At 30.0% G+C, this 57671-nt stretch carries 54 protein-coding genes, 3 rRNA genes and 1 riboswitch (2 of these 58 running past the window's edge); of the genes, 13 read left to right on the top strand and 44 right to left on the bottom strand.

The genetic code is table 11. From position 1 onward, the window contains the following. The 9 genes from ACTG45_RS02270 to ACTG45_RS02230 all read right to left on the bottom strand — a co-directional run. Positions 1 to 136 carry the 5' portion of a patatin-like phospholipase family protein gene (locus tag ACTG45_RS02270; RefSeq protein WP_021382895.1) on the bottom strand. It extends 617 nt beyond the left edge of the window, so the window shows 136 of its 753 coding nt (coding positions 1-136); it begins with the start codon at positions 134 to 136; its stop codon lies off the left edge, out of view. A 30-nt stretch (positions 137 to 166) separates the two neighbouring features. Continuing rightward, positions 167 to 1465, bottom strand: coding sequence for a M18 family aminopeptidase (locus ACTG45_RS02265; protein ID WP_479918003.1), 1299 nt, complete (start codon positions 1463 to 1465; stop codon positions 167 to 169). A 16-nt stretch (positions 1466 to 1481) separates the two neighbouring features. Further along, positions 1482 to 3746 carry a DUF3553 domain-containing protein gene (locus ACTG45_RS02260; protein ID WP_479918002.1) on the bottom strand — a complete coding sequence of 755 codons (2265 nt, stop codon included), beginning with the start codon at positions 3744 to 3746 and terminating at the stop codon, positions 1482 to 1484. A 254-nt stretch (positions 3747 to 4000) separates the two neighbouring features. Continuing rightward, positions 4001 to 4819 (bottom strand): energy-coupling factor ABC transporter ATP-binding protein, encoded by an 819-nt coding sequence (locus ACTG45_RS02255; protein ID WP_479918001.1) that lies wholly within the window; start codon positions 4817 to 4819, stop codon positions 4001 to 4003. Continuing rightward, positions 4812 to 5510 carry a cobalt ECF transporter T component CbiQ gene (cbiQ, locus tag ACTG45_RS02250; protein ID WP_479919722.1) on the bottom strand — a complete coding sequence of 233 codons (699 nt, stop codon included), beginning with the start codon at positions 5508 to 5510 and terminating at the stop codon, positions 4812 to 4814. Before cbiQ ends, ACTG45_RS02255 begins: the two co-directional genes overlap by 8 nt. Positions 5511 to 5512: 2 nt before the next feature. Continuing rightward, on the bottom strand, positions 5513 to 5797 hold the full coding sequence (locus tag ACTG45_RS02245; protein ID WP_021382896.1) for an energy-coupling factor ABC transporter substrate-binding protein: 285 nt from the start codon (positions 5795 to 5797) through the stop codon (positions 5513 to 5515). After that, positions 5787 to 6539, bottom strand: a complete 753-nt coding sequence (locus ACTG45_RS02240; protein WP_479918000.1) for an energy-coupling factor ABC transporter permease — start codon at positions 6537 to 6539, stop codon at positions 5787 to 5789. The genes ACTG45_RS02245 and ACTG45_RS02240 overlap by 11 nt, the downstream gene beginning before the upstream one ends. A 184-nt stretch (positions 6540 to 6723) precedes the next feature. Further along, positions 6724 to 6916, bottom strand: a riboswitch (cobalamin riboswitch). 132 nt (positions 6917 to 7048) lie between these two features. Then, positions 7049 to 8824 (bottom strand): vWA domain-containing protein, encoded by a 1776-nt coding sequence (locus tag ACTG45_RS02235; RefSeq protein ID WP_479917999.1) that lies wholly within the window; start codon positions 8822 to 8824, stop codon positions 7049 to 7051. A 13-nt stretch (positions 8825 to 8837) separates the two neighbouring features. Next, positions 8838 to 9767, bottom strand: a complete 930-nt coding sequence (locus ACTG45_RS02230; protein ID WP_479917998.1) for an AAA family ATPase — start codon at positions 9765 to 9767, stop codon at positions 8838 to 8840. 395 nt (positions 9768 to 10162) lie between these two features. Between ACTG45_RS02230 and ACTG45_RS02225 the strand changes: the two genes are divergently transcribed. From ACTG45_RS02225 to ACTG45_RS02215, 3 genes are read left to right on the top strand one after another with little or no spacing between them, the layout of a single operon-like run. Beyond that, positions 10163 to 10534, top strand: a complete 372-nt coding sequence (locus tag ACTG45_RS02225) for a GntR family transcriptional regulator (protein ID WP_021382894.1) — start codon at positions 10163 to 10165, stop codon at positions 10532 to 10534. A gap of 14 nt (positions 10535 to 10548) precedes the next feature. Next, on the top strand, positions 10549 to 11415 hold the full coding sequence (locus ACTG45_RS02220) for an ABC transporter ATP-binding protein (protein ID WP_479917997.1): 867 nt from the start codon (positions 10549 to 10551) through the stop codon (positions 11413 to 11415). Further along, positions 11403 to 12044, top strand: coding sequence for an ABC-2 transporter permease (locus tag ACTG45_RS02215; RefSeq protein ID WP_479919721.1), 642 nt, complete (start codon positions 11403 to 11405; stop codon positions 12042 to 12044). The genes ACTG45_RS02220 and ACTG45_RS02215 overlap by 13 nt, the downstream gene beginning before the upstream one ends. Before the next feature lie 205 nt (positions 12045 to 12249). Here ACTG45_RS02215 and ACTG45_RS02210 read toward each other — a convergent pair whose 3' ends face one another. The 6 genes from ACTG45_RS02210 to ACTG45_RS02185 all read right to left on the bottom strand — a co-directional run bounded on the left by ACTG45_RS02210 (position 12250) and on the right by ACTG45_RS02185 (position 21204). Further along, a complete protein-coding gene (locus ACTG45_RS02210) occupies positions 12250 to 12858 on the bottom strand; it encodes a DedA family protein (RefSeq protein ID WP_479919720.1) in 609 nt (202 codons plus the stop codon). A 168-nt stretch (positions 12859 to 13026) separates the two neighbouring features. Beyond that, positions 13027 to 13143, bottom strand: a 5S ribosomal RNA gene (gene rrf, locus ACTG45_RS02205). A gap of 114 nt (positions 13144 to 13257) precedes the next feature. Next, positions 13258 to 16156, bottom strand: a 23S ribosomal RNA gene (locus ACTG45_RS02200). A 240-nt stretch (positions 16157 to 16396) separates the two neighbouring features. After that, positions 16397 to 17899, bottom strand: a 16S ribosomal RNA gene (locus ACTG45_RS02195). Together the 16S, 23S and 5S rRNA genes form the textbook arrangement of a ribosomal RNA operon. Positions 17900 to 18431: 532 nt before the next feature. Continuing rightward, complete coding sequence (locus tag ACTG45_RS02190; RefSeq protein WP_479919719.1) at positions 18432 to 20816, bottom strand: heavy metal translocating P-type ATPase; 2385 nt, start codon at positions 20814 to 20816, stop codon at positions 18432 to 18434. Positions 20817 to 20838: 22 nt separating this feature from the next. Further along, on the bottom strand, positions 20839 to 21204 hold the full coding sequence (locus ACTG45_RS02185; RefSeq protein WP_021382879.1) for an ArsR/SmtB family transcription factor: 366 nt from the start codon (positions 21202 to 21204) through the stop codon (positions 20839 to 20841). A 199-nt stretch (positions 21205 to 21403) separates the two neighbouring features. Here ACTG45_RS02185 and ACTG45_RS02180 point away from each other — a divergent pair, with 199 nt between their 5' ends. After that, positions 21404 to 22276: a hypothetical protein gene (locus ACTG45_RS02180; protein WP_479919718.1), complete on the top strand. Its 873-nt coding sequence runs from the start codon at positions 21404 to 21406 to the stop codon at positions 22274 to 22276. A 271-nt stretch (positions 22277 to 22547) separates the two neighbouring features. On the opposite strand, the gene ACTG45_RS02175 is transcribed toward ACTG45_RS02180, so the two are convergent. Next, positions 22548 to 22757, bottom strand: coding sequence for a DUF6485 family protein (locus tag ACTG45_RS02175; protein WP_021382880.1), 210 nt, complete (start codon positions 22755 to 22757; stop codon positions 22548 to 22550). A gap of 104 nt (positions 22758 to 22861) precedes the next feature. Between ACTG45_RS02175 and ACTG45_RS02170 the strand changes: the two genes are divergently transcribed. After that, a complete protein-coding gene (locus ACTG45_RS02170; RefSeq protein WP_479919717.1) occupies positions 22862 to 23785 on the top strand; it encodes a helix-turn-helix transcriptional regulator in 924 nt (307 codons plus the stop codon). A 236-nt stretch (positions 23786 to 24021) separates the two neighbouring features. After that, a complete protein-coding gene (locus ACTG45_RS02165) occupies positions 24022 to 24807 on the top strand; it encodes an EFR1 family ferrodoxin (RefSeq protein ID WP_479919716.1) in 786 nt (261 codons plus the stop codon). A 235-nt stretch (positions 24808 to 25042) separates the two neighbouring features. Here ACTG45_RS02165 and ACTG45_RS02160 read toward each other — a convergent pair whose 3' ends face one another. After that, positions 25043 to 26131: a hypothetical protein gene (locus tag ACTG45_RS02160; protein WP_479919715.1), complete on the bottom strand. Its 1089-nt coding sequence runs from the start codon at positions 26129 to 26131 to the stop codon at positions 25043 to 25045. Between the two features lie 124 nt (positions 26132 to 26255). On the opposite strand from ACTG45_RS02160, the gene ACTG45_RS02155 reads away from it, so the two are divergent. Then, positions 26256 to 26984, top strand: coding sequence for an HAD family hydrolase (locus ACTG45_RS02155; protein ID WP_021382860.1), 729 nt, complete (start codon positions 26256 to 26258; stop codon positions 26982 to 26984). Positions 26985 to 27168: 184 nt separating this feature from the next. Here the strand turns inward: ACTG45_RS02155 and ACTG45_RS02150 are convergent, their stop codons facing one another. From ACTG45_RS02150 to ACTG45_RS02060, 19 genes are all read right to left on the bottom strand, one after another. Further along, on the bottom strand, positions 27169 to 27666 hold the full coding sequence (locus ACTG45_RS02150) for a hypothetical protein (RefSeq protein WP_021382836.1): 498 nt from the start codon (positions 27664 to 27666) through the stop codon (positions 27169 to 27171). Between the two features lie 10 nt (positions 27667 to 27676). After that, positions 27677 to 28117 (bottom strand): putative 'four-disulfide core' protein, encoded by a 441-nt coding sequence (locus tag ACTG45_RS02145; RefSeq protein WP_021382842.1) that lies wholly within the window; start codon positions 28115 to 28117, stop codon positions 27677 to 27679. After that, positions 28107 to 28946 (bottom strand): DUF5685 family protein, encoded by an 840-nt coding sequence (locus tag ACTG45_RS02140; RefSeq protein WP_021382868.1) that lies wholly within the window; start codon positions 28944 to 28946, stop codon positions 28107 to 28109. Before ACTG45_RS02140 ends, ACTG45_RS02145 begins: the two co-directional genes overlap by 11 nt. Positions 28947 to 29164: 218 nt before the next feature. After that, complete coding sequence (locus tag ACTG45_RS02135) at positions 29165 to 30550, bottom strand: M20 family metallopeptidase (protein ID WP_479919714.1); 1386 nt, start codon at positions 30548 to 30550, stop codon at positions 29165 to 29167. 161 nt (positions 30551 to 30711) lie between these two features. Beyond that, a complete protein-coding gene (locus ACTG45_RS02130; RefSeq protein ID WP_479919713.1) occupies positions 30712 to 31455 on the bottom strand; it encodes a glutamine amidotransferase in 744 nt (247 codons plus the stop codon). 19 nt (positions 31456 to 31474) lie between these two features. Next, positions 31475 to 32737: a M20 family metallopeptidase gene (locus tag ACTG45_RS02125; protein ID WP_479917988.1), complete on the bottom strand. Its 1263-nt coding sequence runs from the start codon at positions 32735 to 32737 to the stop codon at positions 31475 to 31477. A gap of 149 nt (positions 32738 to 32886) precedes the next feature. Continuing rightward, positions 32887 to 33885 (bottom strand): ABC transporter permease, encoded by a 999-nt coding sequence (locus ACTG45_RS02120; RefSeq protein ID WP_479919712.1) that lies wholly within the window; start codon positions 33883 to 33885, stop codon positions 32887 to 32889. Continuing rightward, positions 33869 to 35380, bottom strand: a complete 1512-nt coding sequence (locus ACTG45_RS02115; protein WP_479919711.1) for a sugar ABC transporter ATP-binding protein — start codon at positions 35378 to 35380, stop codon at positions 33869 to 33871. Before ACTG45_RS02115 ends, ACTG45_RS02120 begins: the two co-directional genes overlap by 17 nt. A 53-nt stretch (positions 35381 to 35433) precedes the next feature. Continuing rightward, complete coding sequence (locus tag ACTG45_RS02110; protein WP_479917985.1) at positions 35434 to 36396, bottom strand: substrate-binding domain-containing protein; 963 nt, start codon at positions 36394 to 36396, stop codon at positions 35434 to 35436. A gap of 47 nt (positions 36397 to 36443) precedes the next feature. Beyond that, positions 36444 to 37337, bottom strand: a complete 894-nt coding sequence (rbsK, locus tag ACTG45_RS02105) for a ribokinase (RefSeq protein ID WP_021382856.1) — start codon at positions 37335 to 37337, stop codon at positions 36444 to 36446. Positions 37338 to 37378: 41 nt separating this feature from the next. After that, the gene (locus ACTG45_RS02100; protein WP_479919710.1) at positions 37379 to 38401 is read right to left on the bottom strand and encodes a LacI family DNA-binding transcriptional regulator; all 1023 of its coding nucleotides are present in this window, start codon (positions 38399 to 38401) and stop codon (positions 37379 to 37381) included. A gap of 219 nt (positions 38402 to 38620) precedes the next feature. Next, positions 38621 to 39598 (bottom strand): biotin synthase BioB, encoded by a 978-nt coding sequence (bioB, locus tag ACTG45_RS02095; RefSeq protein WP_479919709.1) that lies wholly within the window; start codon positions 39596 to 39598, stop codon positions 38621 to 38623. Between the two features lie 208 nt (positions 39599 to 39806). Continuing rightward, complete coding sequence (locus ACTG45_RS02090) at positions 39807 to 40070, bottom strand: hypothetical protein (protein ID WP_021382847.1); 264 nt, start codon at positions 40068 to 40070, stop codon at positions 39807 to 39809. A 69-nt stretch (positions 40071 to 40139) separates the two neighbouring features. Then, positions 40140 to 41213: a DUF362 domain-containing protein gene (locus ACTG45_RS02085; protein ID WP_479917981.1), complete on the bottom strand. Its 1074-nt coding sequence runs from the start codon at positions 41211 to 41213 to the stop codon at positions 40140 to 40142. A 498-nt stretch (positions 41214 to 41711) separates the two neighbouring features. Then, the gene (locus ACTG45_RS02080; protein ID WP_479917980.1) at positions 41712 to 42470 is read right to left on the bottom strand and encodes an ABC transporter permease; all 759 of its coding nucleotides are present in this window, start codon (positions 42468 to 42470) and stop codon (positions 41712 to 41714) included. Next, complete coding sequence (locus ACTG45_RS02075) at positions 42467 to 43387, bottom strand: ABC transporter ATP-binding protein (protein ID WP_021382865.1); 921 nt, start codon at positions 43385 to 43387, stop codon at positions 42467 to 42469. The genes ACTG45_RS02080 and ACTG45_RS02075 overlap by 4 nt, the downstream gene beginning before the upstream one ends. Further along, positions 43384 to 43584 carry a PLD nuclease N-terminal domain-containing protein gene (locus tag ACTG45_RS02070; RefSeq protein WP_227827720.1) on the bottom strand — a complete coding sequence of 67 codons (201 nt, stop codon included), beginning with the start codon at positions 43582 to 43584 and terminating at the stop codon, positions 43384 to 43386. The genes ACTG45_RS02075 and ACTG45_RS02070 overlap by 4 nt, the downstream gene beginning before the upstream one ends. A gap of 4 nt (positions 43585 to 43588) precedes the next feature. Continuing rightward, positions 43589 to 44683, bottom strand: a complete 1095-nt coding sequence (locus tag ACTG45_RS02065) for a helix-turn-helix domain-containing protein (RefSeq protein WP_479919708.1) — start codon at positions 44681 to 44683, stop codon at positions 43589 to 43591. 224 nt (positions 44684 to 44907) lie between these two features. Continuing rightward, positions 44908 to 45342: a helix-turn-helix domain-containing protein gene (locus ACTG45_RS02060; protein WP_479919707.1), complete on the bottom strand. Its 435-nt coding sequence runs from the start codon at positions 45340 to 45342 to the stop codon at positions 44908 to 44910. Between the two features lie 317 nt (positions 45343 to 45659). Here ACTG45_RS02060 and ACTG45_RS02055 point away from each other — a divergent pair, with 317 nt between their 5' ends. From ACTG45_RS02055 to ACTG45_RS02040, 4 genes are all read left to right on the top strand, one after another. Next, a complete protein-coding gene (locus tag ACTG45_RS02055) occupies positions 45660 to 46226 on the top strand; it encodes a sugar O-acetyltransferase (protein WP_479919706.1) in 567 nt (188 codons plus the stop codon). 213 nt (positions 46227 to 46439) lie between these two features. Beyond that, on the top strand, positions 46440 to 46751 hold the full coding sequence (locus ACTG45_RS02050) for a DUF6442 family protein (RefSeq protein ID WP_479919705.1): 312 nt from the start codon (positions 46440 to 46442) through the stop codon (positions 46749 to 46751). 4 nt (positions 46752 to 46755) lie between these two features. Then, positions 46756 to 46965 carry a helix-turn-helix transcriptional regulator gene (locus ACTG45_RS02045; RefSeq protein WP_021382875.1) on the top strand — a complete coding sequence of 70 codons (210 nt, stop codon included), beginning with the start codon at positions 46756 to 46758 and terminating at the stop codon, positions 46963 to 46965. Between the two features lie 366 nt (positions 46966 to 47331). After that, entirely contained in the window at positions 47332 to 48702 is a 1371-nt protein-coding gene (locus tag ACTG45_RS02040) for an MATE family efflux transporter (RefSeq protein WP_479919704.1), read from the top strand. Between the two features lie 116 nt (positions 48703 to 48818). Here the strand turns inward: ACTG45_RS02040 and ACTG45_RS02035 are convergent, their stop codons facing one another. Beyond that, on the bottom strand, positions 48819 to 49025 hold the full coding sequence (locus tag ACTG45_RS02035; protein ID WP_021382829.1) for a hypothetical protein: 207 nt from the start codon (positions 49023 to 49025) through the stop codon (positions 48819 to 48821). Between the two features lie 406 nt (positions 49026 to 49431). Continuing rightward, entirely contained in the window at positions 49432 to 49827 is a 396-nt protein-coding gene (locus ACTG45_RS02030) for a pyridoxamine 5'-phosphate oxidase family protein (RefSeq protein ID WP_479919703.1), read from the bottom strand. Between the two features lie 140 nt (positions 49828 to 49967). Here ACTG45_RS02030 and ACTG45_RS02025 point away from each other — a divergent pair, with 140 nt between their 5' ends. Then, the gene (locus ACTG45_RS02025; RefSeq protein WP_479919702.1) at positions 49968 to 50360 is read left to right on the top strand and encodes a winged helix-turn-helix transcriptional regulator; all 393 of its coding nucleotides are present in this window, start codon (positions 49968 to 49970) and stop codon (positions 50358 to 50360) included. A 100-nt stretch (positions 50361 to 50460) separates the two neighbouring features. On the opposite strand, the gene ACTG45_RS02020 is transcribed toward ACTG45_RS02025, so the two are convergent. Beyond that, positions 50461 to 51426 carry an aldo/keto reductase gene (locus ACTG45_RS02020; RefSeq protein WP_479919701.1) on the bottom strand — a complete coding sequence of 322 codons (966 nt, stop codon included), beginning with the start codon at positions 51424 to 51426 and terminating at the stop codon, positions 50461 to 50463. 124 nt (positions 51427 to 51550) lie between these two features. On the opposite strand from ACTG45_RS02020, the gene ACTG45_RS02015 reads away from it, so the two are divergent. Then, on the top strand, positions 51551 to 52159 hold the full coding sequence (locus tag ACTG45_RS02015; RefSeq protein ID WP_479919700.1) for a TetR/AcrR family transcriptional regulator: 609 nt from the start codon (positions 51551 to 51553) through the stop codon (positions 52157 to 52159). Between the two features lie 126 nt (positions 52160 to 52285). On the opposite strand, the gene ACTG45_RS02010 is transcribed toward ACTG45_RS02015, so the two are convergent. From ACTG45_RS02010 to htpG, 5 genes are all read right to left on the bottom strand, one after another. Continuing rightward, a complete protein-coding gene (locus ACTG45_RS02010; RefSeq protein ID WP_479917970.1) occupies positions 52286 to 52702 on the bottom strand; it encodes a DUF3788 domain-containing protein in 417 nt (138 codons plus the stop codon). Positions 52703 to 52716: 14 nt separating this feature from the next. Further along, on the bottom strand, positions 52717 to 53628 hold the full coding sequence (locus ACTG45_RS02005; RefSeq protein WP_479919699.1) for an AraC family transcriptional regulator: 912 nt from the start codon (positions 53626 to 53628) through the stop codon (positions 52717 to 52719). A 183-nt stretch (positions 53629 to 53811) separates the two neighbouring features. Further along, a complete protein-coding gene (gene splB / locus ACTG45_RS02000) occupies positions 53812 to 54834 on the bottom strand; it encodes a spore photoproduct lyase (RefSeq protein ID WP_479919698.1) in 1023 nt (340 codons plus the stop codon). Between the two features lie 201 nt (positions 54835 to 55035). Next, positions 55036 to 56166 (bottom strand): iron-containing alcohol dehydrogenase, encoded by a 1131-nt coding sequence (locus ACTG45_RS01995; protein ID WP_479919697.1) that lies wholly within the window; start codon positions 56164 to 56166, stop codon positions 55036 to 55038. A 299-nt stretch (positions 56167 to 56465) separates the two neighbouring features. Then, positions 56466 to 57671: the 3' portion of a molecular chaperone HtpG gene (gene htpG / locus ACTG45_RS01990; protein WP_479919696.1), read on the bottom strand. Its footprint extends 735 nt past the window's final position; only the last 1206 of its 1941 coding nucleotides appear in the window; its start codon lies off the right edge, out of view; its stop codon occupies positions 56466 to 56468.

Below are 57671 nucleotides of genomic sequence, written 5' to 3'. Positions count from 1 at the left end.
ATCCATTTATTGCTCCTATTGATGTCCCTGAAATTGAATAAAATTTATTTATTCCTCCATCATACAATGCCTTTACTACTCCAGCCTGGTAAGCTCCTTTTGCGCCTCCACCCTCTAAGCATAATCCTAATTTCATAGTCTCATCTCCAAATTGTTTATCTTATATTTATATTTCAAAAAACTTACTAAATGTTTTATATATACTATAATGGTCCTCAACATTGCCTAATTCTCTTATAGAGTGCATTGCTAAAATTGGACTTCCCACATCCACAGATGGTATATCTATATGAGTAGAAGATATTGGCCCTATAGTACTTCCACCTCTTTCATCTGACCTATTGACAAATTCTTGATACTCAACATTAGCTTCTCTACATATATTTTTATAAACAGCTATAGAATATCCATCACTTGTATATGCCTGACTAGCATTTATCTTTATAACTGGACCTTTTCCCATAACTGGTTTATTAGTTGGGTCATGTTTTTCTGGAGTGTTTGGATGTATAGCATGAGCCAAATCTGATGATATCATAAAAGATGAATAAATAGACTCAAAAAACTCTTCTCTATCTTTACCTATTGATAAACAGATTCTCTCTAATATATTTAATAGCATGTTTGAATCTGCACCTTGTTTAGTAGAACTACCAACTTCTTCATTATCAAATACAGCCATTACATTTACGCCATTTTTACCTTTAGTATCAACAAGAGCATTTAAACTAGCATGTACCATTGCAAGATTGTCTTGTCTTCCAATAGATATAAATTCATCATTAGCCCCTATTAAGCTTCCTTTTTCAAATTCATATAAAAATAAATCAAAATCTATAACATCTTCCATGTTTACATCCAAATTAGATGCTATTTGTTTTAAAAGAAAGTTGTCTTTTTCTAATGTATCATTTAACAGACCAACCAAAGGTAACATATCTTTTTGTTTGTTATATGAATGACCATCATTTATACTTCTATTTAAATGTATAGCTAGATTTGGTATTATACAAATTGGCTTTTTAAAGTCTATAAGTCTTTCACTTGGTTTTAATATATTATCACTCTTTAAAACTACCCTACCAGCTATCCCGAGAGGTCTATCTAGCCATGTACTCAATATTGCCCCTCCATAACACTCTGTATTCAACTTTAAATAAGATTTTTCAGCTTCTATTTCTGCATTTGGTTTAATACTAAATGTAGGAGAATCTGAATGAGAACCTATTATCCTAAATCCATCTTTCTCTATGTCTTCTGAATTAACTACAAAAGCCACTATAGCAGATAAATTTTTAGTAACATAGTATTTTCCACCTACTTTTAGGTTCCACTTATGATTCAAAGTTAGTTCTTGAAATCCATTTTTATCTAGAATTTCTTTAGCACTATCAACTGCATGAAAAGATGATGGACTATCATATATAAAGTTTATTAAGTCTTTAGCAAAATTTATACTATCCATTCTTTATTAACCTCCTTTATAAAATATTTAGTGTTGTATACTCTTTATTTATTTTTTTAATTCCCTGCTTGTCAAAAGCTATAGTAACATCTGTTCCAATTATGGATACTACTGTACCAACCCCAAATTTAGGATGATGTACTTTAGAACCAAGTTGTATATCATCTGGATTAGTTTCTTTATTAGAATCCTTTATCGTTGCATTAACTTTATCTGCCACTTTAGATTTACTTATAGTATTCATATACTTTTTAGTATATTTATCTAACATATTATAACTTGCTTTAGAGTAACTCAGCTCTTTTTTTACTTTGTACAGTCTTTCTATACATTCTTCTGGTAATTCCTCCATAAATCTTGAAGCTATTGCAACATTCGTTTTACCATATAATGTCCTCTTCTCTGTCAATGACATATACAACTCTTCTTTAGCCCTAGTTATACCAACATAACAAAGTCTTCTCTCTTCTTCTATCTGTGAATCACTTAGAGATTTTATGGCTCTTGATATAGGGAATAATCCTTCTTCCATGCCTATTAAGAATACTACAGGGAATTCCAGTCCTTTAGATGTATGAATTGTCATAAGAGAAACTCTATCATTGTCTTCTTCATCATTTGATTCAGACGTAAGTGCTATACTAGTTAAAAATGTCTCTAAATCTTTATTTTCATAATTCTCATCGTTACTACCTTCAAACTCCAAAGCTATAGATATAAATTCTCTTAAGTTATCAATTCTATCTTGAGCTTCCTCACCTTTACCAGTTAAATCTTTTTCATTTTTATTTCTTATCTCTACAAGCTCATCCATGTATCCTGTGGTATCCAAGACTTTTTCTATAAGTTTACTAACAGGATATACTTCTTTTATAGTTCTAAGAGTCCCTATAATATCAACAAATCCACTTATACTTGCTCTTGCTTTAGTAGATATATCTGAATTTGTCTCTATATCAATTAGTACTGAATATATACTCTCCTGCTTTAAATTAGCTCTATCTTCAATTTTTTCTATCGTTCTAAGCCCTATACCCCTTCTAGGTACGTTTATAATTCTTTTTATAGATATATCATCTTGTGGATTTTGAATAACTCTTAAATACGCCAATAAATCCTTTATTTCTTTTCTCTCATAAAATTTTGTACCACCATATATATTGTATGGTATTTGACTTCTATTTAAAGCATCCTCTACAGGTCTAGCTTGTGCATTTGCTCTATAAAGTACTGCGAAGTCTTTATAAGGTCTCTTCTCTTTTCTAGCTATTTGTGCAATTGAATCAGAAATAAAATCAGCTTCTTCTATTTCACTACCAGTTAATTGTATCTTTATAAGCTCTCCTTCTTTTTTTTCACTCCAAAGTTTTTTCCTTTTTCTTTCTATATTATTAGATATAACTTTATTAGCTGCATCTAATATCACTTGTGTAGACCTATAATTTTGTTCCAATTTTACAACATGTACATTATCGTAATCTTTCTCAAATTCAAGTATATTTCTTATGTCTGCACCTCTCCATCCATAAATACTTTGGTCATCATCTCCAACAACGCAAATATTTTGATGTTCTCTTGCTAATAATTTTATCAGCTCATACTGAGCTTTACTTGTATCTTGATACTCATCTACCATTATGTATCTAAATCTACTTCTATAATATGCAAGCACTTCTTCATTAGCCTTAAAAAGCTCTACAGTTTTAAGTATTAAATCATCAAAATCAAGTGCACTATTTCTTTTTAAACGGTCTTGATATAATGCATAAATGTCTGCAATCTTACTCATTCTATTATCTGCCATGTTGATATCTTTAAACTGTTTTGGAGTATAAAGCTTGTCTTTTGCTCCTGAAATGGCACTTATAACTGCTTTTGGCTCAAACACCTTATCACTTAAATTTAATTCTTTAAGACAGTCTTTAACCAATGTAACTTGGTCCGCAGCATCATAAATTACAAAACTCCTGTTGTAACCAATCTTATTTATGTCTTTTCTTAGTATACGAACACAACAAGAATGGAATGTACTTATCCACATTTCCTTAGTTTCAGAGCCTATATTTTGTTCAACTCTCTCTCTCATTTCATTTGCAGCTTTGTTTGTAAATGTTATAGCTAATATATTTGGTGGTTGTACACCTTTATCTTCTATAAGATATGCCATTCTTGTTGTTAATACCTTAGTTTTACCTGAACCAGCTCCAGCCAGTATAAGTACTGGACCCTCAGTCTTTTCTACTGCTTCTCTTTGAGCAGGATTTAATGTATCTAAATTCATATTTCTCCTCCTGTTAACAGCCATAAATATATTTTAATCTAAAATATGAATTACTTCAAATTATAATTATGTATTATACTAATAGATTATTTCCAATATATTACAATTAAATAACACTTTTCCACATAATTTATTTTACTACTTAATAAAAAAAATAACCTTATGATTTGGGGAATCATAAGGCACCTTTAAGGGGTCTAGGTTAAGGGTTATTATATATAAATCTATTTTTTTAAAATAGGTTTAGGGCTTAATTATTTGTTTGTATTAAGTTCTCTTTCTTTCCAGTACTTATACAAATCTTCTTCTTTCTTAAATAAAGGTAGATTCATATTTTTATGTATCTTTACTAACCATGGGGATTCTAAGCCAGCTTGTATAATGTTATTTTCATTTACAAATACGTCTTCTGCTTTTCCTTCATCAATTAAAATCCCCTTATCCAATACATATATGTAATCGCATATTTCATACATTAGATTCATATCATGACTGGATATTACTATTTTTATATTATCTTTATTCAATCCCTTTATTATATCTACAATAGACCTAGTACTTACTGGGTCTAAACCAGCTGTAGGCTCATCAAGCAATATAATTTCATTTTCCATTGCTATAACTGATGCTATTGCTACCCTTTTTTTCTGACCATAACTTAAAAAATGTACTGGTCTATCTATAAAATCTATTCCATTAACAGCTACTAGAGCTTTGTTTATTCTCTCTTTAATTGTTTTTTCATCTATACCAATATTTCTCATTGCAAATGCTATATCGTCGTATACTTTTGAATAGAAAATTTGTTTTTCTGGGTCTTGAAAGACAATACCCACATTTTTTCTAAGATTATACAAACTTTTTTTATCATATTTTAATTTTTCTTCTTTAAAAAGAATTTCTCCAGATGTAGGTTTTAATATACCCATTAAATTCATAAATAATGTTGATTTTCCTGAACCATTTGAACCTATTATACCTATAACATTTCCCTTTGAGAAATCCATATTAATGTTTAATAATGCATTAGCATTCTTTTCATATTGATAAGTTAAATTATTTATTTTAAACATCATTATCCCCTACTATGTGAAATTTACCATCATACAATTTTATGTCTAATGATATGCACATATCATCATACCTTGTCATAAGTCTTTTGTACAGCATACTTCCAAGAATTCCTAAGGATTTATATGAAGTTTTTAAATTTATGTACCCAAATCTTAGTTCTTGTGATTTATATATTTCTGAGAATTCCTCTAAAAATATGAATATAAACCTATATATTAACATTGATAATTCAACAAAAGTATCAGGCAAATGCATTTTTTTAAAGAAGAATATTAATTGATTAAAAGGTGTTGTAAGTATACAAAAATACACACAAGTCAAACAAGACATAGCTCTAAATAACACGTGAATAGACATGTCAATAGATGCTTTTGATATTCCTACATTGAAACTAAAAATTTTAAAACTGTATAATAAGTCTGCCTTATTAAAAGATATATTTACAAGAGTTATTCCTATACTAAGAAATAAAAAGTACATTGGTATTCTGAGTAATTTTAAATAATTCTTTAAATCTATTCCAGCCACACAAACAACTAAAATACTCATTAAAATCATAATTCCACTTAAAACAAATATATTTTTTATTACCATAGAAGCAATCAGAAAGATTACTCCTATGACTACTTTTTTATTTGGATTTACTTTACTTAATCTATTTGTATATGCATATTTATCAATTATAAGCATAATTAACTTCTCTTTCCTTTTTGAACACCTAATATGTATCCTATTACACCTGCACCTAATGCCGCTTGTGCAGAGAATAATAAACTTTCTATTTCTCCACTTGGTGGCTCATATGGACTACTAAACCATGGTTCATAATCTGGATTTATTTTAGTAATTTCACTTTCAGCTTCACCATCTGCTCCTCCATATTCAGCACCTGAGTTAACAAGTAATGGGAATATAATAAGAGCCACTACTAATAAAAGTAGTAATATATTAGTTTTCGTTTTTGTTTTAGCACTCATTAGCTTTAACTCCTTTATCATTATTTTCTAGTATGCTTTTTTCTCCATTTTCTGTAACTAAGTTATATACAATTACAGTAAGTATACCTTCTGCTATTGCTATTGGTATTTGAGTCATAAAGAAAATTCCTAAAAACTTAATTGCTGAAGCCATCACTCCACCTGATGGGTCTGGAAAAGCCAGTGCTAACTGTATCGAAGTTATCGTATATGTAGCCAAATCTCCTATTGCTGCTGCAAGAAATACTGGTATTGCATTATTTCCGTCTTTTTTCTTTAATGCTTTAAATATTAAGAATGATATAATTGGTCCTATAATAGCCATTGAAAAAGCATTAGCTCCTAAAGTAGTTATTCCTCCATGCGCTAATAGTAATGCTTGGAATATTAAAACTATAGTTCCAAGAACAAACATTACACTTGGTCCAAACATTATTGCTCCAAGACCTACTCCAGTAGGATGTGAACAACTTCCTGTTACTGAAGGTATTTTTAGTGCTGACAACACAAATACAAATGCTCCACATAGTGCTAATAATACTTTCTTTTTAGGGTCTTGCTTTACTATTTTTCCTATCGATTTTAGTCCTACTAAGAAAAATGGTATAAATATAACTCCCCATGCTATAGACCATTTTACTGGTAAGTACCCTTCCATTATGTGCATTGCATTTGATGTAACTGGAGTTAAAATGATTAACATAAGTGCAGCTATAACCCCTAATTTGATATTTTGTTTCATTTTACTATCCCCTCTCTCCCTTTTCTAATAATTAAAATATAAATAATACATGTCTGATTTATTTTAAAAATAAAAAAGCCTAACTCGATGGTTAGGCTTCTAATTTTTGACAATCCAAATACAAACACATAAAATAAACATATCTGTATAATTATTATAAGAAACTTTCTCCATCCCCGAAGAAATTACTTTAATATTTTAGGCAGGTCTCCTGACTTAGCTTCTTCCTACTCCTCTTCCTTCCCATGAAATATAAAAATATATCATCATAGTGGCTAACAAAAGTTTCGTCTGCATCACAGTAGCGGGGGCTGTAAAGGAATTTAACCTTTTTCCCTATTAATCTTGCTTGAAGAACCTATAATATTATATATTTAATTTTTAAATTATTCTTAAATCATTTTCTATATAAATCATTGTATACCTTTTCTGTGAAAATTTCTACATTTTTTACAGATTTTATTTGTTTTTATATTTTTATGTATATAAATTATTTTTTACAACTTTAATTAATTTCTAATTATCTTCTTCAAATACATTGAAACCACATCAGAAAATCTAGTTATATCTTTTGAATATATAAAATCATTTCCATATATTAATCTTTCAGCTTCAAGCTCTGATTCTTTCCCTGTAAATACTCCTAATACCAATATATTTTGTTTTCTAGCCTTTCTTACTTCATTTGCTGTATCTCTCAAACCAATTATACCTCTATAAGCTTTTTCTCCTCTTAAGGTTCTCTCACTATTTTTTCCTATCTTTACATCATTTGGTCTTCCATCACTAAGAACTATCAAAATTTTATTTTCTTCATCTCTATTTATTAGACCACTACATATGGATTTTATAGCTAAACCATCTCTATTATTACCCGCACAAAAGTATTCAAAGATATTTTCACTATTTTTTAAACTATCATCATAATCTTTAAATCTTTTTAATATTGTATAGTCTAAAAAACTAGAGAATCCCATAACTCTATTTGGTATACCAACTTCTGTTAGAGCATTTGCTATTATATAAGCCTGAATTGCTACATTTCCTTGATTTCTACTTTGAGAACCACTTGCATCCAATAATATATCAATAACATATTTCCCTTTTTCATTTTCTATATCTTTATAAAATATTTTATTATTATTACTTCTACCCACTCTCCAAGCTCTATTTGCTAATATAGTGCCACAATCAGAGTACACTCTAGTTTTAGCATTTTCTTCTATTAAAATTCTAGCTAAACTTTCTTTTAATCTTTTTATCTGCTGTCTATACATTCTAGCATGTTCTCTAAATTTTCCTAAATTATTTTCTTTTTGTCTTGTTACATATTTTAGTTGGAATACATTATTACACTCACTTCTAAGAACTCCATCCGTAAAGTGGATTCTACACCCTTCATGAACATTTCTACAGTTTTGTGTTTCAATCTTCTTAATTTCACCTTTACTCAAATAAGTTTTTCCATAATAATGTTCTATCTTTGAATATATTTTATTTGCAGTCTCTTCATCAACATATATAACTCTATCTGCTGAATTACTAGATTGAGAATCTTCAAAATCTCCCACTCCTTCTACAAGCATAGATGAAGATATAGAATCTATATCACTTTCAATAATATTTTCTTCTTCTTCACTATAAAGTTCTTCATACATAAAGTCAGCAAATGTATCAAAGTTTACTTCAACATCTTTTACATTATTTTCATCATATGTAGAACTACTTTCTTCTCCATTTAATATATATTCAAAATAAGTTAAATATATAACATCTAATGCTTTTAAAATCGCCATAATATCTTGATTTGTATCTACATTCCTTATGTCATTAACTATTCTTCTAGTCAAACTGTCTAATGCTGGATGCTTGTCCATATTATAAAGTACAAATGCATATTTAATTTTATCCATAATATTGTCGTTGTGTATTTTGGTAAAACGTGAAACAATATCTTTATAAGCATTTCTTCTTATATCTTCTATTCCTGGCCTATCTTTAATGGCTTTTTCTTCAACTATTGTATTTAATATAACTTGAATTAGACCCAATATAATATCTTTGTCATATCCTTTTCTAATTCTATTTGTAAGATATTTTTTAACTATATCCCAATCTACATACTTTCTTCTAGCTCCTGCAATTATTGCAAAATATAGACCTATTTCTTTTGATGAGTAATCTTTTTCTGATATGTCTATATTCTCATTGTAATCACCAGCTATTGTCCAAGATAAGTTATTAGCTCTATTTTCAAATTCATAATCATCATATATCCATTTCATAATCTCACCTATATTAAATATGACTTATTGGAAATACATCTGTACTCTCCCATTTATTAGGTATTCTAGTTTTAATTACATCTCCAACCATTTCTTTTTCATATATATCGAAAGTCTTTCCTGTAATCCCCATATTAATTGCAAGAGTTGGTTTCAAGCCTCTTCTTATAGCCTTAAGAGATGCCATAAGACCACGTAAGTCAATAGCTTTACTAGATATTTCACCATTTTGAGACTTCAATTGTAAATCTAAAAATATTCCTGCGAAATGCATTAATTTTTCTTCATTAGCATCTGAAAATTCATTTTTTAAAATCATCATTAACTTGTCTTCTTCTATAGGAGGAATATCTATTACCATAAATCTAGATACTAGTGCTTCATTAAGTTCTTTTGTTCCTGCATATTCATAATTCATAGTTCCAATAAATCTTGTTGCTGGATGTAGGTTGACTCTTTCATATCCAGGAACATCAATCAATCTTCTATAATCTAAAGCTGAATGTACCACAACTATAGCATCATTCTTTGCCATGTTAATTTCATCAAATACACCAAAGCCCCCATTGATGGCACATTCATAGACTGAACCCCTTCTAAGTTTAACTTCATTATCTATAAAAGTATCTGTACCTATAAGTGTGGAACTGTCTGTATTTATATGAAATGATGTATTCCATTGGGGTCTATTAAATATCTCACCCAAATTATCAGCAAGTAAGTTTTTTCCTGTTGCCTTTGGTCCTGATAATAATATATTTTCTTCTTCTAAAATAGCTGCTATACACATAGACAAAATATCTCTTCCATAAAAATAAGTTTTAGACTTTGTTACCCTGTATTCTAAATTTTTCTCTAGAGCATAATAACGTCTAAAATACAGTACATCTTCAATAAGTTTCTCATCTACCCCTTGTACCCTTAGATTATCTATTATATCCATATTCTTACCCCTTTTATATAAATAGTATTTGTTTCATTTCTTAACACCATTTTAGCATAAAAGGATATAAGCTAAAATCGATTTTATAAATTAATGATACCTCTTTCTCTATTTTAAAGAAAAAATCACCTGTAGATATATCTTATAGATTTTTTTACGGAAATAATTGAAAATTGTCAGGTTATAGCTTATTTCAATAGTCATATACTGAACTTTATAGATATATCTTATGATGGACAACCATACTGTATCTGTGAAAAATATACAATATATTGACCAATATATCAATTATTGCATTATTCTCTCTTTTATATTTATTATCTTGACAATACTTATTTATAAGCCTATACTGTACTTAACCAATAAGTACAATAAGTACAATATAGGAGGATTAAATGGAAATAATCATTAGCAACAGTAGTGATAAACCTATATATGAACAAATATGTTTACAGATTAAAAATCTTATAATGAATGGAACGTTATCTGCTGGTGAGATGCTCCCATCTATGAGAAGTCTAGCAAAAGATTTACATATAAGTGTAATTACTGTTCAACGGGCATATGAGGATTTAACTCGTGATGGATTTATTGAAACTGTCTCTGGTAAAGGTAGTTTTGTTTCTAGTCAAAATAAAGAGTTCATTCAAGAAGAGCAGTTAAGAATAGCAGAAGAATTATTACAAAAAGTTTCAGAAATTGGTCGTACACATGGTATATCTTATGAGCAAATGACAAATATTCTAAAATTATTCTATGAAGATTAAGGAGATGTGAAACTATGGAAAATAATAATGTTTTAGTTCAAAACTTATATAAAGATTTTGATGATTTTTCATTAAAAAATATTTCATTTCGGGTTCCAAAAGGTAGAATTGTTGGTTTTATTGGTGAAAATGGAGCTGGAAAAAGTACAACAATCAACTTGATATTAAATGAATTTGAAAAAGACGCTGGAAAAATTGAAATATTTGGAGTAGACAATACAACAGATTCAATTAAAAATGATATCGGTATTGTCTTTGATGAGTGTAATTTTCATGAGATTTTTACTGCAAAACATATTGGAAAAATCCTCTCTGGCATATATACATCATGGGATGATACGCTTTATAAACATTATCTAGAAAAATTCAATCTCCCATTTAAAAAACCTATTGGCTCATTTTCTAAAGGAATGAAAATGAAACTATCTATTATATGTGCCATCGCTCATAAACCAAAGCTTCTAATTCTAGATGAAGCAACAACTGGGCTTGACCCTGTTAGCCGAGATGAAATCTTGGATTTATTTTTAGAGTTCATCCAAGATGAGGAACACTCCATTTTCTTTTCATCTCATATCACATCAGATATAGAAAAAATTGCAGATTATGTAGTGTTAATTCATAAAGGAAAAATTGTTTTTGAAGAACAAAAAGATAACTTAATCTATAATTATGGAATTATTAGATGTGGAAAAGAAAAATTTAAAACTATCTCACAAGATGATTATCTTATTTGCAGACAAACAAATGTAAGTATAGAATGTTTAGTTGATAATAAAGAGACTACAAGAAGAAAATATAAGGATGTAATTGTTGATAGTGCAACATTGGAAGATATTATGCTTTTCTATATCAAAGGAGGAATATTATGCGAGGATTAATCTACAAAGACTTCTATCTCTTTTTAAAAAGTATTGATAAGAAACTTATTATAATTTCAATAGCGGCTATTATCCTTCTCATTATGAATATGGGAATATATGCTGGGCTAATGACTTCAATTATGTTTTCTATTACAATAGGTATGCAAAATATTATAAGTTTTGCAAGTGATGAAAATGTAAACTGGAAAAGATACCAATTAGCTATGCCTGTTAGTGGATATTCTGTAGTTGCAAGCAAGTATATTTCTGTTATATGCACATTGGTTTTCAGTTTATCTGGAAGCATTATATTTAGTTTAATGAGCAGCATTTTCTATAGTAATTTTGAAATCAATCTCTTGGGCTTATCTATCATTGCGTCAATTATTTTGCCACTTACTTGCACTGCTATTTGCTTACCTCTTACATATTGGTTTGGCTTCCGTTCAGCACAGACACTAGGATTACTTTTCGTCGTTCCTATTTTCTATTTCATCAAATATTTTGAGGATGGACCTGGATTTTCCGCTATTCCAACTTCAACACAATCCTATTTGTTAGTAACTTGCATCACAGTTATAACCTTATTCATTGTTTCTTTTGTAATAAGTGTACTTGGATATTCAAGAAAAAATAGCCATATATAAAAATAAAACTGATAATTAATTATATATTAATTACTACTTAATATGCTATTTCATTATTAAATTCAACATATTCACTACCTATTTGGCATTAAAAATCCCCGTTTCCACACTAGGCTAAAAACGGGGATTTTGATTATTAGAAATTAACTCAAGCATTTAAATCTTACAGTAAGTATAGAAAATAATGAGAAAATCTACTATTTTTTTATAATCTTATCTTGTGATGTTTTTTATGTATATATGACTTAATAGCAAACCCAATGATAATTATAGATATTGGTATAATTAGAACTAGGAATTTATAATCATTATAATGCGACATTATTTTTACCCAACTCTCTGAGAAAATATACCCAATACTAATTAAGGAAGTATTCCATATGGTAATTCCCACAAGAGATGATATTACAAAAGTTATAATATTTTGACCTGCTATACCTGCTATAAAAGATATGTATGTTCTACATAATGGAATTAATCTACATACACAAACAGAAATAGAAGAATATTTATTAAAATAGTCCTGAGATGCAAATATTCCTTTTCTTGCCTTTGGACATATCTCTACTATTTTATTTATGATAGATTTACCACCCCAATTTCCTACTGTGTAACAAAATATTGAACCAAGTATACCTGCAATTATACTTAAAATTAGAATTGTCAAAAATCCAAAATGATTTCTTGCAGCAATTGCTCCGCATAATGGTAAAACAACTTCACTAGGTAATGGAAAACAAGCATACTCAATCATAATTAATACAAATACAGAGATTAATCCATATTGTAAAATAAAACTATTGATTACAGACACTTACTTATCTATCTCCTTTCTTATTTAAAAGTACATATCTATAAGAGTTACACCCTATATTTAAAGAATCAATCTCTTTAAACTATTATATGTATTTATACAAAGTATTTATAACACACTTCAAAAATAGTACTTTAAAAATAAGAAACTTAATAAATAAAAAAAATTACGTGGCTACGTCCTACTCTCCCAGGCAGTTTCCCACCAAGTACCATCAGCGCTAGAGAGCTTAACTTCTGTGTTCGGAATGGGAACAGGTGTATCCTCTCTGCTATTGTAACCACATAATTTCTATGCTTAATATATCTATTAAGTTATTAGAATCTAGCAATACTAGTTTCTTTAGAGTTAGCACTCTAAAAACTACACATATATTTTACTGAATGGACATCAAATAATTTGGTCAAGTCCTCGACCTATTAGTATCGATAAGCTAAATACATTGCTGCACTTACACCTTCGACCTATCAACCAGATAGTCTTTCTGGGGTCTTACCCTTGCGGTGGGAAATCTTATCTTGAAGTTGGCTTCGCGCTTAGATGCTTTCAGCGCTTATCCATTCCGTACATAGCTACCCAGCCATGCCCTTGGCAGAACAACTGGTACACCAGAGGTACGTCCATCCCGGTCCTCTCGTACTAAGGACAGGTCTTCTCAAATTTCCTACGCCTGCGACGGATAGGGACCGAACTGTCTCACGACGTTCTGAACCCAGCTCGCGTACCACTTTAATGGGCGAACAGCCCAACCCTTGGGACCTACTACAGCCCCAGGATGTGATGAGCCGACATCGAGGTGCCAAACCTCCCCGTCGATGTGGACTCTTGGGGGAGATAAGCCTGTTATCCCCAGGGTAGCTTTTATCCGTTGAGCGATGGCCCTTCCACGCAGAACCACCGGATCACTAAGTCCGATTTTCATCCTTGCTCGACCTGTATGTCTTGCAATCAAGCTCTCTTTTGCCTTTACACTCTACGTACGATTTCCGACCGTACTGAGAGAACCTTTGAGCGCCTCCGTTACCTTTTGGGAGGCGACCGCCCCAGTCAAACTGCCCACCTGACAGTGTCCCAAGACCAGATTCATGGCCTATGGTTAGAGTCCCAGTACTACAAGGGTGGTATCCCAAGGATGGCTCCGCCAAAACTGGCGTCCTGGTTTCAAAGCCTCCCACCTATCCTGTACATGTAGTACCAAGACCCAATGTCAAGCTACAGTAAAGCTCCATGGGGTCTTTCCGTCCTGTCGCAGGTATCCGGCATCTTCACCGGAATTACAATTTCACCGAGTCTGTTGTTGAGACAGTGCCCAAATCGTTACGCCTTTCGTGCGGGTCGGAACTTACCCGACAAGGAATTTCGCTACCTTAGGACCGTTATAGTTACGGCCGCCGTTTACTGGGGCTTAAGTTCACTGCTTCGATTGCTCTAACAGATCCCCTTAACCTTCCAGCACCGGGCAGGCGTCAGCTCCTATACATCGTCTTGCGACTTAGCAGAAACCTATGTTTTTGGTAAACAGTCGCTTGGGCCTATTCTCTGCGGCCACCAGATGGTGGCACCCCTTATCCCTAAGTTACGGGGTCATTTTGCCGAGTTCCTTAACAACAGTTCTCTCGCGGGCCTTAGGATACTCTCCTCACCCACCTGTGTCGGTTTGCGGTACGGGTACCTTTAACCTCGATAGAGACTTTTCTTGACAGTGTGAAATCAGCTACTTCGCTACTAAATTTCGCTCCCCATCACATCCCAGCATTATCAAAGCGGATTTACCTACTCTGACTGCCTCAATGCTTGGGCACACATAACCAACAGTGTGCTTAGCTTATCCTACTGTGTCATCCCATCTCTCAAACGGTTATCGGTAGTACAGGAATATCAACCTGTTGTCCATCACCTACGCCTTTCGGCCTCAGCTTAGGTCCCGACTAACCCAGGGCGGACGAACCTTCCCCTGGAAACCTTGGGTTTACGGCCTGTGGGATTCTCACCCACATCTCGCTACTCATGCCAACATTCTCACTCCCATACTGTCCACATGTCCTTACGGTCATGCTTCAACCCGTATGGGAAGCTCCCCTACCCATCATTACTGATGCCGTAGCTTCGGTAGTAAGTTTTAGCCCCGGAAATCTTCGGCGCAGGATCACTCGACCAGTGAGCTATTACGCACTCTTTGAATGAGTGGCTGCTTCTAAGCCAACATCCTGGTTGTCTGTGCAATCCCACATCCTTTACCACTTAACTTACATTTAGGGACCTTAGCTGACGATCTGGGCTGTTGCCCTTTCGACTATGAATCTTATCACCCACAGTCTGACTCCCAAGTATAAGATGACGGCATTCGGAGTTTGATAGTCTTCGGTAGGTGCAATACCCCCTAGGACATTCAGTGCTCTACCTCCGTATCTCTCACCTTGAGGCTAGCCCTAAAGCTATTTCGGGGAGAACCAGCTATCTCCGGGCTCGATTGGAATTTCACCGCTACCCACAAGTCATCCCCGAGCTTTTCAACGCTCGTGGGTTCGGACCTCCACGAAATTTTACTTTCGCTTCATCCTGCTCATGGGTAGGTCGCCCGGTTTCGGGTCTACGTCAAGTAACTGAACGCTCAGTTAAAACTCGCTTTCGCTACGGCTCCACACCTTAAGTGCTTAACCTTGCTACTTAACGTAACTCGTTGGCCCGTTCTACAAAAAGTACGCGGTCACACAAGAAATGTGCTTCCACAGCTTGTAAGTGCAGGGTTTCAGGTTCTATTTCACTCCCCTCCCGGGGTTCTTTTCACCTTTCCCTCACGGTACTATACGCTATCGGTCACTAGGTAGTATTTAGCCTTGGAGGGTGGTCCCTCCTGCTTCCCACAGGGTTTCACGTGTCCCGTGGTACTCTGGATCATACCTAAAGAATTATTATTTTGACTACAGGATTATTACCTTCTATGATGAGTCTTTCCAAACTTCTTCGTCTATAATGACCTCTTATATATGGTATGTCCACAACCCCAATAAAGAAAACTTTATTGGTTTGGGCTCATCCGCGTTCGCTCGCCGCTACTTACGGAATCGAATTTCTTTCTCTTCCTTCAGGTACTTAGATGTTTCAGTTCCCTGAGTTCCCCTCATTAAGCTATGTATTCACTTAATGATACTTAGACATTACTCTAAGTGAGTTTCCTCATTCGGAAATCTTCGGATCAAAGTTTACGTGCAACTCCCCGAAGCTTATCGCAGCTTATCACGTCCTTCATCGGCTCCTAGTGCCAAGGCATCCGCCCTGCACCCTTAATAACTTGACCAGTTAAAAAGGTTTGATAGATTAAAGTCTATCAACTTGATAATTTTTAAAAGTTATCAGCTTTATATATTACAAATTAGATGTCATATCACTAAATATATATGCAGTTTTTAAGGTGCTAACGCACGTCGCCAACAAACAAACTTCGCATGTGCTCAGCTTATTCTGTTGCTTAAAGTGCTAATTTTGAGTATTCGTAAAAACGAACCCTCAAAATTAAACAGTAGGCAATTCTCCTTAGAAAGGAGGTGATCCAGCCGCACCTTCCGATACGGCTACCTTGTTACGACTTCACCCCAGTTATTGATTCCACCTTCGACGACTTCTTCCAAAAGGTTAGATAATCGGCTTCGGGCGTCTCCAACTCCCGTGGTGTGACGGGCGGTGTGTACAAGACCCGGGAACGCATTCACCGCAGCATTCTGATCTGCGATTACTAGTAACTCCAGCTTCATGTAGGCGAGTTTCAGCCTACAATCCGAACTGAGAGTAGCTTTAAGGGATTAGCTCCACCTTACGGCTTGGCAACCCTCTGTACTACCCATTGTAGCACGTGTGTAGCCCTAAGCATAAGGGGCATGATGATTTGACGTCATCCCCACCTTCCTCCAGGTTATCCCTGGCAGTCTCTCTAGAGTGCCCAACTTAATGATGGCAACTAAAGACAAGGGTTGCGCTCGTTGCGGGACTTAACCCAACATCTCACGACACGAGCTGACGACAACCATGCACCACCTGTCACCAATGTCCCCGAAGGGAAGTCTCCGATTAAGGAGATGTCATTGGGATGTCAAGCTTAGGTAAGGTTCTTCGCGTTGCTTCGAATTAAACCACATGCTCCGCTACTTGTGCGGGTCCCCGTCAATTCCTTTGAGTTTCACTCTTGCGAGCGTACTTCCCAGGCGGAGTACTTAATGCGTTAGCTGCGGCACCGAGGGGGGTAACCCCCGACACCTAGTACTCATCGTTTACAGCGTGGACTACCAGGGTATCTAATCCTGTTTGCTCCCCACGCTTTCGTGCCTCAGCGTCAGTTACAGTCCAGAGAGCCGCCTTCGCAACTGGTGTTCCTCCTAATATCTACGCATTTCACCGCTACACTAGGAATTCCACTCTCCTCTCCTGCACTCAAGTCTCCCAGTTTCAAGAGCTTACTACGGTTGAGCCGTAGCCTTTCACTCCTGACTTGAAAGACCGCCTACGCACCCTTTACGCCCAGTAAATCCGGATAACGCTAGCCCCCTACGTATTACCGCGGCTGCTGGCACGTAGTTAGCCGGGGCTTCCTCCTCAAGTACCGTCATTATCTTCCTTGAGGACAGAGTTTTACGACCCGAAGGCCTTCATCACTCACGCGGCGTTGCTGCATCAGGCTTTCGCCCATTGTGCAATATTCCCCACTGCTGCCTCCCGTAGGAGTTTGGACCGTGTCTCAGTTCCAATGTGGCCGATCACCCTCTCAGGTCGGCTACTGATCGTCGCCTTGGTAAGCCGTTACCTTACCAACTAGCTAATCAGACGCGGGTCCATCCTGTACTGGCTCACCTTTGATATTTAAGAGATGCCTCTCAAATATGTTATCCCGTATTAGCATACCTTTCGGTATGTTATCCGTGTGTACAGGGTAGGTTACCCACGCGTTACTCACCCGTCCGCCGCTCTTTACCGAAGTAAATCGCTCAACTTGCATGTGTTAGGCACGCCGCCAGCGTTCATCCTGAGCCAGGATCAAACTCTCAAATAAAAGTTTATCAGGCTCAGATACTATTGTTATCAAAATATCTGGCTTTATGGTTTGTTTCTTGTTTTATAAATTAACCTACTGTTTAATTTTCAAAGTTCATTTTTCATGCTTGCCCTTTTCTTAAGGACAAGTAATACTATATCACCTTAAAAATAATCCGTCAACACTTTTTCAAATTATTTTTTTAAAATATTTACTTTTTTATATTATCCAGTTTACTGAATAGTAGTTATATCATATAATTAGAAACTTTTTATATATATTTTTTTTTATAAAATTATAATTACTAATCTACACATTTGTAATTCTTATTTCTTTATATAAGCTTAGTAATACACATGAATCACCTATATAAGTTAAAAAATATACTACATAAGAACATTAAATCAAAATAATCGGTATAGATTTATATACAAATAAAAAGTATCAATAGGTTCAAAATAAACTTATTGATACTTTTATTTATAATTATATACTTCACTATTATATTACTATATGTTTTTTAATAATAGTATATATCTATATTTATACTTTATCTCATAGCTCTCATAGCATTTAATACTGCTATAAGCGCTACTCCTACATCAGCAAATATAGCTTCCCACATAGTAGCTATACCTCCAGCTCCTAATATCATAACTATAATTTTTACTCCTAAAGCAAATATTATATTTTGCCATACTATTTTATTAGTCTTGTTTGCTATCTCAATCGCTTTAGATATTTTACTAGGTTCATCTGTCATAAGCACTACATCTGCCGCTTCAATGGCTGCATCTGAACCTAAACCTCCCATTGCTATACCAACATCAGCACGAGCTAGTACTGGAGCATCATTTATTCCATCACCTACAAAAGCTATTTTTTCTTTTTCAGTTCTTCCTTCATATAAAGATTCTAATCTATCAACTTTTTCATTAGGAAGTAAATTTGAATAAACTGTATCTAATTCTAATTCTTTAGCAATATTTTTTGCTACTTTCTCATTATCTCCAGTTAACATTACAACTTCTTTTATTCCTATTGATTTTAAACTTCTTATAGCATTTTTACTATCTTCTTTTACTTCGTCAGATATAACTATATAACCTCTGTACACTTTATCAACAGCAATATAGACTACTGTGCCTACTTCTTTAGCTGGTGAATAGAATATATTTTCCTTCTTCATAAGTTTCTCATTACCTGCTAGTATAAGTTTTTCATTATATTTTACTCTGATTCCATAAGCTGCTATTTCCTCATAGCTATCTATTGTATCTAAATCAATTTTTTTATTATAGTAACTTAATATAGATTTAGCTATTGGATGGTTTGAGTTTACTTCTGCAATAGCTGCAAATTCTAGTAACTCTTCTTCTGATATACCTTCAGGATTTAACTTAGTTACATTAAATACACCTTTAGTAAGTGTTCCTGTTTTATCAAACACTACTGTATCTACACTTCTTAAAGCTTCTAAATAATTACTTCCCTTAATAAGGATACCATTTTTAGATGCAAATCCAATTCCACTAAAGAAACTAAGTGGTATTGATAAAACTAGCGCACAAGGGCAAGAAACAACCAAGAATATCAATCCTCTATACAACCAATCACTAAATACTTCACCTGAGATTACAAGGGGTGGAACAAATGCTATCAATAAAGCAGCTATAACTACTATTGGAGTATAATATCTTGAAAATTTAGATATGAAGTTTTCTGTTTTTGATTTTTTAATACTAGAGTTTTCAACAAGGTCAAGGATTTTTGAAACTGTTGATTCTCCAAAACTCTTTGTAACTTCAATACTCAACAAAGCATTCTTATTTATAACACCAGATAAAATTTCATCCCCTTTTTCAACTTCTCTCAATACTGATTCACCTGTAAGTGCAGAGGTATCTAGCATAGAAATACCATCTACTACAACACCATCTAGTGGCACTTTTTCACCAGGTTTTACTACTATTATATCACCCACATTTACTTCTTCTGGTGACACTACCTTAACTTCAGAATTAACTTTCAGATTTGCATAATCTGGTCTTATTTGCATAAGTGAAGTTATAGACTTTCTAGACTTACCAACTGCAACACCTTGTAAATACTCTCCTATTTTATAGAATAGCATAACCCCTACTGCTTCTGATAGTTCTCCTATTGCTAACGCTCCAACTGTTGCTAGAGCCATCAAAAAGTTTTCATCAAATACTCTTCCCTTTGATATATTTCTTATTGCTCTTAAAAGTACATCGCCACCTACTATTACATAAGCAACTATAAATACTATATTACTAAATTGACTCTCATAACCTGTAGCTGTTTGATATATACCAAAGATATATACGAGAGCTCCAATTATAAGTGGAATTAATTCCTTCTTATTTGTATCATTTACAGTTCCTGCTTTTTCAGTACTAGATTTTACTTTGTCAGTAGACTCTACTTGTATATCAATCCCTGGCTCTGTAGAATCTATTATTTCCTTTATTTTGCTTATAACATTATCCTCTTCAAAATCATTAAGTATATTTACTGTAAGTTTTTTATTTACAAAGTTTAAGTTAGAAGATTCAATTTCTTTTAATTTAGAAACTTTATTGTTAATCTCTTCTGCACAATGCGCACAGTTTAAGCCTCCTAATATAAGTTCTTTTTTAATTGATGTCTTATTAGATGAATTTCCTTTAGAACTTATTTGTATATCAAGACCTGGTTCTGTTGAATCTATTATATCTATTATCTTTTCTATAGTAGTATCTTCATTAAAACTATCTTCTATATTTACTGTAAGTTTTTTATTTATAAAATTTAGGTTGGAAGACTTAACTTCTTGTAGCTTAGAAACTTTATTATTAATCTCTTCTGCACAGTGTGCACAATTTAAGCCTCCTAATATAAATTCTTTTTTAATTATATTGTTTGCTTCCATATATGTTCACTCCTCTCATTTATCATTTATAAGTCTCTCTAATATGGTTTAATCCACAATCAAATATTTGGCTTATATGACTATCATCTAGTGAGTAATACACTGTTTTTCCTTCTCTTCTAAACTTTACTAACCTAGCCTGCTTTAATACTCTAAGTTGATGAGATATTGCAGAATGAGTCATATTTAATAAACTCGCTATATCACATACACACATTTCATTTGCAAATAATGCATATAATATCTTTACCCTAGTAGTATCTCCAAACACTTTAAATAACTCTGCTAAATCATATAGCATTTCTTCATCTGGCATAGTTGATTTAGCTTCTATTACTATTTCTTCGTGTATTATATTACAATTACAATCATTTATCTCTTCTCTCATTTTTAATCCTCCGTCATTTTAATATATGAATAACTGTTCATATGTTCATTATATGCTATCATTTCTGAATTTGCAACAATAATTTTTATTTATTTAATAATAATTAGAATGCACATATTATCACCTTTTTTAATATATATATTATTAGAATAAGTTTTTGTAAACTTTTTTATAGTTTTCTAGGAGGTGCAAGTTTAATATGAGTAACAAGAAAAAAAAGGATTTAGACACTAGTTACATGCCTTACTTAGACCCAGCTAACTATGCAGATTATATTACTAACGAAGAAATTCCCCAAGATGAATTGAGAAATGACCCACAAATTTCTAATGGTTATACAAAACTACCTAATAATCAGAATGTAAATAATATTTATTCTAACAGCGCAAATAATTATCCTAAAAGCAGTAATTCTCCAAACAACTTGCCTAACACAAATAATACATCCGGAAATATGAATTACAACACATCTGCTACAAATAATATGCCTAATAACATGAACTATAATGCATCTAATAACATGGGTATGCCTAACAATATGTCTGGTAATATGAACAATAATAACATGGGTATGCCTAATAATATGTCTGGTAATATGAACAATAATAACATGGGTATGCCTAACAATATGTCTGGCAATATGAACAATAATAATATGGGTATGCCTAATAACATGTCTGGCAATATGAATAATAATAACATGGGTATGCCTAATAACATGAATAATAATATGGGTATGCCTAACAACATGTCTGGTAATATGAATAATAATATGTATGGTAATACTGGTATGCCTGGAAATATGAACAGTAATATGGGATATAATATGAACAATAACATAAATAATACTATGGGTATTCCTAACTTCTCATGTAATCAAAATATGCCTCCTAATGTACTTATGATGATACCAGGTGTCATATGTCATAATACAATGCAAGGTATGCCTGTAGTTATGCCTAGTACTATGCCTCCTAGTATATATCCTACTCCTTATGGTTCTAGTAATATGTCTATACAAGGAATGCCACAAAGTACTAATATTGAAGAATTTGATGAGGAAGAAATGTAAAATATTTTTATTTTTTAAGTAATTTCAAGTAAATTGTATAAGACATCAATAATTGGCAATAATAATAAATGTATTCCTCATAATATTCCCCCAATATTATTATAGGTATAGAGAGTTGACTGAATATATTTTTATTCGGTCAACAAATATTAACATAATCTAATAAAATAAATATAAAAAAATCAGATAAAATTTAGTTTTATCTGATTTTTTTAGTTAAAGTTAGATTATTGAAATCAAATCACTATTAATAAAATATCACTATATACTATTATTTGCCTTTGTGCTTATGAAAGTATCTCACAAAGCCTTCCATTGAATAATCAGTTACATCACTGATATCCTCATTAACTATACCAAAAAAACAAGCTGGCATTTTCTTCTTTTCTAGATTATCAATAATACATGAATCACACCCTTTATCATGATTTTTTGGATTCCTTGGGCATTTGTCAACTGGACAAGTACAAAAATGTTTCATAACATCTCCTCCTTTTTTAATATTTAAATACTTACTTTGTTATAATACCAGCATAATGTTGACATCTATATGTCATACATCCTATAATTATTTTGGGTGATTATATGAAATTAGCAAGAATGTTATCTATTGTTATGTTATTATTGCAACATAATAAAATAAGTGCATCTTCTTTAGCAGATATATTTGAGGTATCAAAACGAACAATATACCGAGATATTGAAGCAATTAATGCTGCTGGAATACCTATTGTGACCCACATGGGAGCTAAAGGAGGCATTGCTATTATGGAACAATACAAGCTTGAAAAAGGTCTATTTACAGTTTCTGATATTACATCTTTACTGACTTGTCTTGACAATTATCCATTATCAAATGATGATATTATATATACCATTGCAAAGATAAAAGGTCTACTACCAAGTTCACAAATAAATGATATTAAAATGCAGACAAATAAAGTTTTTATAGACAATACACCTTGGCAAGGTATACAAGTCATACCTGCACATATTAAAGAATTAAAATATGCATTAGAGAAAAACCATTATGTAGAATTTCAATATACTGATAGCACAAATAAAAAAAGTAAAAGAATTGTAGAACCATACAGATTAGTTTTAAAACAGTCTCTTTGGTATTTACAAGCTTTTTGTATCTCAAAAAATGAATTTAGAATATTTCGTTTGTCACGTATGGATTCTCTTACCATTCAAGAAAAATCTTTTGTTTCTAGAGAATTTAATTATGAAAAGTTAGATAGCCCAAAAGAAATTGAGCATAAAATTAAAATTAAATTAAGAGTTGATGAAACACTTCTAGGTTGGATGGCCGATTTCTGTGGAGAAGAAAATATTACACCATGTGAAAATAATAAGTATATTGTAAATTTTCCATTTATCAATAATGATTATGGTTATGGTCTTATTCTACGTTTTGGAGATAGATGTGAATGTATTGAACCTGAGTCAATACGTAAAGAGTTGATTCATAGAGCACAGAATCTCTTAAAACAATATCTAAAATAAATACTTTATATATTCTCTATGTTTTATTTAAGTTTAAATCGATATCTTAACTTGTTAAGATAAAATATTGTACATTAGAATCTTATTAATTATATAAGTAATACCTCTATATAAATATATTCTTCTACCTTGAAAATACTAGCGATTTAAATATTTTTGTCCTTCTATTAACTTAATTAGTTCTATGTTATAATGACTCTAACAAGTGACTATTTTATTTAATAGGAGGTATTACTTTGAATAAGTTATGTATATTTTACTTTTCTGGAACTGGCATGACAGAATATATAATTAATAAACTAAAGCAAGAATTGGAAAGTCAACAATTTTGTGTCGAATGTACAAAAATTGAAAATATTAAAAAATCTAAAATTCATTTAACATCATATAATATGGTAGGAGTAGCTTACCCTGTACATTCCTTTAATGCACCTCAAATTGTATTAGACTTTGTAAAAATTTTGCCTAACACACATTCTATGGATACATTTATAATACATACGGCTGGTGAAGATAGTTATGTAAATTATGCTTCATCAAATTTATTAATCAAAAAATTAGATGCTAAAGGTTTCAAAGTATTTTATAATAAATTAGTTGCTATGCCATCAAATTTTATGGTCAAATACGATGACACAAAAACAAGAGAGCTTATTGATAAAGCAGATAAAGAAATAACTAATACTGTACATAATTTAATTAATCGAATTTCATACCTTCCAAATAGTAGCACTTTAGTAAAAACACTATCCTTTATTGGTAGGTCAGAATGGTATGGAGCCCATATCTTAGGTAAGTTTTTTTATGCAAAAAAAAATTGCATACACTGTTCTAAATGTGCCAACAATTGTCCTAAACACAATATAAATGTTACAAAATATAAGGTTAAATTTAATTGGAGCTGTTGCTTATGTATGAGGTGTATTTATAATTGTCCTGAAGATGCAATTGATATACATCAACCATTTAAATTTATCCATTTTGACAAATGGTATGATTCTAACCTATTCACAAAGAAATAGAGATACCTAATGTTTTACAAATCAACCCATATATCTAAATAAATACTAAAAATTAATATTGGTCGATAATATAAGGAGAATTATAATTTTTTTTATTTTTATAATAAACTGTATAAAATTTTAATAATTGACCACAATAATAAATGTATTCCTCATAATATTCCCCCAATATTATAGAAATTAATTTAAGCGAGATTAAATTCAGTTAATCTCGCTTAAATAATGTCCAAAAATATTATTCCAAAAAATCATCAAAATCTATTGAACCTGATTCTGCAAAATCATATAACGCATTTTGTTCAAAGAAAAACTTTTCTTCAAACTTGATATATTTACTATAGTTAGATTGACTTATCTCATTAATATAATTGCAATCATTTTCATTATAAGTACCAATAAAAAGTTTATTTCCCATTAAGTAATATATAGCTTTCATATCATTATTTATTATATACACATTTTCTTTGACATGGTCATTATTAAAATTAAATCTAGTAAAAAATATACCTTCATTCATATAGCTTTTTAGTAAAAATGGATTCTCTTTATAAAATATTTTTGCAAATTCCTCAGACGAGTTTACACTATACACACTTACAAATTCATTTTTAGAAATCTCATCAAATACCTCAAAATCATACATAGGTTCTTTATCTGTTACCAACAGAGAATTGATTTTAAAACCTGTTTCATTACATTTACTTATACAAAAAGCAATTTTACATGTATAATACCCATCATTATCTTCATATAAAGCTTCACTTATATATCTACCTTGCCCTTTATCACTTACTACATTTTTAAGCAATGTACCATTTATATTTGTAATATGCATATTTGCAATCTCATCACTTCCAGAAAAATATCTCAGACTTTCTCTATCCCAAGCTATAAATCGCATAGTCATGTAGTTTATAAACTCAACTTCTTCATCAACTCTTTTGCATATTTTATTATATAATTTTTCTATAGCTAAATTTGTTTTATAATTTTTTATAATATCAATATACTCACTTTTATCTCCTGGTAATAATTTGTCATAGCAAAGATTCTTATTTCCAAAATAAGATACTAAAAACAATGATTCATCCTTTGTTAATTCAACCCTATCTGAGCCAAATCCACCCATTAATCTTTCTTCTTCCATATAAGCTTCTTCTTGTGTTGGATTTGTTAAACTTACATAATCTGCCAAACCTAATCCCTCTGCATCTAATAGAAAATATTGACAGAAATGATTATTTTTATCATCTATCCAATTTATTATAAGACCTAAACTACCCATAAGTCTAGAGTTCGTAGCCTTTGCAAAATTAAAATTCATATAATCACATCCTTTAGACTTTAAAATATTTGTTTTTTAATATATAAATTATTATACATATATTTTAACAACTTAGATACAATTTATAATATAATATAAGGAAATGATTAATTGAGGTGGTCTTATGAAAAATATAGCAGCTTTTTTTGATATAGATGGTACTCTTTATAGAGACTCTCTTATGGTTGAACATTTTAAGAAATTAATTAAATACGATATAATTGACCAAAAAAATTGGTATAAACATGCTAGAGACACTTTTATGGATTGGGATAAAAGACAAGGTAATTATGATGATTATCTATTAGAGATATGTGACCTTTATGTTGATTCATTAAAAGGATTAGATAAAACTTGCATTAATTTTACAAGTGACCAAGTAATTAAATTAAAAGCAGATAGAGTTTATAAATACACACGTTCACGAATTGATTGGCATCTAAATCAAGGTCATATAGTCATATTCATATCTGGTAGTCCTGGATTTCTAGTTGAAAAAATGGCAAAAAAATATAATGTAACTGATTTTCTAGGAAGTGACTATGTATTTGAAAATGAAATATTTACAGGAACAGTTATTCCAATGTGGGATTCTATAAGTAAAAATAATGCTATAAATGATTTTGTTGTAAAGTATGATTTAGACTTATCAAACTCCTATGCTTATGGTGATACTAATGGTGATATAAATATGTTAAAAAGAGTTGGAAATCCAATTGCAATAAATCCAACAAAAGAACTTTTATCTCAAATATCACTTAATAAGGAAATTTCTAAAAATGTTGAAATAATAGTAGAAAGAAAAGATATTATTTACTCTTTATCTACAGATGTAAATATAGTGGATATTTAATTTATATTATATCTTTTAAAGTGAATCATTATATCTAATATATAAAAAGCTTTGACTAAAAATCAAAGCTTTTTATATATTAATACTAAGTATATATTAAATTTATTTTTACATATCAATACATATTCAGATACATTATTTAAGTTTTTTAAATTACAATTCTATTAAAATTAAATATAAAAAATCAACTGTTATTTTTAAATAGCATCTTTCTTAACTTATTATTGTAATAACTTATAAAAGAACTGTAAACATAGTCATATACTATAAAGGCTATCTCAAATGAGCCTATAATAAAAATATTTATTGGAATATAAACTATTGTTCTTAATAAAAAATACAATATAAGTATCATTATATTTGCAAATACTAATTTCATGAAATATTCAACATATATAGACCTATCTTTTTCTATAAGATATTTTGCAATACCATATATTCCAAAGGTAAGTGAATACACAATCCATTGAGACTTACTTGCCATCACTATAAATCCTAAAGCTATAGAACCTATATAAAAAGCAATTCCACTTTTAAAACCCCATTCCATTATTACAATTGATACTAAAAGTGATGCTAGACCCATAATAAACAATGTATTTACAGGAATAATATTTGTAAGAGTCAACAGTATCACATTTAATGCTAATAAAACTCCTCCATAAGCAACTTTTATACTCATATTTATCATCCTAACAACAAGTTATTAAATCTCCACCAAAACATTCACAGCATGAATCTAAACACCAAAGCTTAGCACAGTTTTCACAACAATCATCACCTAAACAACAGCAACAATCATCACAACAACAGCAACATCCACCTAAATCATTACGTCTTCTTCTATTATAATTATCAGCCCTGTTGTTATATTCATTTCTATATTGTGTATAACTTCTAAGTGCATCACTATATTCATGATTTTCTGGCTCCATAAATTTTGCTCTTTTTAAGAAGTCTTCTCCTTCTTCATAATATCCTATGTTCATCGCAGAAAAACCAGTTAGATAATACCATTCTGCACATTTGTCAGTCAACGTCTTTAAAAAATCATATGCTTTTTTAAATTCACTATTTTCTATAAAAGCTCTTGCTCTCATAAAACTTTCATTATTATAAGTATTACTGTACATTCTTTCCACCTCTGCTTTCTAATATATTCATATATCTTAAATAAACACCAGAATAAATTATATTTTCTATTATTCCGACATTTGTATTTAGATTTAAATTATCAATTCCTCTAGCCAAAAAACCTAATGATGTTACAATTATTTTTTTTACCTTTTCTTTTAACTCATCGTTTTTATCTATATACTCTATAAAAGGATTATATCTTCCTTTCTTAAAATCTTCATCTAAATCTTCATATGCATCCAGTAGATATATATATTTACCTATATTAAATCCTATCATTCTTAAGTTTCTCTCATTTTCATCTTTTTTATAGGCAAATACTTCACCCATTATATTTCCAAAAATACTAGATACTTCATCTATATTTATATTTTTGTCATTTTCCAACTTATTTAATTCATTTAGCTGTTGTTTTATATACTCTGCTTTTTCAGAATACTTTTCATATGCTAAATTTAATTTGTTTTTATATATATAATATGCTAATTTATCTTTTATGCGTTTATCATCCATTAAATTATCTTCCAATTTATAATACGTTAAAAGAATATTCATACTTGCTGCATATTCTGTAATATCATTCGTAATTACCTTTTTCTTTTTAAATGGATTGACTATACATACTTCCTCTGTATTTATAGATTCTGGCTTGTATACTGAAGTTAATAAAATAATTAAAAATGTTATATCGTAGTTCAGAGAAAATCTAGAAATTTCTCCATGATTTCTTTTTAAATATTTACATAGACCACAATAATAAGCTTTGTAATGGTCATATTCTCTAAATGTTAAATCCATTTTGTTTATTTTAACATATCCAAACATAAATACTCCTTTTTGTACTACTTTTTATATAAATTATATATAGTATAACACTTTTAATCAAGATTATATAAGATACAGTATTCTAAGAAACTTTAAAAACACCTTCTAATTATTGTATCTTAGATTGAAAATAATTAGAAGGTTAAGTTAAAAATAATATTAAATTATATATTTATACTAATTCATACAGTTCAATCTCACTTACATTAACTTAATTTTTAAATAATTGGAGTATATTTAAAATTACCTACAGTATCCTTTAATTCCTTTTTTGCCTTACTTACAATAGACTCATCAAGAACTACATCATTTATTGAACACGCTATAGCTTTAGATGCTAACAACATCGCTTTAAATCCTATGTTAGAACCTGCACTAGCACAAGACTGCCATGTATGAGCAGAAATCCCAATAGGCCAAACTGAACAAGAGCATTGAGCTGTAGGGATTATGTAACTAACATCTCCAATATCTAATGATAATGATATGCAGTTATTATGAGTAAATGTATCATCTGTAACTTCATCATGTAAATTCATCTTAGTTATATCTTTGTTTCCACTCAATACACTAGAAACACTAATCCTTTTGTCTATAGATACTGTTTCAGCTAATTTTTCTGCAAAATAGTAGTCATTTTCATCATAATTTTGAGTTCCTATCAATTTCATGTTTTGTGATAGAATATCTGTTAATATTGTATTAGGGATATAATCATATACCCCACTTATAATATTATATTCCATACTAGTACCTGTCATCAAAGCTGCTCCTTTTGCTATATCAACAATTCTGTCAAATACATCTCTTACATGCTCCATTTTAACACCTCTTATGTAATACCATACTTCTGCAAAATCTGGAACTATGTTTGGCATTTTTCCACCATTAGTAGTTACATAATGTACTCTACAACTATCAAATATATGTTCTCTTAGATAGTTACAGCCTATGTTCATAAGTTCTACTGCATCAAGTGCACTTCTTCCATTGTAAGGAGCTTGTGCTGCATGGGCGCTAATTCCCTTATATCTAAACTTTACAGAATAATTAGCAAGGGTTGGAATTCTTATTGGAGTATTTATATCAAATGGATGCCAGCTAAATGCACAGTCTATACCATCAAAGATACCTTTTTTTATCATTAATACCTTTCCTGATAAATCTTCTTCTGCTGGACATCCATAGTATTTTATAGTCCCTTTCAATTTTTTTAGTTTAATTAATTCTTTTATTGCAATTACAGCTCCCATTGAACCTGTACCAAGTAAATTATGTCCACATCCATGACCTGCACCACCATCTGAAATAGCTTCTTTTGTAATGGATATTTTTTGGGACAAACCATCTAAAGCATCATATTCTCCCAAGACTGCTATAACTGGTTTACCTTGTCCATAACTAGCTACAAATGCTGTATCCATATCTTCTAATTCTTCTATATTAAAATCATACTTTCTTAAATATTCTTTTTGTAAGTTTGAAGCATAATATTCTTTATATTGAAGTTCTGGATTTTCCCATATCTTATCTGATATATTTCTTAACTCTTCTTGTATCTCATCTATATATTGCACTAAAAAATTTTTATTTAAATCCTCCATATTAATTGTATAATCCTCCTTAACTTTAACAAATTATCAGCCATTATCTAAAATAATTAGTTTAAAAATATTTTCTACTGTACAGCCATTTTATACAATAAAACCTCTTGACTTGTAAGCTTCACTTTATCAAGTAAGAGGTTTCAAATTTTATAAAATTTTTAACATATTAACCAATCAAGCATATTGACCCATAATTTATTATAGTATTTCCAATCAGTAAATTCTTTTGGTCCCCAATGAGGCGCACAGTCAGAACTAAATATAGCAGACTTTCCTTTTCCAAACTCACCAACAGCTACAAATGGGTCTCCTCCAATAGTTGCCAATACAGGGCAATTCTCTCTAGCAACTGTCTTGTTATATCCTAAAAATTTTGGCCAGTCTGTTGGTATATCTTTTAATACTGGATGTTCAGAGTCAACAACTTCTGGAATTATTCCTGCTGGTTTTTCGACTCTATCATCTTTATCTATCATAGTTATTGGTAATACATCCTTTATAGCAGTTTCTCCAAATCTAGCTTTTGCATCTATACCTGTAAATGACATGTATCCACCCACCATTATTAATGCTCCACCATTATTTACATACTCTTTGATTAATTCAAGTCTATCTGGACTACTATTACAATCTATAAAAGTACTATTAGATAATAAGAACGTATTAGAACCTATATCAGATAATATTATACAATCGTACTCATTTAACTCTTCTAATTTATATGGAAAACTATCTGCTGCCACATGTGCAGGCATATGAACTGTTTCATATCCTCCAGATTCTATTGCTTCTTTTAACCACTTTACAGCTTCTTCATAGTGAGTTGTAACAAATGTATCAAACCCTTTTATATGAGTTATATTTTTCACCCAAGATTCCCCTACTATTAATACTTTTTTCATTTATATATTCCTCCTACTTTTATAAGTTTAATATTAGACTTGCATACATAAGTATACTGTCTAAATACTCATTGATTTCAACATACTCATCTATTGAATGGCATTGTTCTATTGAGCCTGGTCCCAATATTAATGTTGGTATTTTAGCTAAGTTTTTCATCAATCTTGCATCATTTCCAGCTGTCGAACCTTTTATTTCTAATTTTTTCTCTAAAACATCTTCTAGTATTTTATGTGCCTTCACTACAAAATCAGAATTCTTATCCATCTCAAAACCTAATCCTGATTGATATATGTTTATATTTGGCTTATTATCTTTAAGCCACAAATCTCCATTAGCCCTTGTCATTATGATATTAGTTACATCGTTTACAACTTGTTCATAGCTCATTATATTTGGTAAGAAGTGTACACACAAATTGAATACACACTTATCTGGCACAGTAGAACCTGCTGTTCCACCATTTATTACACCCAAATTTATTGTAGGTGAAGGCAATAGTGGATGTTTATATATCATAAGCCAGTTATGTTCTAATTCTTTTATATCTTGAATCAGTAACATAGCCTTCTCTATTGCATTAACACCCTCCCACTTACTACCACAGTGAAGAGATATACCTTTAACCTCAACTTCAAAGAATACAAATCCCATATGTGCAATTATTAAATTCTGTTCTGATGGTTCACAAATTACACAGTAATCTCCATCAATTCCATTCATAACTGCATTTATAGTACCATTTCCCCCACCTTCTTCATCTACTACTGACATTATCTTTACATTACCAGGTACATTTAAACCACTATCTTTTATAAGCTTTACAGCTAATATTGATGCTATAAGCCCAGATTTCATATCTGCGGTTCCAAGACCATAAAGTTTACCATTATCTTCTGTCCCACAGTATGGATTATATTTCCACTTACTTATATCGCCAGGTGGCATAGTGTCTACATGACCATTAAATACAATCGTCTTGCCAGGTAAATTACCACTATATTTGCAAATTAAATTATATCTATCTTTATAATTGTGACCTAGGTTTCCTTCTTTATATGTATCTTTTGCTTTTTTAATTAGTTCTTCACTCATTTCTTGTCTATCTACACTAAAACCTATATCATTTGCAAGTTTCTCAACATATTCTTGCCCCTCTTTTTCAAATCCACCTAATATTCCATGTCCAATATCTTCAGTCTTTATGCTTACAAGTTCTTTTAAATAATCTATATATTCTTGTTTTTTATTATTTAGTGTATCTAAGAGAATTTTTTTCATATTTCCTCCTAAGATTTATTTTTACATTTAAAATTTCAAGTCTAACACTCTATACTTAAACGATAATAAATTTTTTTACTTACCATATTTTCATTTAGCATATTCAAAAGCGTAATAATTTTTATAATTCAGTAGCTAAAATTTAAATATTATTTGGCTTTAGCTGATTTTTTTAATTTTATATTATTTATCCATATAGCAAATAACATTACCAACCCTTTTATAATCATTTGATTATATGAAGATACACTTAGTAGGTTTAGACCATTTCCTAATATTCCTATTATTCCAACACCTATGCATGTCCCTACTATAGAGCCAGAGCCACCCATCATGTTAGTACCACCAAGCACAACTGCTGCTATAGCATCCAGCTCTGCTCCATCTCCTACAGTTGGTGAACCTGATGCCAAACGTGATGATAGTATTATTCCAGCCAATGCTGTTAGTAATCCAGCTAGTGCATATACTTTTACTATTACTTTATTTACTTTTACTCCACATAATCTAGCAGCTTCTTCATTTCCACCTACTGCATGTACATGACGTCCAAAATTAGTTCTTTTTAATAGAAAATGACCTGCTATTACAACTATAATCATAATTATAACTGGTATTGGTATCGGTCCAACATATCCTCTACCTAGCATCTTAAATGCATCTGTATTTACTGATATAGGTCTTCCTCCTGTGAATACAAAGCTTGCTCCACTTATTATCGTCAACATGGCTAAAGTTACAATGAATGGCGGTAGTTTTTGAGTTGAAATAATTGCACCTTTTATAACGCCTAATATTGTCCCTATTGCCAATGCAAGTATCATACCTACCCATATAGGTGCATTATAATTTACTACTGTTGTAGCCCAAAATGTACCTACTAGAGCAATTACTGCTCCTACACTTAAATCTATTCCTCCAGTAATTATTACAAACGTCATACCTACTGCAAGAATTGCGTTTATTGATATTTGTCTTCCAACGTTAATTAAATTATCTAAAGTTAAAAAATTAGATGAAGCTACACTCATTATTATAAAAATTATTACAAGTCCTATAGCTGCACTCCCCTGGTCCCTAAATGCACTTGTTAATTTTGTTAATAATGGAGATGAATTATCTTCTTTATGCTTAGTTATTGAACTCATTAATTTTACCTCCGAAAGCCAATTTTAATACATTATTTTCAACCATTTCTTCACCTTCTAAAAATCCACTTATATGACCTTCTCTCATAACCATTATCCTATCACTCATTGATATTAATTCTGGTATTTCAGAAGATATCATTATGATACTTACACCACGCTCTACTAAATCTCCCATTAGATTGTATATCTCTGCTTTAGCATTTACATCTATACCTCTAGTTGGTTCGTCCATAATTAATATATCTGGTTGTAATAAAAGCCATCTTGCTATTATAGCTTTTTGTTGGTTCCCACCACTTAAACTTTGTATAACTTGGTTCATATGTGGCGTTTTTATCTTCAATGCATCTATGTATTTTTCTAGTACTTCTTTTTCCTTTTTTCTATCTATAACTGATTTAAATTTAGATATCTTTTTTAATCCAGCCATAGTTGTATTTTCTTTTACACTCATCTGCAAAAACAGTCCAGTACCTTTTCTATCTTCTGTTATTAATCCTAGTCCATTTTCAATGGCATCTGATGGAGTTTTAAATTTTATTTCTTTATTATTTAAATATATTTTCCCATAATCATATGTTCTAAGTCCAAATATAGCTTCTACTATTTCACTTCTCTTGCTTCCAACTAATCCACCTATTCCCAATATTTCGCCTTTTCTTATATTAAAACTGATGTCATTAAAAACGTTGTTCTTAGTCAGACCTTCCACTCTCATAATCTCTTCTTTTATCTCTACATCTCTTTTAGGGAAAAATTGGTCTAGCTTTCTATCTATCATTAAATTAACTAATTCTTCTTCAGATGATACCTCTTTAGTATTCAAAGTCGAAACCGTTTTCCCATCTCGCATTATAGTAATTCTGTCACAAATCTCAAAAAGTTCTTCCATCCTATGAGAGATATATATTATGCTAACTCCACTATCTTTTAAATCATTTATAAGTCTAAAAAGTATTTCAGTTTCTTTTTTACTTATTGAAGATGTAGGCTCATCCATTATTAATACCTTAGTCTCTGATGATAAAACTCTTGCTATTTCTACCATTTGCTTTTGAGCTATACTAAGCTCTTTGACTAGACCATTTGGATTTATATCTATTCCCATATTGTCAAAAATCTTTTTAGCCTCTTCATTCATTTTTTTATCGTTAGTTAAGACTTTACCATTTATTTCTTTTCCCATAAAAATATTTTGTGCTACTGTCAATTCATCAAATACTGTTAATTCCTGATAGATTGCATTTATACCTATCTTCTTAGAAACATCTGGTGATATATTCTCTATTTCTTTACCTTCAAAAACGAATTTACCAGAAGTTTTTGAGTGTGCACCAGTTAAAATCTTTATCATTGTTGATTTACCAGCACCATTTTCACCCAGTAGTGCATGAACTTCACCATGAAATAGCTCAAAATTAACATTATCTAATGCTCTAACGCCAGGAAATTCTTTAGCAATATTACTTAACTTCAGAATTGTATTACTCATAATGACACTCCTTTTTAAATAGGATTTCTTTCAAATAATCTTATTTTATTTTACTAATTCTTAAAGTCTTTTATATTTTCTTTATCATAAAGTAAAGCTGGTACTGGTATATTTTTTTCTACCTTTTCACCTTTTATAGCTTTTACTACTGCTTCTACAGCTAAACGTCCCATTTCTTTAGGTTGTTGCTGAATCATTGCAAGAATAGTTCCATCTGTTATTCCACTTGCTGCTTCTTCAGTTAAGTCAAATCCTACTATCTTAACATCTTTATTCTTTGCAGATTCAAGTGCAGCTTTAGCTCCTAATACACTATTTTCAGCTGTTGCATATATTATATCTACATCTGGATTAGATTGTATTAAGTTTTCTACTGTATTAAGAGATTCTTCTCTATCATATCCTGGTTGTGAATTTAATATTTTAACATTTGCTGAACCTTTTAATGCATCCTTAAATCCATCTATTCTTTGCATTTGTATTTGAGATTTTAAATCTGTTACTATGGCTATTTCTGATTTTCCACCTAATTTTTCATCAATGTACTTTTTAGTGTATTCCCCTAACTTTTTACCAGCATCATAACTAACTGTTCCTACGTAACTTGTAATATTCTCAGTATTTAATACAGCATCTACTGTAACTACTGGCATTTTTTCAAACGCTCCTTCTACTGCTGGTACTATAGCTGAGTTATCTGTTCCAAGCACTATCATTCCATCCACATTTTGTTGTATAAAATCTTCTATTGCTGATGTTTGCTTAGCTACATCTTGGTCTGGGTCATTTACTATAACTTTTACACCTAACTCTTTGGCTTTTTCTTTTATTCCCTCATCAATGTCTATAAAAAATTGATGCTGAAGAGTTATTGTAGATACTCCTATAGTTAAATCTTTCTTGTCTGAACTACCTTTGTTGTCTGATTTACTTGGCCCTTCCATTGAACATCCTGTTAACATTCCTATTGCTAGTGTTCCAGCAATTCCTAAAGATAAAATTTTTCTCACTCTCATAATTAACCTCCATTTTTAATAGTTTTAAGTTTGAACAAATTAGATTTTTATTTATTAATATTTAAATATTTTTCAACATCTTCTTTATAAGGCATACCAGATTGTGCTCCTAATTTTGTTACAGAAAGACCTGATGCTACTACTGCATATTCTACTGCTGTATATAGATTTTTACCTTCTGTTATCGCCACCGACAATGCTCCATTAAATGTATCTCCTGCCCCTGTCGTGTCTTGGACATCAACCTTTATACAGGATACATGTTTAATTTCCTTACCATCATAAAATCTAGCTCCATTTTTTCCTTCTGTTATCACAAGTTTGTTAGGATATTTTTTTAATATTTCCTCTATTTCTTCCTCTGTGTCAAAAACTACCTTATATTCATGTTCATTTGGTGTTAAGTAAGTTACTTTTTCTATTATATCTCTATCTAATTTTATTGCAGGTGCTGGATTTACTAAAACTTTTATCTTATTTTCAAAACAGAAATTCACCACATAATTTATTGTTTCCAATGGAATCTCTAATTGTAGTAATACTATATCTGCATTCTTTATCTCTTCTTCATTCTTTTTAATCAATTCTATATCTACTAATTCATTAGTCCCTGCCACAACAACAATACTATTATCATTTTCACATAGTGTTATGACCGCAACACCAGAGCTTTTATGTTTATCTCTAGATACTAGGCTATAATCGACTTTATTATTTCTAAAATTTCTTATTAATTCCTCACCTAAGCTATCTTCACCTACACATGATATCATTTTTACATTTGCTCCTAGCTTAGATGCTGAAATAGCTTGATTAGCACCTTTTCCACCAGGTGATGTGAAAAAGCTATTACCTAGCACTGTTTCTCCTTTTTCTGGTCTTTTATCTACAGAACATACCATGTCCATGTTTACACTTCCTATGACAACTATGTTTCCCATTACATTACTCCTTTACATATCTATTTATGTCTTTCATGCTGTTATTCATTATCTTTTGTTGAATCTCTTATAACTAGTTTTGGCTTAAAAATTAACTCATCAAATGATTCTTTTTTCTCTCCTCTTAAACAATTTATCAGTATTTCACTAGCCTTGTATCCTATGTCATAAGATGGCTGTCTCACTGTTGTAAGAGAGGGACTTATTAGACTAGATGTCTGGATATCATCAAATCCTACAACATTTACATCATTTGGTATATTTAATCCTCTTTCCTTAAGCCCTCTTATAACACCTATTGCAATCAAATCATTTGCACAAAATATTGAATCAAAATCTATCTTTTCTAGATTTTTTATAAATTCTTGTCCCCATTCAATTTTATATTTTCCTTCAAACACATAATCAGAGTTATAACTTAAATCACGCTCAATTAGAGCCTTTTTATATCCTTCTAATCTATCTACTGCTATTTCATTTTGAAGTGGACCACTTAGGTATATTATTTTCTTACTTCCAATATCTAATAAATGTTTTGTAGCTATATATGCGCCTTCAAAGTTGTTTATTTTAACTATTCCTTTTAAAGTCTCTTTGTTCATACTTATTTTTTTATCAATTAATACTGTTGGTATTTTTATGTCTTTATAATTTGCCTCTTTCCAGTTTGTATTTGAAGAAGCTGCAAATATAATTCCATCTATCATTCTCTCTGATAATGTTCTTATACCTTCATATTCTTTTTTAGCATCTTCATCTGTATTACATAAGATTATGTTGTAACCTTCTTCATTAGCTTTATCTTCTACGCCTCTTGATACATCTGTAAAAAATGGATTTCGTATATCTGGTATAAGAAGCCCTATAGTATTAGTTTTTTTAGTTACTAGACTTTGTGCTAATTTATTTGGTACATAATTTTTTTCTTTCATTATTTTCAAAATTTTTTCTCTTGTTGCTTTACTTATATTTTCATCTTTATTATTAATGACTTTTGACACAGTTGTTTTAGAAACACCAGCCAATTCGCCAATTTCTTTTATAGTAATACTCAAGAAGTTCACCCCCATAGTTTAGGAAACCGTTTTACTTAACCGGTTACCTAGATATTAGCACATCCTTTTTTCCTTTGCAACTATTTTATATAAATTTTGATATTTTTCTCATTTTTCGAAATACTGCAATTTATAATTCAATTTTAATATTTTAATTAATATGCAAAAAAAAATTAATATACTTTTATTATTATTTAAAAGTATACTAATTAATTTAAGTAATCTTTATCAAAATTCAAGTCCTTGTTCTATAATCATTTTTTTATCATTTTCAATACTATTTCCGACAGTTGTTAAATAATCACCTACAATTGCAGAATTTACACCACCATTAAATCCAACTTTGTCATATCCTTTTAATGATAACCTTCCACCAGCATATCTTATGTATGTATTGGGAATTATGAACCTAAATACTGCTGTCGTTTTTAATATTTCCATTGGTTCTAATACATTATAATTTTCCATAGGAGTATTCTTAATAGGATTTAAAATGTTTATTGGGATTGATTTTACATTTAATTCTCGTATTTCAAAAGCCATTTTTAGTCTTTGTTCTTTACTTTCATTCATTCCTATTATTCCACCTACACATACATCTAATCCAGCCTTTTTAGCATCTTCAATTGTTCTTATTCTATCTTTATAAGTATGCGTTGTACATATATTATAAAAATTATCTTTTGATGTCTCAACATTATGGTGATATGTAGTCACACCTGCTGATTTTAGCTTTTTAGCTTGTTCATAATCTATAATACCTAAAGATGCACATAATTTTAAATTAGTATTTTCTCTCAATCCTTCATAAATATTTAAAATGTCATTAAACTCTTTTCCTGTCATACCTTTACCACTTGTAACCAAAGAGAATCTATGCACTCCTTTACTTTCCATTTCTTTAGCTCTCTTTAAAATCTCATTATAATCTAGCAGTGAATATTCTTCTATCCCAGTTTTATAATGAGATGATTGTGCACAAAATTTACAGTCTTCACTACATTTGCCAGACTTAGCATTTATTATTGTACATAAATCTACTTTTCTTCCCATAAAATATTCTCTTATTTCATTTGCAGATTTTAATAAGATATCAAAATTGTTTTTGTTATTAGTGTCAATACTTATTAAATTAAGAGCTTCTTCATAATTTATTTCTTTTCCACTTAATATTTTATTTTTTAATTTGACTATGTATTTTTCCATATATCCTCCTATTTGTCAACTTATATTTTTTATATAGTTTACTTATTATATATAGTATTACATAGACAATATTTATTGGTCAACTTTATTTTATATATAGGTTTACTATTGAGCAAAAAAAATACTGTTCTAAAATAGTATTTGTATAATATCTTATACGTATCATTATTAAAACAGTATTTTTTATTAAAGAATCATTCTTATTAATTTATAAAACTATTCTTGTCTTAACTCCATCCAAGCTTTCCATCGTAACAACCTCTAAGCCTTCATACTCTCTAAACAACCATTTTAAATCCTTCATAGCTTGATTAACCTGACTTTTTGTTAGATTATTTATAAAATATTCTTTTCTAGTTTCCTCATACTCTTTGCTAGTTAAAAAGTTTCTTAGAAAATTAAATGCAAATACACTTGGAATATTGTTTACATTTGCTTTCTTGCTGTTTTCTTTCTCATAGTAAATTTTCATAAATGCATACTCCTTTGATACTTTTAAATTTCTCTTACAATAATTATATGCATCTAAGCCCTACTATTCTTATAATTTTATTAATTCATATTCTTTATTTCCCATGCCCATTTCACATGCATAGTCTATTATTCTAGTTCCATTTACATGAGGATGCTCATGTTTGAACACATCATGACCCATCTCCTTACAAATCAAATCATAACATGCTTGTTCAATAGCTACTGGGTCTGTTGATGCTAGTATTCCTATATCATGTGCAATCGGTCTACCTGACCAAGGTACACAGTCACAAAGTGGAGTTACATTCATGACAAAAGTTATATATCCTACCTTATCTTTTTTATTTGATACTGCTCCATAAGCGTATTCTGCCATCTTTTCAACAAACACATCTGAGTCACTTTCCCATTGTATAGTTACTGCTCTAGTTGGACAGACAGTTGGACATTCTCCACATCCATAACATACATCAGAATCTATAATTGCCTTCTTATCTACTATACTTATAGCTTTTGTAGGACAAGAATTAACACACTTTCCACAACCTATACACTTTTTTTCCTTTACTACTGGAGTAACATCAGAATGTTGCATTTGCTTTCCTGCTGCACTTGCACATCCCATAGCTAAATTTTTTAATGCTCCTCCAAAACCTGCTGCTTCATGACCTTTAAAATGACTCATTACTATCATTGCAGAAGAATTATAAATTTCTCCACCTATTTTCACACTTTCAAAATGTTTTTTATCTATTTGTACATTTTCATAATTTCTACTATACAATCCATCTGCAATTATTACTGGTGCATTTACCACTGCATAAGCAAAACCATTTTCTATAGCTGTTGTAAGATGGTCTACAGAATTTGTTCTACTTCCTGTATATAATGTATTTGTATCTGTTAAAAATGGCTTTCCTTCGCAATCTTTAATCTTATCAACCACTTGTCTAACTGCTACAGGACTCATATATGTAGTATTTCCTTTTTCTCCAAAGTGAAGTTTGATTGCTACTTGGTCATTCTTTCCTATTAAATCTTTGAATCCTGCTATATCAAATAATCTTCTTACATTGTTTGGCACATTTTTATTTTGCGAATTTGAGTATAAGTCACAAAAATATACTTTTGACTTTTCCATATCTACACCCCTTTAAAATATTTAATTAAATTAATTTTATCACTTTTAAAGTGATTTTTTAGTATATTTTACCACATTTAAAGATTCTTATCTTTATTTAATAAAACAATATTATTTTAACTCCTTACTACATTGTTTTAACTCTTTACTAGTTTAGGCTCTATATACTTATAGCATATCTTAAATAACTGATAATCACTAGATTATAATCTATCTCCTTTTTTATTTTTAAACAGTTACTTAAGGTAATAATTTAATTATTATAAGATATAATGAGTACGACTAAAACAAAAAAAGAGGCTGTCTCAAAAGAGAGATAAACCCTTTTTTCATTGTTGAAATGATGAAAATATATTTGATTTCACACAAAGAAGAGCGCCTCATGAACTAAAAAGTTCATTTTGAGACACCCCCTTTTTTACTTAGATATATTCTTATACATTACTAAGTATATTTTTACACAATACAGTGCTATTTGCATTTATAATAAAGATATCATTAAACTGGTTTTTTATTAAATAAAATAACAGCTGATAACAGACACACTATTGAAATAATGATTGTTACAATGATTGGAATAATAAATTCTGGAGCTGTCACTTTCCCTGAAATCAAATCTATATTTTTTGATAATATGAAATTAGGGGTATAAGGTGCAACCTGTTTAGGAATAGAAATTAAACTCAAAGCAATAGTTACTACTAATACAAGTAATACACTTGCAAATGCTGGTCTAAATAGTACACAGCCAAGAATTAATATAGTAATATACATAATACCAATTATCCATAAGTTAAATGCTGAAAATACAACATGATTAAGATTTGCAGTTGGCCAAAAATACATTGTATAACCATAAGTACATAAAAAGCTCAACCAGAAACCAATGGTCATAATAATTACTGCAATAGAAAATTTAGACAATACTACAGACGAACGTGACAATCCTTTAGTCAACATAATGACAAGTGTTCCTTTAGAATATTCGTTTGATAAAATATTGCAAAAAATAATTAGAGTTAAACTCATTCCAAGACCAGAAATATTGCTAGAAAACTGTGTCCAAGAATCTAAAGCAGTTGGTAGAGCAGTAACTTTTAAAGTTGGGGCAAAATGAGCAATCAAATCTGGCATAAATTTAGCAGAAAGAGGACTCATTATTCCAAATATCAAAAATAAAATAATTAGACTAAATAATTTATAATTTCTTACGTTCTCTACAAATTCTTTTTTTGTAAATGCTATGTATTCTCTCACTTTACTACCTCCAAAAATAAATTTTCAAGTGACAATTCTATTAATTCCATCTTTATTGGACAAAGATTCATTTCTGCAAGTGTAGATATAACTGTTTGTTGTATTGATTTTATATCTTTACCATGGAAAATAATTTCCATATTAGTCTCTTCTGAATCTTTAAGTAAGGATTTAATACTACTACTAGACTTAAATGCTTGGATTTCATCATCACTTGAAAACTCCAATAAAAGTCTATCTTTTCCATGCATACTTTTTATTTCTGAAAGTGTACCACTAAGAGCGATGCTTCCGTTATTTAATATAGCAACATGGTCACAAATTCTTTCAACATCTGACAGTATGTGTGTTGAAAATATTACAGTTGTTGAGTCTTTGATTTTAAGCATAATATCTAATATTTCTTTTCTACCAACAGGGTCAAGTGCACTTGTTGGTTCATCACAAATAAGTAATTTAGGGCGTGAAAGTAATGCTTGAGCTATCCCAAGACGTTGTTTCATTCCACGAGAAAATCCACCTATTCGTTTCTTTTCATTTCCAAGTCCCACGAGTGACAACAACTCTTCACTTCTTAACTTTATTTCTTGTTTTGAAAGCCCTGTAATTTCTCCACAAAGAGAAAGATATTCAAGTGGTCTCATATAGTTATAAAACTCTGGAACATCAGGTAGATAACCTACATGTCGATTAGAACTTGTTCTTCCATATGTCACTTTCTCACCACAAACATTTATAGTTCCACTATCTGCTTCAAGTAACCCAAGTACCATTTTCATGGTTGTAGTCTTGCCTGCACCATTCTTACCTACAAAGCCAAAGACTGACCCTTCTGGTACAGTAAAATTTAGATTATCTATTATCTTTCGATTACCAAAACTTTTTGATAACCCATTTATTGAAACAATATTCATCATTCATCACCTCTTCCTATGGTAAAGTATAAAATTGGACCTATTATACTGATAAATAGTACTAAAAGAATCCATATTGCCTTATTCCCAATTTTATAATTTGGATGTTTTATTATATGAATAAGTGCAGTAATTACAAGTATTAAATTTAAAATAATAACAGGAAGCAAAAGTGGTAAATATTCCATTAAATTTTCCATAATTTTATTCCTCCAATAAAGATAATTTTTCTATAAGAAATCTGTATTCTTTGTTCTCATTTAATACAGAGAACATAGGATTATTCTTAATAGCAGCAACAATACCTCCCTTTACAATTGTATCATCACGTGTAATACCTGTTCCAATCTCAGAAATCCAGCCATCAATATGATTAAAAAAGTCATCACTATGTAGCATAATTGGATATATATCACTCATTGCCAAATCTACATATCTTTGTAATGACTTAATAGCTCCTTTAGTATTTCCATGTATTAAGTTTATTTGTATCTGTGTCAAATATACAGAAAACATAATGCCAGGAGATAATGCATCAAGGTCAAAAGTATCTGAAATTATTAAAATACGTCTTTCTATTTCTTCAATTTGTGATTTATCTGAGTTTTGCAGAAGTCCCACTAAATCTTGAACTAACAACGTAAGATTCTGATATGCTCCTATCTGTAACGTTTCATTAGCTTCATTAGTTTGACCATTCATTATTTGTCCCTGTGCAAGAAGTATGCTTTCATTTACCATGGGAAAATTACTATCTTGAAATAAATCAATAACTTCTATAGGTTGATTTAACAAGATATAACAGGTTGCCTCCATACCTTTTGATTGACGACAAATTTCTATATCATCACTTGTTTCTCGTATTCGAATAAAAATTTCTAATGCTTCACTAATTAATAGTTTACGTTTTTCTTCATCTACAAGGTCATAATGATTAATTATCAAAACACCCATCTGATAAATCAAAGGAAAGCATGAATAATATTTTTTTATGGTTTCTCGTATTTCATCCATAACTTCGTCAAATGGTTTAACAGTAAAATCTTTACACAATCGCTGATATAGTTTATTAATATCTTCCTTAATCATTTGTGGCTCGTAACAAATTAATTCATCAACTGTAATGTTGAAATATGTCGCGAGTTGTGGCAAAAAAGTGATATCAGGATAGCTTTGCCCAGTTTCCCATTTAGATACAGAAGCTTTAGAGATACCTATATAATTTGCAAGTTCATCTTGTGTAATTCCTTTTTCTTTACGCTTTAAAATCAGTGTTTTTGCAATGTTTAATTCATTCATATCAACGCCTCCTTTGTATAATTATATCCTTAAATCCATGAACCTAACAAGCGATTTAAAGTTGACTTTTGATGAAAAAATCAACCATAGAGAAACAAATAAGCAGATATCTTAGATACCTGCTTAAATAGATTTTAAAATTCAATTTATATATTTTTTTATTTATTCCAATTATTTCCACATTTTTATACAAAACCATATATGAATATATCCAAATATAGTTTTTATTTATCATGCCTTTTAAATGTCTTGTACAAAATATCTTTTAATATAAGTGCATTATTCTCATTGCTCATCTTGTATTCTTTTTCAAATCTTGAATATAATTCTTCAATAGCTATTTGATATTTTTCTATCCCCTCTATATCAACATATGCTTCTAAAATAGGATACTTAGAGCTCCATGCTTTTGTCCAGTCAACATCCTTACTAATATTATCAGTTATATCTTTAGAGCATAAATTACTTTCATCAATTAAGTAATCATAAGTAATATCAAATAGCTTTGATATATTTTTTATATTTTCTAAATCTGGCTTAGCTTGTCCTAATTCCCACTTACTAATGGTTTGTCTAGATACATTTAGCCTTTCTGCCAACAACTCTTGAGAATAATTATATTTCTTTCTTAGTTTTGTAATCTTGTCTCCTAAATTCATATATTAAGCCCCTTTCAATTTAAAATAATTATATTTCAATTATAAAGTATTAAACTCAACTGTTCTACAAAGTAAGGTTTGAAATATGTAAACTTTAGTTTACATACATAATGAAACATTCTATATGTACAAGACTAATATTAATGTTTAATTACAGTTTTTAATAAGAATCAATTATTTATTCTTAAATAATATAAAAAAGGCTTGTGTTGTAGTTAACTCCAAGTAGTATACTCTATTTAAGAGTTGAGCAAACATAATGAGTTTTACGTAGAGATATTGTACAGTTTGTAAGTAAAATCAATAGGAGGAAATTTATGAGTAATATAGATATATTTGAGAGAGACAAATCTGGCGAGATAATTTCAGATTCTGACCCAGATATGGATAAAATAAGATATGTAATAGAAAGAGCTAAAAAAATAACTGCTGAGCTAAATAACTCGTATCATACTAAAAAAGAAATAAGAAAACTATTTTCTAAACTCACAGGTGTTGAAGTTGATGAAAGCTTATATTTAATACCACCATTTTACACAGACTTTGGAAAGAATATAAGAGTTGGAAAGAATGTATTTATTAATCATGCCTGTACATTTATGGATAGAGGTGGCATTACGATTGAAGATGATGTACTTATTGGACCTAAAGTAAATCTTATAACAATAAATCATCCTTTAGAACCATCTGATAGACATTCCACCGTGTCTACACCTATAGTTATAAAGAAGAATGCTTGGTTAGGAGCAGGAGCAATGATTATGCCTGGTATTACAATAGGTGAAAATGCTGTTGTTTCAGCAGGAGCAGTAGTTACAAAAGATGTCCCTCCAAATACTGTGGTTGCAGGTGTCCCTGCTAAGATAATAAAGAATATATGTTAGATTCTAAGTAGAAGTTTAACTATTGGATTAATAGAATATTATTATAGTGTTTCAATAAAAAAAGACATTCTTAATTAAATTAAGAATGTCTTTTTTTATTGATTAATATCATATTTATGCCAAGTTTTATTGTCAAAGTTCTTGACAAGTAAACTTGGCATGATATAATTAAAGTACCAAGTAAACTTGGCATCCAATTAGGAGGTGTCTCATATGAATAAAGAAGAAATTTTAAGTAAGAGTCGTCAATCCAATAAAGATGAAGGATTAGAGTATATTGAAAATAAGGGCAGAAAAATAGGATATTCAATTTTCATATGTATTTTCGCTTTCATTGTAATATTTAACGCCTTTATTGGACAAAAAAGTGATGCAGTATCTGCTTTATTTTGGACATTTGGACTTGCTGAAAATATAACAAAATACCAATTCACACATGAAAAAAAGAATTTAATTTGGGCTATTATTTTCTTAATTACAACTATCTTCCTATTGACTAACTTTGTTTTATCATCGTTGAGGTAAGCATATGAATGAAGAATTAATATTAAAAAATCACTTAAAAATAGCAAGAACAGAGAAAAAATTATCTCAAAGTCAGCTAGCTGAAATGGTAGGTGTGTCAAGAAACACTATTAGTTCAATAGAAACAGGTCAGTTTAATCCAACAGCAAAATTAGCACTTATTTTATGTATAGCTCTAGATAAAAAATTTGAAGATTTATTTTACTTTGAATAAAATCTATTGTATCCATAAAGTATAAAATAAAGTGTAGTCATTGTATATTTTATTAACTTCCAAAATTTAAAATAAAAGATTTAAATAAATAAAACAAAAAGAGTAAATAATTAGATATTTATTATCTTATCACTTTACTCTTTTATTTATTTTAAAGTCTCATCCATCTCTTTAATACCCTATATTCCATATTTATTAGAACCTCTTCTGTTTTAAAAAAACTCAATTTTAAGTCTATATATTACCCAAATACAGTGCAATTATACAGGTACCTTAATAAATGCCTTGCAATTTTAATAAGGTACCTGTATAATATATTTCATAAGGTGCCTTAGTATTATAAATTATATTATTTAGGAGGGTAACATGGAAAATGAAAAATCAAACATTAAATATTTAAAAGAAGAACCAATAAAAAAAACTATTCTTTATTTATCTATCCCTATGATGATAGGAATGTCAGCAGGAACTATTTATAATGTAATCAATGCCTACTTCATAGGATTAGTTCATGACACAGCTATGCTTAGTGCAATAACATTAGGACTACCTATATTTACAATTCTAATGGCTTTTGGAAATATGTTTGGTGTTGGTGGTAGTACATTCATAACTAGGCTAATCGCACAAAATAATAGTGATGAAGCTAAGAAAATTGCTGGATATACTTTCTATGCAAGTATTATAACAGGTTTATTGATAGGTCTACTTGGCTACTTATTAATGAATCCAATTGTTAAATTATTAGGTTCTGACATGGCTACATTTGAATATACAAAACAATATGCAATTACACTATTTGTTGGTGGATTTTCTATTATATTGAACTTCTCACTTGAACAAATAGTAAGGTCTGAAGGTGCATCAAAAGAATCTATGTATGGTATGTTTGTAAGTGTAATAGTTAGTATCATATTAGATGTTTTATTTATACTGGTTCTTAATATGCACGTATATGGTGCTGCATTATCAATGGTGCTTTCTAATATTGCTTCTAGTGCTTATTATGTTTGGTATTTAAATGTTAAAAGTGAAAACCTTAGAGGATTTTTACATTACATGAAAATCAGCATAAACAGTCAAGTTGAAATATATAAAGTTGGTGTATCCCAATTAATCCAATGCTCTTTCTTAATTGTGACTACACTATTATCCAATAATTACTCTATGCAATATGGAAATAACATAGTTGCTAGTTTTGGTATAGCACTTAGAATTGCTCAAATTCCAGAATTCTTTGTTATGGGTATTGTTTTAGGTGTAATGCCACTTATAGCATATAATTTTTCTAATAAGAATATAGCTCGTTTAAAAGAAAGCATAAAGTATTCTGCTTTATTCATATTTGTAATCGCAGTTGTATTTTCAGGAGTTGTTTATATATTTAGAACTCAAGTAATACAAACATTCTCAGTTGATACATCAGTTATTGAAATAGGAACGTATGTATTGGTAGCTATGCTAGTATCTGCCTTATTCAATGGAGTTACATCTTTATTTATGACAATATATCAAGCATCAGGAAAAGGCATTGAAACAGGTATAATGTCTATAAGCCAAGGTGGATTGTATATACCTATAGTAATATTTCTTAATTATTTTTATGGACTTGATGGATTGATATGGTCTATGACAGTAACAGAAATTATAACATTTTTAATAGGTGCAGTTTTATATATCCCTTATAGTATAAAACTTAAAAAGGCATCAACTAAAAATAAAGTAAGTCTTATATAAGATTTACTTTATTTTTGGTTTTAATGTTAGTCAATACAAATTATTTTATTATATGTAATTATTAATAGCTTACCGAACCTCCCATGACTAAAGTCACAAGTGCACATAGCTATTTTTTAATCAATTTTATTAAAAATAACAGTCTTTTCTTTTAAAGAGATTTTTCCTACTTGGTATCCATATTCATTTAATTCTTTTTTATATTTTAAAAACGAATGGTCTATCTCTATTCCTGCAATATCCTTTATTTCTTCAAAAGTTAATTTAAATGATTGATTACCATTTTTCTTGACATATTCCCATAGAGAACTATATTTGCTCATTTTATATCACTCCTTTTAAAATTATATCTTATCTATTAATTTATATTCTATCACTATTAATTTAGAAAATCATGCTACTTATTATTTATATATAAAAATATATAAATAAGTAAGTAGCAATTTTTTATACTCATCATATTTTCTTCATATTACAGAAAAATCATTTGTAGTTAAAATATTTTTTAAAAGGAAGTCTACTGAATTATAAAATAAATTTTAATTGTTCTTATTTCTATTATGTAATTATTCAAAACAGTATCTCATGGTCGAAATACAAATCTAATAACTAAAGATTTTTACAAATTTATTACTTAAAAATCTTTTTTATTGAATTTAAGTTAAATTTATCAACATTTCAGTAGTAACGTTTTCTTCATTTTCACTATGGATATCGATTCCATTATAATTAAAGCTCTACATCAATCTTTTTCCCACTCATTGAACAACAACTAACTTTTGCCTTATCAATAGAGAATATTTCAAATTTGCCATCTCCTACAGAGTACATCTGACCTAAACTTGGCATTATTTCAAGTGCCTTAGCTTGTGTTTCTTTTGATGTAACGAATACTGCTTCACCCAAAATACGTAGAGTATTAAGTTTTTGGTCTATACAGCAAAGCTCAAGCTTTGGATTAAAAATAAGTTGCTTAAACATATCTTTTTGATTAGATGTGCAAAATGTAAGTCTGCCATCATATTCCATAACAAACCCTAGAGGACGCACATGTGCCTGATTGTTCTCATCAGCTGTTGCTAAATAATAAACTCCTGCTTTGTTCAAAAATTCTAATACTTTCATAATTTTTACACCCCTTTTAAATACTTGTATTAAGGATTATCCTTTGATATAATTTTAATATAAAATACAGAAAAAACAAGTATGCAGTTTTTTCTGATAAAGTATAAAAAAGATACTACTATAAATAAGGAGTAATTATAATGAGTTTAGATAATGAAAAGAATATGACTACAAATATTGAAGAATTAACCTGTCCAATACGTTATGCTTTAGATATTGTTGGTGGTAAGTGGAAATTACCTATTATATGTATGTTGGCAGTTGATAATCCTATTAGATATAGTAGCATAAAAAGAAAACTAGATGGAATTACAAATACTATGTTAGCTCAATCATTAAAGGATTTAGAATCTGATGGTATTGTTCATCGTAAACAATATAATGAAATCCCTCCAAAAGTTGAATATACATTGACAAGTAAAGGTAAAAGTATTGTGCCTATTTTACAACAATTTGCTAATTGGGGAGCTATCAACATGCAAGAAAAAAACATGTGTGGACTTAATTGTAAAGAGTGTCGAAAAATAAAGTAAATTGAAGTTTATTAGATTATTTGCAACTTATATATTGGTTTATTTAACTGAGTGTAAAAAGCCACCCTGTGAAAGAGTGGCTTAAAAATTAAATACTACCCTACCTAACTACCTTACCATTCTTAAATCTCATATTTGGAAAACTTGCACCTAAAATTTTATTCTTGTCTATAGCATTTTCAATTCTTCTTATATTCTCATCGCTCAATTTAATATCTTTAGCTTTTAAAGAGTCCTCTAATGTGACCCTTCTTGATGCTCCAACTAAAGTTATAATATCATCACCTTTTGATAAAACCCATGCAAGAGCTATTTGTGGAATAGTAGCTTCTTTTTCATTTGCTATTTCTCTTAAATTCTCTACAAGTTCAAGATTTCTATCTATATTTTCATCAGAGAATAAAGGTATCCATTTATATCTTTGAGAATTAGATTTTGAGCATACTCCACTTAAAAGACCATGAGCAAGAGCCCCAAAAGCAACAACCCCTACTCCTAATTCTCTAGCAGTTGGTAATATATTTTTTTCTATATCTCTATTAAATAAAGAATACTCCGTTTCTATAAGGCTTATATGGTGAACCTTATTAGCTCTTCTTAAAATCTCTTCATCAACTTGAGTAATACCTATATGTTTTATATATCCTTCTTTTACTAAGTCAGAAATAGCTCCAATAGTCTCTTCTACTGGTATTGCTAAATCTATCCTTGCAGGCTGATAAAGGTCTATGTAATCTAGATTTAATCTCTTAAGAGTCTGTGCTACATGATTTTTTATATTAAAAGGATTGACATCAAGACCATACATTTGACCATTAGGTGCAACAAGAGCCCCCATTTTTACAGATACAAAAGCCTCTTCTCTTTTTCTGCCCTTAAGAGCTTCACCTATTATCATTTCACTTTGACCTGCTCCATAAAAATCAGCTGTGTTTAACATATTGATACCACTATCTAAAGCTTCATGTATTGTAGCTATATTTTCAGCTTTATTATCAAGGTGTATCATACCTCCACAACCTAGTCCAAGTTTATAAAGTTCTAAATTATCTTTTTTGTATCTCATTGTAAAACCTCCCAATATAACTTAAATATTATTTTAGTACACTCGTACTTTACTTGACATTGTAGTACGAATGTACTAAAATGTCAAATAAATGTTATCATAAATTTTTATTGGAGGATTCAATATGGCAAAACAGACAAAAGTGGATATTTTAATTAAAGCTCGTGACTTATTTAATGAATATGGCTATAACAATGTATCTATGAGAAATGTTGCTGATGCTTTGGGAATGAGTGTAGGTAACTTAACTTATTATTTTAAAAAAAAGGAAGATTTGATTGAAGAAGTAGTTGAATACAAACACAAAAACTATAAAAAAATAGATATGCCTAAATCCTTACAGGATTTAAATAATTTATTTTTAAATTCACTAAACATTCAAAATGAGAATGCATACTATTTTAAGCATTATGACCAGTTATCTCAAATAAGCCCTAAAATATATAGATTTCAGCTTGATTTTATAAAGGAACTTAAGCAGTTTTTAAAAGAAAGCTTTATCAATCTTCAAAACTCTAATTTAATTCAGGAATGTAACATTCCTAACCAACTAGAAAATATTATTGAATGTATTTTAACAATACTTATATATAAACCAGTTGGTACTAAAGAACTTGATGAACATGACAGTATAGAAAGTACTCTAAACTGTTTATGGAGTATTATTTTTATGTCTCTTACTAATAGAGGAAAAAATATATATTTAAAATCTATATCAAATCAGTTTAAATAATAATTGATAAATTAAATCTATATAATATTATGAAAAATTAATATATAAAAGCTTCTCTAATTTCTATAAGTTATGAAAAATTAATATGCAAACAGGATGAGTATATAAATCATCCTGTTTTATATCCTAAGCTCTAAATTTAATTAGTTCAAGTGTATCATTCAATATAGATATATTATCTATTTGAATCATTAACCACTTACTGCCATTAAAAAAATTTATTTCGTTGTATATTTGTTTAATATAATCACAACAAGTATTAATAAATAAATCGACTTCTACTCTATTACTCTCATTTACAATAACCAAAGCTTTAAAAGAACCTTCTTGTGGATATAAAGTACATAATGATTTACCTCTTTTTTTGTACTTTATATTCCAACCTCTTTGCATTGAACATTTACTATATTCAAGTTTAGGCTCTACATTATAAGTTGAAGTCAAGATGTTGTTTAGCTTGTCCCATAATGGGCTATTTATAAATGTTTTGATTTGCTCAAGTGTTGGCTTATTATCTTGAAAAAACATATCTTGCCACTCCATATTCATCACCCTTTCTATTGTCCAATAGACACTGGAATAGTCCAATGTTCCATATATGCCACTTCAGGTGTAGTAGGATAATACATTTCAATCGCAAAATCAGTGGCTATTAAATTATGATTCTTCATCCATCTTTCCATAAACTTATCCGCTTTAAAAACAGCTGAATCAACTAACTCATTAAAATTTTCTGCTTCAAATCCACATACTAAATACTCTTTAGCTGGTAACTCAAAAGTACTGTATCCTTCCACCAATGTACCTGGCTCCACTTCTATCCCTGCCATATACATACAATTTCCTTCTTTTGTATTTCCCATATAAAGAGCAGCAAATTCATTTCCATCTGGGATTTTATTTGGTATATTATGTTTTTGATTTCCAAGTTCCATCCATAATTCCTTTGCTGTTGCGATACCAGTTGTTTCACCTCCCATTAATTGACAAATAGGTATTTCTCCCTCTATTCCAATAAAAGTCCTTGGATTACTCAATTTTCTGCGAGTTACTTCAATTACTATATCATCTGCAATTAATGGCACGCCTTCATCAACCATAATGTAATTTAAAATTAATTCTGGCTTAACAAAGTGATTGAGTTTTACTGGATTTGCTCTATATTCTTCTGGAGTTAATCCATATGCTTTTTTAAAAGCACGTGTAAACGTCTCATGGCTTTCAAATCCAAAACTTAAGGCTACATCAAGTATACGATTCTTATGTTCTGCTAAATGTTCAGAAGCTTTTGCAAGACGACGAAGTTTTATATACTCCATTACGGTTTTATTTACTAATCTTTTAAATAGTCTTTGATAATAAAATGGTGATAAGTTTGCCTCATTTGCTAGTTTACTAATTGATATTTCTTCTGATAACTTTTCTTCTATTAAGTCTAATGTGATTTGAATAGATTCCCATGCATGCAAGTTATAAGTACCTCCTAATATTTTTATTAATCTTATACCTTTATATTATCAAAACTAAAAAAAATGTTCTTGATATACAATGCCCTTTTTAATTTTTTATATAATAGTACTGAGTTTTATCACTTTTTAAGCAAATAAAATACATATAAACATAAAATATAGCAAATCTTATCTAAAGATTTGCTATATTATATATTTTATTAAACTATTTTCAAATACTTCATTTATCTCCTTATGAAAAAAATCTTTCATATCATCTATTTGTTCTTTATCATACACATACTTGCCATATCCAAATTGACCATATTTAAACTTTCTATCTTCATTTTCCATTGGCAACAATGTGTCTGGATAAATTTCTAATATTCTATTCTTCGCTTTAGTAGTATATCTATGAGATATAACTTCAAATATAATTTTTCTATCAAAATCCTTTGGTAAAGCTTCTTTTATGTTTCTAATAAGACTTCTATATTCTTCTTTCCAACCTTCATATAGAAACACAGGTGCTATTATAAAACCAATCTGATAGCCAGCTTTAGCAAGTTTTACAGCTGATTCTATTCTTTTATTAGCAGATGCTGTATAATGCTCATGCCCATCTATAATTCTAGGAGTGTTTATACTGAATCGTATTTCTGTATGATTATTATGTTTGGCATCCAATAAGCTATCTACATCACTGTATTTAGTAACAAATCTAAATCTTCCTTTTTCTTCTCTTCCAAAAAATTCTATTGTTTTTTTCAATGAATTAGTATATGGTTCTACTGGAACTGGATCTGATGTAGCTGCACCTTCAAATATAGTAACTTGTGGTTTTCTATCTTCAATATATTTCTTTGTTTGTTCAAGTATTTCATCTATATTTACAAATACCCTTATAAATGGTTTATCACCTAATTGTGTGTTTAAATAACAATATTCACATCTTCCCATACATCCACTAACAAGTGGTAGTTGATAATTAGCAGAAGGTTTACATGTTTGAAACTTCATACTTTTCCTAATCCCAACTACCATGGTCTGTTTTCCACTTCTGTATTGTTCATATAGATTTTCACCTGGAATATGTTCCTTAATTCTATTTGAGGATATATTAATTATCTCTACATCTTTTTTATCTTTAAACTTATCATATATATTTTTACCGACATCAGTATCTAAGGTACTTTTTTCGAATATTATTCTTTTGGGATTAAACATTTATTTCACCTCTACTTAAAGTTTTTAAATTGAAGATTTTTATAAAATATTACTTAGTTAATCTTCCCTTTTTTAACCCTCTTTATTTATTAGAAAGTAAAATAAAAGTTTAAGATAAATTTACTATATGTACACTATCAGTTATAAGTTTCTTGCTGATAATAAATTTTTTTACCTTAAAATTAAATACATAATGTTAAGTTATAGAGATTTGTGGTATATTTCCCTTATTTGTTCCTTATTAAAAGTTTTTGGATGTCTCTTAATATTTGCAGCTGATATTTTCATGCAATTATCAGTTAACCAGTCTATATCTGATTTTTCAACACCCAAATCACTTAGTTTTATATCTAAATCTATTTTTTTAAGGAAATTTCTAATTGCATCTGAACAATCTTCTGCACAAGTTCCTCCTAATATCTTTGATATCTTCCCAAATCTTTCAATATCACTATCCCATGAACTTTCTACAATACTTGGAGTCAAAGCTGCAAGTCCTTTTCCATGCATTACATCTCTAAGCCCACTTACAGGATGTTCCATTCCATGTGGCAAGGCTGTACCTGCTGTACCAATTGTCATGCCTCCAATAGTGCTTGCAAGTGTTATTTTCTCCCATGCTTCTAAGTCATCTACATTATTATATACCCTTACTAGGTTTTCTGATATAAGTTCAATCCCGTAAATAGCCTGTACATCTGCAAGAGGATTTCTTCCATTAGAAAGATAGGCTTCCATATTATGAGCAAGTGCATCAAACCCAACCGATGCAATTATATGCTTTGGCATTGTAACCATAAGTTCTGGGTCAATTATTGATGCCCTTGCATACATACTATTCTTTTTTATAGATTTTTTGTCTTTAGTTTCTGAATTTGTAAGTACTGCAAAACAATTTCCTTCGCTACCTGTACCTGATGTAGTTGGAACTAAGATTATAGGTAAAGCTTCTTCTCCTTGTCTGATTCCAAATATATATTCATTTAAATCTCCTGGATTTTTATAAGAAAAAGCAATACTCTTAGCAGCATCCATTATACTTCCTCCACCAAGACCTAAGACACAATCACATCCAGTTGCTTTTATAATTTCTACACCTGAATATATAGTAGTTATAAGAGGATTTTGTTCTACTTTATCAAAAACTTCATATTCTATTTTAGAGTCTTTTAGTAAGTCTATTGTTTTATCAAGTAATCCAGTTTTCTTTGTACTATTTTTGCCAGTTACAATCAATACTTTTTTACCGTATTTAGATACTTCTTTTCCTACATCATTGATTCTACCTCTCCCAAACAATATGTTTACTGGTAAGTTATAATTAAAATTCATGCCAAGACCTCCTATTTCTACTTTAGTAATAATTTTATTTTTCAACACAGCGTAATTATGTATTAAAACATAAATTACAAAACAATCTTTTACTTAATTATATGTATTATTTTATGCTATATCAAGTTATCTCTATTTAACCAAATTAAATTTTTAATTGTAATCTATTTAAATATTTGAAACTTTAATCAAAGATAAAAAATAAAGAAGAGTTACACAAAGATAATTTCAATTATCTTAAAATAACTCTTCTCATAATATTAGATATTTTTTACAAATTTACTTTAATATATTTAATCTTATAATTCTATTAACATCTTCATAAGTTTATTACTTCTTTGAACAAATGAATCTAATTCATCTGGTTTTAATTCTTTATTAGAAAGTAAAGCTAAATCTGCTATTTGATTACAGATAAGTGCAACTTTATCTTTCTTTTCTTCATTATCTTTAAGAGAAACTAATTTTTTAATAATTGGGCTATTCTCATTTATCACAAGAGTCTTTTCTTCCTCAAAGTTCATTCCTAAATCCATTCCAGCAAATCTTGACTGCATTTCTGACATTCTTATAGATTGTTCAGATACTAATACCATAGCTGGAGTATCTTCATTTTTTAGTCCTTCTACAGAATAATTCTTCACTCTTTCTCCAACAGCCTCTTTAAATAAACTTTCTATTTTTGCTATTTCTTCTTTATTTTCTTCACTATCTTTGTTTTCATTTTTGTCTTTTAATACATCAGAAAGGTCTGCATCTATTCTATTAAACTTAACACCATTTTCCTTATACTCCATAAATGAAATAAAGTGAGTGTCTATTGATGAGTTTAATACAACAGCATTTAAGTCGTATTCTTTAAATAACTTAATGTATTGTGATTGTTGTTCCTTGTCACTTACATAGAATACTTTATTTTCATGCTTGTCCTTACATTTCTCTAAATAATCTTGTAATGTTATATATTCATCATTAATAGTTTTAAATAATATACATTCTTTTACTTTTTCGTAGAAACTTTCATCTTTTAAGCAACCATATTTAATAAATATTTGTATATCATCCCAAAACTTATTGTATTCTTCTCTTTCATTTTTGCAAAGAGACTTTAACTTGTCAGCCACTTTTTTAATTATATGTTTAGAAATTTTACTTACATCTCTATCATTTTGTAAAAAGCTTCTTGATACATTTAATGGTAAATCTGGGCAGTCTATTACACCTTTTAATAAAAGTAAAAATTCTGGTATAACTTCTTTTATATTATCAGCTACAAACACTTGATTATTGTATAATTTTACTTTTCCCTCTGTCAATTCAAACTCATTTTTTAATTTAGGGAAGTAAAGTATACCCTTTAAGTTAAAAGGATAATCTACATTTAGATGTATCCAGAATAAAGGCTCATCAAATACATGGAATACTTTTCTGTAAAACTCTTTGTATTCATCATCAGTACAATCTTTTGGAGATTTTAGCCATAGAGGATTAGTATCGTTTAAAGG

It is taken from the genome of Clostridioides sp. LIBA-7602, assembly GCF_056688945.1.
This window is presented reverse-complemented; position numbering and strand designations above follow the sequence as displayed.

What these genes read in the sequence shown, in the direction of transcription:
- ACTG45_RS02145 (WP_021382842.1), bottom strand. Translation starts at nt 28,117, where the DNA reads ATGTACAGTAATACTTATAATAATGAAAGTTTTATGAGAGCAAGAGCT.
- rbsK (WP_021382856.1), bottom strand. Translation starts at nt 37,337, where the DNA reads ATGGGAAACATAGTTGTCATAGGAAGTGTAAACATGGACATGGTATGT.
- ACTG45_RS02140 (WP_021382868.1), bottom strand. Translation starts at nt 28,946, where the DNA reads ATGTTTGGATATGTTAAAATAAACAAAATGGATTTAACATTTAGAGAA.
- ACTG45_RS02125 (WP_479917988.1), bottom strand. Translation starts at nt 32,737, where the DNA reads ATGAAAAAAATTCTCTTAGATACACTAAATAATAAAAAACAAGAATAT.
- ACTG45_RS02120 (WP_479919712.1), bottom strand. Translation starts at nt 33,885, where the DNA reads ATGAGTTCAATAACTAAGCATAAAGAAGATAATTCATCTCCATTATTA.
- ACTG45_RS01995 (WP_479919697.1), bottom strand. Translation starts at nt 56,166, where the DNA reads ATGAATTTTAATTATAACTTACCAGTAAACATATTGTTTGGGAGAGGT.
- ACTG45_RS02085 (WP_479917981.1), bottom strand. Translation starts at nt 41,213, where the DNA reads ATGGAAAAGTCAAAAGTATATTTTTGTGACTTATACTCAAATTCGCAA.
- ACTG45_RS02190 (WP_479919719.1), bottom strand. Translation starts at nt 20,816, where the DNA reads ATGGAAGCAAACAATATAATTAAAAAAGAATTTATATTAGGAGGCTTA.
- ACTG45_RS02255 (WP_479918001.1), bottom strand. Translation starts at nt 4,819, where the DNA reads ATGTTTAAAATAAATAATTTAACTTATCAATATGAAAAGAATGCTAAT.
- ACTG45_RS02135 (WP_479919714.1), bottom strand. Translation starts at nt 30,550, where the DNA reads ATGGAGGATTTAAATAAAAATTTTTTAGTGCAATATATAGATGAGATA.
- ACTG45_RS02185 (WP_021382879.1), bottom strand. Translation starts at nt 21,204, where the DNA reads ATGAGAGAAGAGATAAATGATTGTAATTGTAATATAATACACGAAGAA.
- ACTG45_RS02025 (WP_479919702.1), top strand. Translation starts at nt 49,968, where the DNA reads ATGAGTTTAGATAATGAAAAGAATATGACTACAAATATTGAAGAATTA.
- ACTG45_RS02035 (WP_021382829.1), bottom strand. Translation starts at nt 49,025, where the DNA reads ATGAGCAAATATAGTTCTCTATGGGAATATGTCAAGAAAAATGGTAAT.
- ACTG45_RS02055 (WP_479919706.1), top strand. Translation starts at nt 45,660, where the DNA reads ATGAGTAATATAGATATATTTGAGAGAGACAAATCTGGCGAGATAATT.
- ACTG45_RS02040 (WP_479919704.1), top strand. Translation starts at nt 47,332, where the DNA reads ATGGAAAATGAAAAATCAAACATTAAATATTTAAAAGAAGAACCAATA.
- ACTG45_RS02215 (WP_479919721.1), top strand. Translation starts at nt 11,403, where the DNA reads ATGCGAGGATTAATCTACAAAGACTTCTATCTCTTTTTAAAAAGTATT.
- splB (WP_479919698.1), bottom strand. Translation starts at nt 54,834, where the DNA reads ATGTTTAATCCCAAAAGAATAATATTCGAAAAAAGTACCTTAGATACT.
- ACTG45_RS02030 (WP_479919703.1), bottom strand. Translation starts at nt 49,827, where the DNA reads ATGAAAGTATTAGAATTTTTGAACAAAGCAGGAGTTTATTATTTAGCA.
- bioB (WP_479919709.1), bottom strand. Translation starts at nt 39,598, where the DNA reads ATGGAAAAATACATAGTCAAATTAAAAAATAAAATATTAAGTGGAAAA.
- cbiQ (WP_479919722.1), bottom strand. Translation starts at nt 5,510, where the DNA reads ATGCTTATAATTGATAAATATGCATATACAAATAGATTAAGTAAAGTA.
- ACTG45_RS02260 (WP_479918002.1), bottom strand. Translation starts at nt 3,746, where the DNA reads ATGAATTTAGATACATTAAATCCTGCTCAAAGAGAAGCAGTAGAAAAG.
- ACTG45_RS02060 (WP_479919707.1), bottom strand. Translation starts at nt 45,342, where the DNA reads ATGAATTTAGGAGACAAGATTACAAAACTAAGAAAGAAATATAATTAT.
- ACTG45_RS02240 (WP_479918000.1), bottom strand. Translation starts at nt 6,539, where the DNA reads ATGAAACAAAATATCAAATTAGGGGTTATAGCTGCACTTATGTTAATC.
- ACTG45_RS02110 (WP_479917985.1), bottom strand. Translation starts at nt 36,396, where the DNA reads ATGAGAGTGAGAAAAATTTTATCTTTAGGAATTGCTGGAACACTAGCA.
- ACTG45_RS02130 (WP_479919713.1), bottom strand. Translation starts at nt 31,455, where the DNA reads ATGAAAAAAGTATTAATAGTAGGGGAATCTTGGGTGAAAAATATAACT.
- ACTG45_RS02050 (WP_479919705.1), top strand. Translation starts at nt 46,440, where the DNA reads ATGAATAAAGAAGAAATTTTAAGTAAGAGTCGTCAATCCAATAAAGAT.
- ACTG45_RS02225 (WP_021382894.1), top strand. Translation starts at nt 10,163, where the DNA reads ATGGAAATAATCATTAGCAACAGTAGTGATAAACCTATATATGAACAA.
- ACTG45_RS02230 (WP_479917998.1), bottom strand. Translation starts at nt 9,767, where the DNA reads ATGGATATAATAGATAATCTAAGGGTACAAGGGGTAGATGAGAAACTT.
- ACTG45_RS02170 (WP_479919717.1), top strand. Translation starts at nt 22,862, where the DNA reads ATGAAATTAGCAAGAATGTTATCTATTGTTATGTTATTATTGCAACAT.
- ACTG45_RS02150 (WP_021382836.1), bottom strand. Translation starts at nt 27,666, where the DNA reads ATGAGTATAAAAGTTGCTTATGGAGGAGTTTTATTAGCATTAAATGTG.
- ACTG45_RS02075 (WP_021382865.1), bottom strand. Translation starts at nt 43,387, where the DNA reads ATGATGAATATTGTTTCAATAAATGGGTTATCAAAAAGTTTTGGTAAT.
- ACTG45_RS02045 (WP_021382875.1), top strand. Translation starts at nt 46,756, where the DNA reads ATGAATGAAGAATTAATATTAAAAAATCACTTAAAAATAGCAAGAACA.
- ACTG45_RS02245 (WP_021382896.1), bottom strand. Translation starts at nt 5,797, where the DNA reads ATGAGTGCTAAAACAAAAACGAAAACTAATATATTACTACTTTTATTA.
- ACTG45_RS02220 (WP_479917997.1), top strand. Translation starts at nt 10,549, where the DNA reads ATGGAAAATAATAATGTTTTAGTTCAAAACTTATATAAAGATTTTGAT.
- ACTG45_RS02235 (WP_479917999.1), bottom strand. Translation starts at nt 8,824, where the DNA reads ATGAAATGGATATATGATGATTATGAATTTGAAAATAGAGCTAATAAC.
- ACTG45_RS02160 (WP_479919715.1), bottom strand. Translation starts at nt 26,131, where the DNA reads ATGAATTTTAATTTTGCAAAGGCTACGAACTCTAGACTTATGGGTAGT.
- ACTG45_RS02090 (WP_021382847.1), bottom strand. Translation starts at nt 40,070, where the DNA reads ATGAAAATTTACTATGAGAAAGAAAACAGCAAGAAAGCAAATGTAAAC.
- ACTG45_RS02155 (WP_021382860.1), top strand. Translation starts at nt 26,256, where the DNA reads ATGAAAAATATAGCAGCTTTTTTTGATATAGATGGTACTCTTTATAGA.
- ACTG45_RS02010 (WP_479917970.1), bottom strand. Translation starts at nt 52,702, where the DNA reads ATGGAGTGGCAAGATATGTTTTTTCAAGATAATAAGCCAACACTTGAG.
- ACTG45_RS02065 (WP_479919708.1), bottom strand. Translation starts at nt 44,683, where the DNA reads ATGAATGAATTAAACATTGCAAAAACACTGATTTTAAAGCGTAAAGAA.
- ACTG45_RS02015 (WP_479919700.1), top strand. Translation starts at nt 51,551, where the DNA reads ATGGCAAAACAGACAAAAGTGGATATTTTAATTAAAGCTCGTGACTTA.
- ACTG45_RS02180 (WP_479919718.1), top strand. Translation starts at nt 21,404, where the DNA reads ATGAGTAACAAGAAAAAAAAGGATTTAGACACTAGTTACATGCCTTAC.
- ACTG45_RS02070 (WP_227827720.1), bottom strand. Translation starts at nt 43,584, where the DNA reads ATGGAAAATTTAATGGAATATTTACCACTTTTGCTTCCTGTTATTATT.
- ACTG45_RS02175 (WP_021382880.1), bottom strand. Translation starts at nt 22,757, where the DNA reads ATGAAACATTTTTGTACTTGTCCAGTTGACAAATGCCCAAGGAATCCA.
- ACTG45_RS02020 (WP_479919701.1), bottom strand. Translation starts at nt 51,426, where the DNA reads ATGAGATACAAAAAAGATAATTTAGAACTTTATAAACTTGGACTAGGT.
- ACTG45_RS02265 (WP_479918003.1), bottom strand. Translation starts at nt 1,465, where the DNA reads ATGGATAGTATAAATTTTGCTAAAGACTTAATAAACTTTATATATGAT.
- ACTG45_RS02115 (WP_479919711.1), bottom strand. Translation starts at nt 35,380, where the DNA reads ATGAGTAATACAATTCTGAAGTTAAGTAATATTGCTAAAGAATTTCCT.